The organism is Nodosilinea sp. E11, assembly GCF_032813545.1.
Taxonomy (GTDB): Bacteria; Cyanobacteriota; Cyanobacteriia; order Phormidesmidales; family Phormidesmidaceae; genus Nodosilinea.
Genome location: NZ_CP136514.1, coordinates 173,015 through 230,685, shown reverse-complemented (window position 1 = coordinate 230,685; position 57,671 = coordinate 173,015). Strand labels below are relative to the sequence as shown.

Sequence of the window (57,671 nt, the reverse complement as noted above, 5' to 3'; positions counted from 1 at the left end):
CCCAGCCCTAGCTCAGGAAAAACTCCCCCGTCCTGAGCCAGTCTTCCAAGGTCACATTGGCGTCACCTACCAAGATTCTCAGCCAGATACTGCCCTGTTGCAGGCCGAAAAAGCCTCCGATGGGGCTCCCAACGTGTTGCTGGTGCTGATTGACGATGCTGGCTTTGGCTCAGCCAGCACCTTTGGTGGCCCCATTGCCACCCCCACCTTTGATCGATTAGCGGCCAACGGGTTACGCTACAACACTTTTCATACGACGGCCCTGTGTTCGCCCACCCGCGCCGCTATCCTCACCGGGCGCAACCACCACTCGGTGGGGTCAGGCACCATTCAGGAACTGGCCACGGCTTACCCTGGCTATACCGGGCTGATCCCCCAGAGCACCGCCACCATTGGGCAAATCCTCCAGCGCAACGGCTACAGCACCGCCTGGTTTGGCAAAAACCACAATGTGCCCGACAACCAAACCACCAGCGTCGGCCCCTTCGATCGCTGGCCCAACGGGCTTGGCTTTGACTATTTCTATGGCTTCATCGGCGGCGAAACCGACCAGTGGTATCCCACCCTGTACGAGAACCAAACCCTGGTCGAAACCTTGCCCCTGCCGGAGGAGGGCTATAACCTCACCCATGATCTGGCCGACAAAACCATCGGCTGGATTAAGCAGGCCAAAACCACGGCCCCCGATCGCCCCTTCTTCGCCTACTTTGCCCCTGGGGCTGTCCATGCCCCCCACCAGCCCCCCGCCGAATACGTGGCCAAGTACAAAGGCCAGTTTGACCAGGGCTGGGACAAACTGCGGGAAGAAACCTTTGAGCGGCAGAAAAAGCTGGGCGTGATTCCCGCCAGCGCCCAGCTCACTCCCCGCCCCGAACAGATGCCCGCCTGGGACAGCTTTAGCCCCGAAGACCAGAAAATTCTGGCTCGCCAGATGGAAACCTATGCCGGGTTCCTCGACTACACCGACTACGAAATTGGCCGGGTGGTAGACGCCATTGCCGACCTGGGCGAACTGGACAACACCCTGGTGATCTACATCAACGGCGACAACGGAGCCAGCGCCGAGGGCAGCCTGATTGGCACCTGCAACGAAATCCTCAACCTCAATGGGCTCAACTTGACCATGGAGGACAATCGCCGCTGCTACGACAGTTGGGGTGGCCCCGAAACCTCCCCCCACTATGCGGTGAGCTGGGCCTGGGCCATGGATAGCCCCTTCCGCTGGACAAAACAGGTGGCCTCCTACCTGGGGGGCATTCGCAACGGTATGGTAATCGCCTGGCCCGCAAAAATTAAAGAAAAGGGTGGTTTGCGATCGCAGTTTAGCCACGTGATTGACATTGCCCCCACCATCCTGGAAGCCGCTGGCATTCCAGAGCCAGATATCTATAACGGCATCCCGCAAAAGCCCATAGAAGGCACCAGCCTGGTCTACACCTTCGATCGCGGTGCCGCCTCCACTCCCGGACGTCACGAAACCCAATACTTCGAGATGTTGGGGCATCGCGCCCTCTACAAAGACGGCCTGATGGCCTCGGCTTTCCACAACCGCCTGCCCTGGGTTACGGCAGGAACCGTGCCCTTTGACACCGATAAGTGGGAACTGTTTGACCTGACTCAGGACTTCACCCAGGCCAAGGATCTCTCCGCTGAACAACCGGAAAAACTCAAGGAACTTCAGGATTTGTTCCTCGCAGAAGCCGAGAAGTACAACGTGTTTCCGCTGGATGATCGCATTGCCGAGCGGGCCGATGTCACCCTGCGTCCGGGCTTCTTCACCGGGCGCAAGCACATCGAGTTTGCAGGCAACATGCCCTCCATCCCCGAGGGCAGCGCCCCCAGCACCAAAAATGCGTCCCACACCATCGATGCCGATCTGATGATTCCGCCCCAGGGCGCAGAAGGGGTGATTTTCTCTGAAGGCGGCGTCACGAGCGGCTTTAGCCTCTACGTCAAGGACAACAAACTGACCTACGACTACAACTGGTTTGACCTAGAGCGCACCTCCATCACCGCCTCCACGCTACTGCCCACGGGCCAAGTGCATGTCCGGTTTGACTTCGCCTACGATGGCGGCGGGCCAGGAAAAGGCGGCACCGGCACGCTGTACGTCAACAACCGCAAGGTGGGCCAGGGCAAGATTCCGAAGACGGTGGCAGGCCGCTTTGGGGTCGAGGCGATGGATTTTGGCAAGGACTTACAATCCCCCGTCAGCCCGTCCTACCAGCCCCCCTTCGCCTTTACCGGGGTCGTTGAGAAGGTGGTGCTCGACATTAAGTAGTTTCACCTCAAAGATCCCAGGGTTCTTCAAGAACCCTGGGATCTAGCCATCAGGCATCTTTCCTCTGGTCTTTCAGTCCTTGCCGAAAAGCTTTTGCCGCCGCTAACGGGTTCGGGGTTTGCAGGCAGCGGGTCAGCAACTCCAGATCCAGATCGGGCAACACTTCGCTTTCTTGAATGGCTGCATAGCCAGCGGTATCAGCAAATTGAGGCGGGGTTTCCTCTCGCTGGTGATACAGGGAAAGACGATTCTTCTGCCAGAACCACACCTCTCGTACCCCCAGCCGTCGGTACAGCTCCAGGCGATTGATGCTGCCGCTGGTCACAATCACCTCAATCGCCAAATCGGGAAATTCTTTGTCTGTGCCAATGCAGTAGCTTTCATCCGGTTCGCCGCCTGCCTGTCGTTCTGGCTTTTTCAGCGTCGTGGAACCCATCGGGAAGTACTCCGTTTCGGTTTCCAAAAAATAGAGTTCCAGCAATTGACCAAGCTTGGTTTTTCCAACTTCATGGTTACGACTGGGAGCCAAGATTTCTAACACTCCATCTAAAAAATGCACCCGATAGGCCGAACTATCCCCCATATCCGCCAGCAGGGCCTCGTACTGTGGCCACGACACCCGACTTAGCACCCGTCGCTCTTCGGGGTCATCCAGGGCTATCCGGCTTGCCAAATCGTTCAAATTGTCCAGAAAGACCATCGTGCTTAACCCCATCCGCTTTCAACCATTCTAAGACCGACGTTTAAATCTCATGTTTACGAGGTAACTATGTTCAAACGCCTCTGGAAATTCACCCTGGCTTGGGTAGCAATAATGGCGATCGCACTGCAATCCGCCGTACCCCCCGCCCTGGCCCAGGAGATTTTGCCCCATCCGATTCAGCCCTTTTCCGGCAAAATTGGGCTCACCTATCAAACCTCGGAACCCGTTAAAAGTCAGCTCAAGCTGCCCAGCACCTTCGGCATTGAAAATGCCCCCAACGTGCTGCTGGTGCTGATTGACGACGTGGGTTTTGGGCAGTTCAGCAGCTTCGGCGGCAGCATCCCCACCCCGACGATGGATCGGGTGGTAAAGAGCGGGCTGCAATTTACCCAGTTCCACACCACGGCCCTCTGTTCCCCCACGCGGGCGGCCCTGCTGACCGGACGCAACCACCATTCCGTGGGCAACGGCGTGATTACCGAGGCGGGAACCGGCTTTCCGGGCTATACCGGCGTGATTCCTGACAATGCGGGCACCTTTGCCCAGATTTTGCAGGCCTACGGCTATGCCACCGCCTGGTTTGGCAAAAACCACAACGTGCCCGACTGGGAAAGCAGCATGGCGGGGCCGTTTGACCGCTGGCCCCAGGGGCTGGGTTTCGACTACTTCTATGGCTTTGTGGGCGGCGACACCGACCAGTTCCACCCCGCCCTGGTGGAAAACACCACCCGCATCGAGCCGCCCGAAGCCAATGCCGACGGCACCCCCTACCACCTCAGCACCGACCTCGCCGACCACGCCATTAACTACATTCGCCAGGTGAATGCGGTTTCTCCCGAGAAGCCCTTCCTGGTGTACCTGGCTCCTGGGGCCACCCATGCCCCCCACCAGGCTCCCCAGGCCTGGATCGACAAATTCAAAGGCCAGTTTGACATGGGCTGGGATCAGTATCGCGAAGACACCTTCCAGCGGCAGAAAAAGCTGGGCGTGATTCCCGCCGATGCTCAGCTCACACCCCGACCGACAGCGCTGGCAGCTTGGGATTCTCTCTCCCCGGAGGAGCAGCGGGTCTATGCCCGGATGATGGAGGTGTTTGCCGGGTTCACCGCCCATGTAGACCATGAAGTGGGGCGCGTAGTGGAGGCCATCGACCAAATTGGCGAACTGGACAACACCCTGGTGATCTACATCGCTGGGGACAACGGCTCCAGCGCCGAGGGGGGCTTTAATGGCCTGCTGAACGAGATGACCTTCTTCAACGGCCTGCCCGAAAACCTGGAGGCTAAGGTCGCCGCCATTGACGACCTGGGTGGGCCAAAGTACTACAACCACTTCCCCTCCGCCTGGGCCTGGGCCATGGATAGCCCCTTCCAGTGGACGAAGCAAATTGCCTCCCACTTTGGCGGCACCCGCAACGGCTTGGCCATGGCCTGGCCGGCGGGCATCAAAGACAAGGGTGGCAAGCGCTTTCAGTTCAGCCATGTAATCGACATTGCGCCGACGATTCTGGAAGCGGTGGGGATTCCCCAACCCGTACAGGTGAACGGCATGACCCAAAAACCCATCGAAGGCACTAGCCTGGTCTACACCTTTGAGGACGGTAAAGCGCCTACGCGCCACACCACCCAATACTTTGAGATGGCGGGCAATCAGGGCATCTATAGCGACGGCTGGATGGCCAGCGCCCTGTGGTCTGAGCCCTGGGTGTCCGAGCCCCCCGCCGACAAAGACCTGCTGAATTTGGACTGGGAGCTTTACCACATTGACGAAGACTTTACCCAGGCGGTGGATTTAGCTGACCAGATGCCCGACAAGCTCCGGGAGATGAAGGATTTGTTCTACGCCGAAGCGGCTCGGTACAACGTGCTGCCCCTGGATGGACGCAGAACCGCCCGCCTGAATGTGGCCAATCGCCCCAGCCTTACCGCCGGACGCACCCACTTTGCCTATCCTCGTGGGATGCGCCTGCCGGAGGGATCGGCCCCGGATCTCAAGTACCGCAACCACACCATCACCGCCAATGTGGAAATTCCGTCCCAGGGCGCAGAGGGGATGCTGGTGACGCTGGGGGGACGATTCTCCGGCTACGGACTGTTTGTGAAGGACGGCAAGCTGTTCTACCACTACAACTTGGCGGGGGTTGACCGCTACGAGGTCGAGTCGAGTACTCGCCTGCCCACTGGCAAGGTCGTCCTCAAGGCGGACTACAAGACCGATGCCGCCCAGCCCTTCGCCGGGGCCATGGTGACGCTGTATGCCAACAACAAAAAAATCGGCCAGGGCCGGGTCGAAAAGAGCATTCCCAACCGCTTCACCATCGACGAAACCCTGGATATTGGCTTCGACACCGGAACGCCCGTCACCGAGACCTACGAAATGCCCTTTGCCTTCACCGGCAAGCTTGATGAGGTGGCCATTGACCTGAACTAGCCCTCACTCCCCCCAGACCAGCCCTAGCGCCTGGTTTGGGGGATGTCGAATTAACATCCCCTTAGGTTTGAGCCCGATGCAAAGTCCTGACCTCAATCGCCGCACCTTTTTGAAAACCTCTCTGGCTGTAGCACCTGCCATGCTTTCGTTCAGTGCCCCAAAAGATGACCCCAAAGATGCTCCAGAGGCCCTGGCGGACACCCCAGGTAAACAGGTTTTCTCCATTCTCCACACCAACGACATGCACTCTAATGTGGTTGGGGTGGGGCCGTTGCGAGACTACACGCCTTTGAGTTTGGGGGATGACCAAACCAGGGGTGGCTATGCCCGCCTAGGGGCATTAATTACCCAGCGCAAGGCTGAACTAGAGCGCCTCGGCCCCGTGCTGGTGCTGGATGCGGGGGACTTTAGCATGGGCACTGCTGTGGCCGCCGCCTGTCGCGAACTGGGGGCCGAACTGCAACTGATGGCAAACATGGGCTACGACGCCACCACCTTTGGAAACCACGAGTTTGACCTGGGGCCAGATGGCCTGGGGCAGGTGATCAAGCGAGCGGCTGAGACTGGCGATATCCCGGCCATTGTGGTGACGAATAGCGATGTCAGTGCGGAGTCTGAACGCTTGGCTGACCTCCAGGAAATGGCCCAGCGGGGAGTGCTTCAGCCCTACCGGGTGATTGAGCGGGGTGGCCTGCGGTTTGGCCTGGTGGGCATCATTGGCTACGACGCGTTCAAATACGCCGCCGATGTTGGCGAGGTGGCCTTGGGCGACCCGATCGCAACGGCCAAGGCAGCGGTGCAACGGCTGAAGCAGGAGGAACAGGTCGATGTGGCGATCGCCCTCAGCCACGGTGGCGTGGTTAAACGTCCCGATGGGCAATTTGGCCAGGGGGAAGACCTGAACCTGCTCGCAGCTATACCAGAATTAGATGTGGTGATTGGCGGCCATACCCATAGTGAATTGCGGCAGCCACTCTTAGTCGATCACCGCCCCGTGGTGCAGGCCGGCAAGTATGGCGAACACCTGGGCGAACTGGTGCTCAGCCTAGAGGATGGCCAAGTGACGGTGGAGTCCTATCGGCTGATTCCCGTGGATGACCACATTCAGGGCGATTCTGCCATTCAGGCCAGGGTAGAAAGCTTCCTCCAGCAGGCCGGAGAGATCACCTTTGCCCCCCGTGGCTATACCACCACCCAACCCCTGGTGGTGATCGCCGAAGACTGGCCCATGGACTACACCGATATTGAATCGGGGACGCCCCTGGCCAACGTGGTGACGGACGCCCTGCGCCTTGCCACTAATAGCCAAATTGCCTTCACGGCCAATGGTGCGATCCGCGCCGGACTGAAAAAAGGTAAAACCGGAGTGCAAACGGTGTATGACGTCTTTGCCATGGCTCCCCTGGGCAACGGCATTGTGGACCCTACTGCTGGGAGTGCCATGGTCAAGGGCTATTTCACGGCGGCAGAGCTGAAAAATATTCTGGAATTTCTCTTGATTGATGACCCCAACCATCCCGGCGAATATTACCCCAGAACGTCGGGCCTGCGGTTTTACTACGACCCCAGCCGCCCCCGATTTGACCAAGTCACCGGCCTAGAACTGGGCAATCTGGACGACGGTTACGCACCCCTCGACCTAGCCGCCTCAACCCTCTATAGCTTCGCCACCAGTTTGTACCTCGGCTCGATTCTGGTTTATATTCCTCAGCTCAGTAAAGGCGCGTTGCCCCTCCAGCCCAAAAAGGTCGATGGTAGCCCCCTGACCCGCAAGGATGAAGCCATCGTTGACCCCAGAGAATCGACCAGTCCCTACGTCTTACCCACTACGGCGCATCTAAATATCGACCTGGCGGCGATCGATGCGGCGAGCCGAGAAATTAAAGAGTGGCAGGCGATTATGGATTACTTGGTAAGCCTGCCCCATAAAAATCCAGACGGTATTTCTGTCTTGGTCAAAGATGCGCGGGCCAGGGAAGTACGAGCCATTAAGACCTGTTAAAAAATATGTCGGTTAGCCCTAAGCCGAGGCCACGGTGACGCTGAATCAAGTAGCCATTGACCAAAATAAAGCTCATTCTAGGCCAGCCATAGAGCTTTATTTTGGGGGTGCAATTAACTTGCATTTTTTGAATAGTGGCGCTGAAACGCTCAGCTTACAATCCGTTCAATATCGTTAATTTGAGCACCATGGAGAGATCAATCCTATGAGTAATCCTTGGCTTCAGGATTGGCCCAGGGGGGGCGTTTGCCCCCCTCACATTCTGACTCGCTTCGTCGCTGGTGCATTGGCGTTAACTCTGGTACTGGCCCCTTCCACCTGGCTAGGGTTGGGGACAGGTCATGCGATCGCAGCCCCCTTTTCCTCAGCTAACACGGCCCCCGCTGCGGCAGTTCCAACGGCCCCCAGCAAGCCCAACATCGTGGTGATCTGGGGAGACGACATTGGCCAGAGCGACATCAGTGCCTACAGCAAAGGGCTGATGGGCTTTCACACCCCCAATATCGATCGCATCGCCCAGGAAGGCGTGCTCTTCACCGACTATTACGGCGAACAGAGCTGCACCGCCGGACGCGCCGCCTTCATTACGGGGCAAAGCGTGTTTCGCACGGGCATGAGCAAAGTGGGCCTGCCCGGATCGGATTTGGGTCTGCGGCCCGAAGACCCCACCATTGCCGAAATGCTCAAGGCCCAGGGCTACGCCACCGCCCAGTTTGGCAAAAACCACCTGGGTGACAAGGACGAATTTTTGCCCACCAACCACGGCTTTGATGAGTTCTACGGCAACCTCTACCACCTCAATGCCGAGGAGGAGCCAGAACTGCCCGACTACCCCAGCCCCGAAGATTTTCCTAACTTTGCCAAGCGGTTTGGCCCCCGTGGGGTGCTGCACACCTTCGCCGATGGCCGCATTGAAGACACCGGCCCGCTGACCAAAAAGCGGATGGAAACCATCGACGACGACATCGCCGATCGCTCCGTAGGCTACCTGAAAAAGCAGGCGGAAGCGGGACAGCCCTTCTTCCTGTGGACGAACTTTACCCACATGCACTTCCGCACCCACCCCAAGGCCGAAAGCGTGGGGCAGGCCGGACGCTGGCAATCGCCCTACCACGACGTGATGGTTGACCACGACCAAAACGTGGGCCAAATTCTCGATGCATTGGATGAACTGGGCCTGGCCGAAAACACCCTGGTCTTCTACAGCACCGACAACGGCCCCCACATGAACTCCTGGCCCGATGCCGCCATGACCCCCTTCCGCAACGAGAAAAACTCCGGTTGGGAAGGAGCTTTTCGGATTCCGGCCATGGTGCGCTGGCCTGGGCACATCGAACCCGGCACCGTCTCTAACGACATCATGTCTCACCTAGATTGGATGCCTACCTTCCTCGCCGCCGCCGGAGCCCCAGAGGTAAAAGACAAACTCCTCACCGGCTACAAGGCCGCTGGCAGAAATTTCAAGGTGCATCTAGACGGCTATAATGCTTTGCCCTACCTGACAGGGCAAACCCCTGAAAGCCCCCGGCAGGAGTTCTTCTATTTCTCAGACGACGGCGACCTGCTGGCTATGCGCTACGACAACTGGAAGCTGCACTTCAAGGTGCAAGATGCCCCGGGTACCCTGGATGTCTGGCAGCGAGAATTTCGGCCCCTGCGCTTTCCCTACATCTTTAACCTGAGGACGGACCCCTACGAACGGGCCACCCTAACCTCAAACACCTACTGGGACTGGATGTTGGATCACATCTTCCTGCTGGTGCCTGCCCAGGGCAAGGTGGCCGAATTCCTGTCTACCTTCAAGCAATATCCCCCCCGCCAAAAGGCCGCCAGCTTCACGGTGGATCAGGCGCTAGAGCAACTGCAATCCATCCCCCCCGGCAGCAGCTAACCGGGAGGTTCCATAAAAAAGAGATCCCAGACTCAAGAGAGATCCCAGGGTTCTTTGCCCAGCCATAAACCATGGCACCACTGCGCAGGAAGAACCCTGGGATCTTGGCCGCCCCTTGGGATCTTGGCTACCTCCATGATGGCCATTCATCCCAACACTCCCCCCATGACCTCAGATACCCCTCTTCCCCCCCGCACTCGCCTAAGAGCCCCCAAGTCTGCTGCCATCGCTGGTATTTTGTTTTCGGTTTTGCTCATCATCAGTTCGGTGCTGATTTTGGTGGCGACCCCACCCACTCCCCTGGACAATGAGAACTGGCTGCTGAGCCAAGTGCCCGCCGTGCTGCTGGCCCTGAACCTGGTGCCCTTTGCCGGCATTGCCTTTCTGTGGTTTATGGGGGTGGTGCGCGACGTGCTGGGGGAGCGGGAAGACCAATTCTTTGCCACGGTGTTTTTGGGCAGCGGCCTGCTGTTTGTGGCCATGCTGTTTGTTAGTTCAGCGGTGACCGGCAGCCTGATTTTGCTCACCAACCGCCTCCCCGAAGCCGATCTGCCCGCTGTCTACGACCTAGGCCGCCTCATCGCCCGCGAAACCCTCAGCACCTACAGCATTCGCATGGCCGGGGTGTTTATGATTTCTAGCTGCACCCTGTTTCTGCGTACAGGGGTTATTCCCCGCTGGACGGCCTGGTTGGGCTTTGGGTTTGCCGCCATCATGCTGCTTAGAATTGGCTACATCAACAGCCTGGGCTGGGTCATGCTGCTGTTCCCCCTGTGGGTGCTGCTGGTCAGCCTCCATATTCTGACGAAAAGCTACACCCACCGCTCCGACAATCTGACCCAGGGCTAGTAGAGCAAGCCCATCGGTGGCCGTAGGTTTTGTTGGGTTCTGCGATCGCGCCACCCAACCTACAAATTGACAGACCATTAACCTCAATCCATCTATGCCCGACCCTTACCCTGTTCCTCAGCCCGCTACACCAATGCCTCGATTGGTCATGGCCATTCGCTGGACTCGCTTTGTGAGCGTACTGGCCGTTATCTCCTCTCTAATCGGGGCGTTGCTGATGTTTTGGATTGGCACCGTCAATACCCTGAAGGCGGTATTGCTAGTGATCAACGCCGAGGAATCGATGGTAGAGGGGAGCCGTATTTCCACCACCGAATTGGCCACGCTTGAGCTATTGGAATGTCTGGATAGCTTTCTGGTCGGACTCGCATTTTTATACTTCGCCTATGGAATTTATTCACTGTTTATTCAGCTTGAAAAAACTGATACTGATTCGGGTACTTGGACGAAGCTGGGGGGCATCAGCACCTTAAAAAAGACCTTGATGGAGGTGCTAATCGTGCTGCTGACGGTGGTTTTTGTGAAAGGACTGCTGGAGCGACTGTCGTTTCGGGGCTTGGAATGGACCTATTTGGTGATTCCTCTCTCGATTTTGGCCCTGGCCGCCAGTACCCGCCTGCTGCAATTTGAAGGTACTGATACGGCTAAGCGAAAGGAGTCCGACCCATGACCGCGATGGTATCTCCCGGTTCCTTTGAACAGCGGTTGGATAACTCCCCGCTTACTCGCGCTATGGCGTTGCTCTGGGTGCTCTCGGCGGGGCTGATTGCTCTAGACGGGTTTGATTTCTTTGTCATTGGGATCGCCCTTCCCTTCCTAAAACGGGATTTTGGTCTGGATGCCACTACCGTTGGGGCAGTGGCTACGGCGGCGGTGGTCGGATCCCTAGTGGGGTCGCTCACCCTGGGGCCAATTACTGACCGGGTGGGGCGCAAGCCGATGCTGATTGTCGATGTACTGCTGTTTGTGGTGGCGACGGCAGGCACGGCCCTGGCCTGGAATGTCGCTTCACTGATTGCGTTTCGCTTTTTGGTGGGGGTGGCGATCGGGGCCGACTACCCGATCAGCGTCGCCTACATCACCGAAAATGTCCCCGCCCGCTACCGGGGACGATTGGTGATCGGAGCCTTTACCTTTCAGGCGGTGGGGGCCATGCTGGGAGCGCTCACCGGAGTGGTGGTCATATCTCTGTACCAGGTGTTCTATCCCGATCCAGAACCGCTGGCGGTGCAGTATGCCTGGCGCTGGATGCTAGGAGTAGGGGTACTCTTGGCGATTCTAGTGGCGGTGGTGCGGCTGAGCGTTCAGCTAGAAAGCCCCCGGTACTACATTAGCCGGGGTGAGTATGACAAGGCTTCGACAGCCGCCAGCCAGCTTTTGGGAGACGCGATCGTCATTACAGCTGAGGGTGAACCGCCTCCAGAGACCGAGCCCACAACCCTGGCCACGCTGTTTACCCCGCTCCATCGGCGCAGTACGCTGCTGGCCTCCCTGCCCTGGTTTTTGCAAGATATTGCCACCTACGGCATCGGCATTTTCACCCCGGCCATTATCGCCATGCTGGCCCTGTCTACGGAAACTAATTTCATGGTGCAGGAGATGAATGCGGCCAAAGGGGCGGCGCTGGTGGATGGGTTTTTGATCGTCGGGTTTCTCTGTGCCGTGGCTCTGGTGGATCGCCTGGGGCGCATTCGCCTTCAAATCATCGGCTTTGGGGGCATGGCAGTGGGGCTATTGCTGCTGGCCGCTTCGGGGTTAGTCTCGCCAGATCAGGGGGCCGCAACAGGGCTGGTGTTGGCTGGGTTTGTAGTGTTTAACCTGATGATGAACGCTGGCCCCAATGCCACCACCTTTTTGCTGTCGGGAGAGGTGTTTCCGACTCACCTGCGGGCCACGGGGGCCGGGTTTGCGGCGGCCTTTGCCAAGGCGGGGGCGGTGCTGGGCACCTTTGTGCTGCCCATTGTGGCCAAATCCTGCGGGATTTCGCCCTTGTTGGTGGGGTTGGCGGTGATCTGTGGGCTGGCGGCAGTGCTTACCTACCGCTTCCGAATTGAAACCACGGGCCAATCTCTAGAGGCGGTGCAGGACTGGGAGCGATCGCTATCCCTCACCCCACCCTCCCAAGGAGGTTAGACCATGCTGCTAGATGCCCTTGAAAGCGTTTCCTTTACCCTGGCCACCCTTGGGGAAACCCTGCTGGAATTGCTGGGGGTGCTCTGCATTTTTACGGGCATCTTTGCCACGGCCCGACTGGCGATCAAAATCCTGAGACACCGCCAGCGGGTGGTGCTGCCCTTTATTCAAATCCGGCTGAAATTTGGCCTTTGGCTGGCCCTGGCCCTAGAATTTCAGCTAGGGGCGGATATTTTGAGCACTGCGATCGCACCCACCAACGAAGCCCTCATTCGCCTCTCGGTGATCGCGGTGATTCGGACCTTTTTAAACTACTTTTTAAATAAAGAAATTGAGGCCCAATTGGAGTTTCGAGAACGGGCGATCGCCCACAACTACCCCCCACTGTTTTTGCTAGACAGCCCCACAGAATTTATGGAAATTCCTCAGGATGATGCTAAACCCCATTCTTCTCACCCCTGATCGGTCTAATGCCTGATTTCAACCCCCAAGACGAACTCGCCCGCGATCGCAACCACCTGGCCGCCGATCGCTCCCTGCTGTCCTTTGTGCGCAGCAGTCTCACCCTGATCGGCATCGGGGTAGGGATTGATCAAGTTGTCAGCGCCATCGCCCCAGTTGGTCGCTTTATCGACCTCTGGGCCTACGGCCTCAGCCTGCTGCTGGTGGGCCTGGGCGTTATCACCCTGGCGCTCGCCATCCGCGACTACCAGGGAGAACTGCAACGGCTGCGGGCACCGGTATATCGCTATACCCCCCGTCCAACCTTAGGTGGCACCACCGGCCTGGCGGTGCTGGTCGTAGGCACCCTGGCCTTCCTTTGGCTGGGGCTAAAACTATAACCATGAGGTGCTGCCATGATCCAGTTGTAGGGTGGGCACTGCCCACCACTAGAGAGTATGGGCTTTCCCGACAATCAGCCTGCATCGAGCACCTTTAGATCAAAAACAACGTGGTCACCAGACCAGCCAGCCCCAAGAGCACAATGCCGACCACCACCACCCGGTTCAAGGCCCCCACCGACAGCATTAAATAATCGGGCCGCTCAATACTTTTTACGGCTAACCGATGTTGAATTAAGGCAATGCCCAACAACACCAGCCCCAACCCCACAAATCCCATCCCAATCAGCGTAGCCGTCTCCTTAGTTATAGCCGGTTCCAGATTAGGAAATCGCCGCCGCAAACTTCGAAAAATTTGGTCAAAGGCAACCCCAAAACCGATCAAGCTCAGGCAAATTCCCAACCAGGAATTGATGGTACGTTCCGCCGCCGCCCGATTGCGCTCCTTTGCCAATTCATTAGTCGTATTAATCGATTTTTGAGGCATCGAATCCGTCATTTCACTTACAGGTGATTAGATGACACAGTTATACCCCCATTCACTCTAAAAATAGCCCCTTTTCTCTCTACCCAAAACCCGAAACCCCATTTTCCCCATACCCCGAGGGCAGACACATGGGTCTGCCCCTACCACCCATCACCCATCCACCCCATGACCCAACCCAACCCCGCCACCGAACTCGCCAAAGAACGCAACCGCGCCGCCGAAGAACGCACCCTAATGGCCTGGATTCGCACGTCCCTGGCGCTGATTGGTTTTGGCTTTGGGATTGAGCGCATTGTGGCCGCCATCTACCAAGCCCTGGGCGATGCCGTTAACCCGCTGCGGCTGTCGCGCATTTTGGGCCTATCCTTTGTGGCCCTAGGCACCTTTGCCATGCTGTTCGCCGCCCTCGATCACCAGCGCCAGCTCAAACGCATCCAGCGCAACGACCTGGTTTACCAATCTCGCCAATCCCCCTCCCTGGTGGTGGCGTACATTCTTACCGGGCTAGGGGCGATCGCCTTCCTCGGCGTGCTGATCAGCCCCTTGATCACCTAAGGGGGCAGACACACAGGTCTGCCCCTACAGCTCATCCACCCCTTCACCCATCCACCCCCATGTCTACCCCCGAACCCCACCCCCCCGACTCCCTGCCGAACAATAATGAGCTGGCCATGCAGCGCACCGAGATGGCAGAACAGCGCACGGCCATGGCCGAAAACCGCACGACAATGGCAGAACAGCGCACCGGGCTTTCCATAGAGCGTACCGACCTGGCCGAATTGCGGACGGAACTGGCCAAAGAACGCACCCGCGCCGCCGAAGAACGCACTCTGATGGCCTGGATTCGCACCGCCCTATCGATGATTAGCTTTGGCTTTGGCATCGATCGCCTATTCACCTACCTGGAGCGCACGGAAGCGGCACTGACGCTGAACCGGCTGACGGAGGAGCGGGTGCTGGGTCTGAGTTTGATGACCCTGGGGCTGTTTACGCTGGTGATGGCGATCGTCAACCACTGGACCACCCTTAAGAGCATTGAATCGAGCGACTACAAGTACGGCCCCACCTGGTCCCAGGGGTTAGTGGTGGCCACGGTGCTGCTGTTTTTGGGGCTGGCGGCCTTTATTCCCCTGGCCCTGGGAGGCGTGCAAATGGCAGAGGTGTTTACACTCAACAGCCGGGTCGCCACCACTCTGACTGCCCTGACGATCTTCATTTTGATGCTCACCCTGGGGGTGCAAACTGCGCCCAGTAGCCTGACAACCCTGTGGCAGCAGCCGGGTCTGTTGGGGCGATCGCTGTTGGCGACCCTGGTGCTGTTTCCCATTGGGGCAGCGGTAATTGGGTATCTGGTACTCAGCGGTGGCCAGAATGTGGGCCGGGTGGCCGTGGGGCTGGGGGTGCTGGCGGCAGCGCCAGGGGCTCCTTTGCTGTCTCGCCGGGCGGCGATGGCGGGCAGCAATCCAGATGTTGCCATTAGCTTGCAGGTCACCCTGGCGCTGCTGGCGATTGTCACCACGCCGCTGACGCTGCTGGTGCTGAGTTTTCTGTTTGCCCCGATTGACGCGAGTACCGACTATCTAGCGATCGCCAAGCAGGTGTTCCTCGCTCAGGTTTTACCCCTGGGTCTGGGCCTGGCCATCCGGCGGTTCAGCGGCGAACAGGCCGCGAACATTGGCCAACTGCTCTCCACCGTAGCCAGCACTCTGTTTGCTGTGCTACTGGTGTTTGCCCTGGGCATCAGCGTTGTGGTGCTGCCCACCATCGCCTGGCGTGGACTGGTCGCCATCCCGCTGATTGTGGTCTTTGGGTTGGCCTGCGGCCACAGCCTGGGGGGGCCAGAAATGGGGGCGCGATCTGCGATTGCCACCGGCACCATTGCCCGCAATGCTGGCATGGCTCTCTTTCTGCTAGCCGCCAACGGAGCCGGAAACGCCATCCCTACCGTGATCGCCTACGTGGTGATCGGTGCCTTGACGGCCCTGCCCTACAACATCTGGGCCAAGCGACAAACGCAACCCGTAGAAAATCCAGCCTAGAGAATTAGGATGCCAAGATCCCAGGGTTCTTGGGTTCATTGGCGATGAATTGCGGCACCTCCCCAGTCAGAACCCTGGGATCTGTGACGCAAACTTTCACCGCAAGCCGTTTTTGTTGGGTTCTGCTTCGCGCCACCCAACCTACACCTGCCTTCTCCCTTCTGCCTTCTAACCCATGCTTCTCCCCCGCTACCTCCTCCCCCTTCTGATCCTCTTCTTCCTGCTCTGTCTACCCGTTCCGGCTCTGGCGGAGGCTTCCCCCTGCCCCAGCGATATGGTCTTTATCCCCGGTGGCACCTTCACTATGGGATCTGACAATCCCGATTTTGTGGAAGAGAAAATCGCTGAGGATGTCACCGTCAGCAGCTTTTGTATCGAACCCCATGAGGTGACCAACGCCCAGTTTGCCGCCTTTGTCGCCGACACCGGCTATGTCACGGTGGCAGAACGTCCCCTGTCGCAGGCGCAGTTTCCCGACCTGCCAGAGGAAAAACGGGCACCGGGTTCCCTGGTGTTTCAACCCCCCGCCGAGGGCATGCAGCAGGTCGCCTACCTGAGCTGGTGGCACTGGACACCGGGAGCCAACTGGCGACACCCCTACGGCCCCGACAGCGATCTACAGGGCAGGGACAATCATCCCGTGGTTCATATTGCCTACGAGGATGCCGCCGCCTACGCTGCCTGGGTCGATCGCCAACTGCCCACCGAGGCCCAGTGGGAGTATGCCGCCCGAGGCGGAGCCGAGGGGTGGACATATACCTGGGGCGAGCAGTATTCCGCCAAACAGGCCAACACCTGGCAGGGGCTGTTCCCCTTTTTCAACACCAAAGCCGATGGTCACTTGGGCACAGCGTCAGTGATGTCTTACCCGCCCAATAGCTATGGCCTGTACGATATGGCGGGCAACGTGTGGGAACTGACCTCCAGTTGGTATACCGTGCTCCACGACGACCTGGCCCACCAGCACGATCCTACCGGCCCCACCCAGGCAGCTAGCTACGACCCAAAAAAGCCTCAGGACGGGGCTACCCACGTGATCAAAGGGGGCTCTTATCTCTGTGCCAAAAACTATTGCAGCCGCTACCGCTCCGCCGCCCGCGAATCCCAAGCGGTGGATACCGGTACCACCCATGTGGGGTTTCGGTTAGTAAAGGCGATGGCCCCCGAGGGCTAGCACGCTGATATAGCTCTCAGGGGTCTGTCTGATACAAAATCCGACTTGTATACCCCCGAAATAGTATAGGGTTGAGGAATGCCTAGACCCCTCCATCTCGAACCTCATTTTTCAGCTGACGAGCTTAAATCGCGCTATCTGGCTGGCGGTGACCCCGTCGAGTCTCGACGTTGGCATCTGCTATGGCTAGTTCACACGCAAACGACCCTGACCGATGCAGCTAAAGCCGTTGGGCTGAACTATGACTATGCCCGAGAGGTGGTGAAAGCGTACAACCGTGATGGCGCTGCTGGCCTGCGCAATCGACGCAAAGCCCAACGACCGCAACAGTCTCGTAGTCTGCTCAACCCCAAGTAGTTCGAAGCCTTGGAAGCTCGATTGCAATTCCCACCCGACGATGACGGGGTCTGGAGTGGGCCTAAGGTCGCTCAGGTGATCGCTGAAGTCACTGGGGTGCCTAAGGTCTGGCCCCAGCGGGGGTGGGACTATCTCAAGCGCTTGGAGCAATCCCTGCAAGTGCCTCGTCCCCGGCATCGCAAAGGCGATCCGGAGGCCCAGGAGGCCTTTAAAGAAACTCCCGGAGCGTAAGGCTGAACTAGAACAGCAATATCCTGAAGCTCTCGTCGAAGCGTGGTCGTTTGATGAGCATCGCCTCGGCTTAAAACCGATTATTCGCAAGGTGTGGGCCAAAGTCGGGCAGCGACCGTTGGCCTTAGTTGACCCACGCTATGAGTGGACGTACCTCTACGGGTTTGTTCATCCCACGACCGGCGATACCGAATGGCTGATTCTGCCTCGGGTGAATGGCGATTGGTTTAACCAAGCCCTAGCCACCTTTGCCGAGCAAATTGAGGCTGGCCCGCATAAGCAGATTTTGCTGGTGATAGATGGGGCTGGATGGCACACCTGCAAAGATCTAGTGATACCCGACGGCATTCATCTAGAGGTATTGCCGCCTTACTCACCCGAGTTACAGCCGGCAGAACGGCTTTGGCGACTCGCCGATGAACCCTTATATCAAGTCCGCTTAATCAACCACACTTAGCATTGAAACGCTTTCCACCAGTGGAACTGGGTTAAGCCTGAGATGAAATCGGTGAGGTTTAGGAGTTGTACACAGCGCTGCTCCACTCGTTCCAAGAGGTCATCTAAGGTCTCAAACACCCGGTTGGCTAAGGCTTCGTTGAGAATAGGCCAGAGTCGCTCTGCCGGTTGCATAGGCGGGGAGTAAGGCGGCAGAAAGGCCAGGTGCAGGCCTTCCGGTACGACCACTTGATCTGACGTGTGCCACCCGGCTTGATCTATGACCAACACGACTCGGTGCTTGGGGCCAATGCCAAAGTGTTCGGCAAAATCAGCCAAGGCCCGATTAAACAGGTCGATATTGACTCGAGGCAACAGCCACCAGTAGGTTTGTCCGCTGCGAGGATGGACAAAGCCATAGAGCCAAAACCAGTCATAGCGACAGTGGACGGGAGCACTGAGCGATCCAAGCCAGTTATCGACCCACACCCGACGCAGGATGGGATGGAGCCCCAAGCGATGTTCGTCCATAGCCCAGAGCTGCACGTCGGCGTCGGGATGGGCGACTTTGATTTCCGTCAGTTGAGCGTGCAGATTTTTTTTCCCACACCCGCTGCTCCTCTTCGGTGGCAGCGTGCTGATGTTCGGGACGAGGCACCTTGAGAGAGAACTCCATTTGTTTGAGAATCTCCCACCCCCGTTGGCGATGAACTGAACGGCCTAGGTGCTCACTGAGCCAGTCGGCTACCTTACCTCCATTCCAGAATCCGCCATCTGGGGGTTCCTCTTGCAAGGCTTGGTACAGTAAAGTCTGCATTTCATCTTCAAGAATGACTTGCCCATTGCCCTGATTGTGCTGCCGTTGGTCGCCAAGCGCCGCCGGGCCTTGACGGTTATAGCTTCTAACCACTTCATAAATCCAGGCTCGGCTGTAGCCGGTCATCTCAGAGACCTCAGCGGTACCCTTGCCCGATTGCAATAGCCAGATCAGCTGATAATGCCCTCGTTCAATCCCGCTCTTAGCCGATTTATAACGCTGTTCGAGTTCCTCGGTGCTCAAATGTGATGCCAGGGTAAGACGACGTCCCATCACCCTTATCCTCGTCTTTCAACTTCACCATTCTAAGGTCGATTAGCCGGACTTGATATAAGACGTAGCTCAGCCTTCTCCAAAAGCTTGCGTAATCACATTGGCCTGTTGTGGAATTTTATTCACCACTACAATGCATCATTACCTCTAGAGTTCTACCCTATCTTGCGCTAGGCAGTAAAGTTTGCGCAAGTTTAAGCGCGTTCTTTTCCAAGTTATCGATCACTTCACCAAACAACCACACCCATGTTATCTTCACTGCCAAATACCTGGCACCAACAATGCCCCTAGGACGTGGAACCGTTGAGCAAGTGGAAGAACATACGTTGCGATCGCCATCGCCATCCATCTTCTTCCAGTACTGCTTCGCGACCCCTCGGCAATCAGCGGACAATGCCATAAAATTGTTTCTATTCATGGTGTATTCCTAAGCTGATAGTTTGCTCTATCTAACCAGATTCCCTCTTTCTTCTTTTCCCTTCACGCTTCAAAAATCAACATAAACTGTTACAGAGCCATAAGTTTTTGAACTGAATTTTTTGATCATGAAAATTCTACTTGTTGAAGACGATCAGCTTACAAGTGATTTATTAACGACCACGCTTTCAGAAAATCGTCACGTGGTTGACCTGGCAACTGATGGGGCGATCGCGTTAGAGTTTGCAGAACTTTGGGATTACGACTTGATCCTGCTGGATGTGAACCTGCCAAAACTGGATGGGGTTCAGGTCTGTCGAGAAATTCGCTCTAGGGACGACACAACCCCGATCCTGATGTTAACAGCGCAGGAGGCGGATGAAGATGTGATCGCCGGGTTAGACGCTGGAGCCGATGATTATGTAATCAAGCCCTGCAAGCCAGAACATTTGTTAGCCAGAATTCGGGCCCTACTGCGACGGAAAACGGATAGCCCTGCTTCAACCCTTGTCTGGGGTGCATTGAGTCTTGATCTCGTATCGTGTCGAGTCACGTATCACCAGCAGAACATTACGCTGCGGCGGAAAGAATACATGCTGCTGGAACTATTTCTGCGGTATCCGCAGCGGGTTTTTAGCCGGAGTGCTATTCTTGACCATCTCTGGACGGTTGATAACTTTCCTAGCGAAGGAGCCGTTACGAATCTGATCAAAGACTTGCGTCATCGATTAACCTCGGTAGGATTGCCCCAAGATGTGATCGAAACCGTCCATGGGTTGGGCTATCGGCTGAAGCCTGTGTCTCAGGAGCCAGTACCAGACCAAAGCCTAGAGCGTGACGGCAAGGCTCAGCCCGATCACCCCCTCTCAATCGAGCACCTTCAAGAACGGTTTCAGGATTCCATCCAACAGCGACTGTTGCTTTTAAAAGACGCTGAACAAATGCTGCTGGCGGGTAACTGGAGCGAGGAACTGCGGCAGCGGGTGAAGCAGGAGGTGCATCGGTTAGCAGGCAGCTTGGGAATGTACGGATATGAGAGAGCGTCTGACGTGGCTCGATCGCTCGATCGCCTGTTAGCTGGAGATATAGCTATCGATCAGAGCCAGACTGCTCAGTGTGGGCAGTGGTTAGCGGAACTGCAGCAGCAACTGAGCCGACCGCCCAATCCTGTCAGCCAACCCGCTCCATCTCAATTGAACCCGCTCGTACTCATGATTAGCGAGAACGATCATTGGGCAGAGGCGTTACAGCAGGCAGTCCGTAATTGGGATCTGCGGGTCGAGGTTGTTCCCGATTGGTCACCGGCTCAACAGCAGTATGTTTTAGATGTTCCGGCGGCGATCGCGATCGAGTCGAGAGGCAGTCGCTTAGATGAGCATGACTTGGATGTTCTGCGGGAGATCAAGCAGCAGTTTCCTTTGGTGCCGGTGCTCATGCTGGCAGAGCAGGATGATTTGATCAGCCATGTTGTGGCTTCACGGGTGGGCAGCCAACGATACCTGGTCAAACCCCTGACGCCGGCTCAGTTCTTTGAAGCCATCACGCAGCTATTGCCTCAAATGCAAGCTGCCAAAGCTGAACAGGTAAGGGTGTTAATTGTGGATGATGACCCCAGCATTCACCCGATCTTGACGCGCCTATTGCAGCCCTGGGGATTGGAGGTCTTGAGTTTAGAGGAACCGGAGCGATTCTGGCAGGTATTGACCCAAACCCATCCCGATCTGGTGCTGCTAGATGTAGAAATGGCCACCTTCAATGGGATTGAGCTTTGCCGGGTGATGCGGCAAGACACTCGATATAGTGACCTGCCCATTCTCGTGATTACGGCTCACACGGAACCCGATTACATCCAGCAGGTGTTTGATGCTGGAGCCGATGATTTGCTGCGCAAACCCATCGTCGATTCTGAATTTGTGACCCGGGTGATCAATCGCCTTGAGCGATCGTATTTGCAGCGGCAGGTGAACCGGTTGCGCCGTCAGCAGACGCAACAGTTGTATCAGCAGGCAACAGTAGATGCCTTGACTCAAATTGCCAATCGTCGGGCATTTGATGAGTTTCTCCAGCAGTCTTGGCAACGACTGCAAGGAGAACATTCCCTCTCCCTGATTTTGTGTGATGTGGATCAATTCAAGCTTTATAACGATCGCTACGGGCACCTGGCCGGAGATCGTTGTTTGCAGCAAGTGGCTAGCACGCTGCAACAATGTATTAGACCTGGAATTGACCAGGTTGCCCGTTATGGTGGGGAGGAATTTGTGCTTGTTTTACCTGATACTTCTGCCAGTGGGGCCGTTAGCGTTGCCGACCGGATCCAGGACGCGATCGCTCACCTGAAGATCCCTCATAGTGAGGATGCTGCTTACAGTTACCTTAGCCTGAGCCTGGGTATTACCAGTGCAGTGCCTTCCGCAGGTAAATCTTTTACGGATTTAATTGCCATGGCCGATCGGGCGCTTTATGCTGCCAAGGAGAAGGGGCGCAATAGTTATTGCTTGTATCCGCTGTAAGTGCCCTACGGTCGTTTATGGTGTCACCTCATTTCCTCAGGTACCTTCGGATTGACTCAGCAAAAATTCCGCTGCGCTGGTTGCTAGTCATTCCGTTTGTGCTGCTCACGACGGGAGCAACGGCCCTAGTGGGCTATCTCTCCTACCGCAGTGGTCAGCAGGCCGTCGAGAACCTGACTACCCATCTGCTGGAGCAGACCTCAGAACGGGTGAGCGATCGCCTCAACAACTACTTGCGGACACCTCAACAGGTGGTCGCGGCGAATCATTTCGAGGTGGAGCAAGGCACCTTGAACCTGAATGACTTGGAGCAACTGCGGCGGCAACTTTGGCAGCAAATGATACTAAACCCATCAGTCCCTAGTACTATGTACTGGAGTGAACAGGGGCGCGGGCTGGGGTATGGGCGATTATCTTCAGAGGAAGGGCAAGACTTAATTCAGCAACTAACCGGTAAAACCTTTCCGCTGGGAGAGATTTATTTGCAAGTAGTTGAACCGAATTACCGTCAATTTTATCAGGTTGACTCCCAGGGCAAACCTCAAATATTGATTTATCAGCTCAAGAATGACTTCCGAGATTTACCCTGGTATCGGCAATCAATAGCTATTGGCAAACAACATTGGACACCTGTATTTACTAGTCGGGTTATACCAGGTTTGCAAATTCTAGCAGTCGCTCCCGTTCAGAATGCAGCTGGGAAAACTCAGGGATTGTTTACCTCTAACTATTTTTTGGCAGACTTTAGCCGATTTCTGAATACACTACAGGTATCTCCTACCGGACAAATGTTCATCATGGAGCGATCGGGGGATCTGGTTGCCACCTCCATTTTGTCGGAAGAATGGGCAATGAAACACGTGAATGGCCAACCCGATTACCTCCCTGCTGTAGATAGCCAGGATCACCCAACCAGGGATATTGCTGACCAGATCCTTCAACAGTTCGGGAATCTTCAAACGATTAGGGATGCTCAACAACTGAGTTTGGTAGTGGATGGTGCGCGACAGTTTGTGCAAGTCACGCCCTACAAAGACAACTACGGGTTGGACTGGCTTTTGGTTACGGTGATCTCCGAATCTGACTTTATGGCCGAGATTCAAGCACAAAAGGCTCGCACTATTCTTCTCTGCTGGGGCACTCTGTTGGCAACGAGTGCCCTGGGAGTATTGGTTGCCCGCCGCATTACTGGTCCACTCCATCGGCTTAATATTGCCGCTAGTAATATTGCACAGAATAACTTTGCTCACTCGGTGCCCATTGGTGGACTGGGGGAAGTAAAACAGCTTTCTCAATCCTTCCAGCAGATGGCAGAAGAACTACAGTTGTCTTTTCAATTAAAGACCGATTACGAGCAAGAGCTGAAGCAGCAGGTCGCAGAACGCACGACAGAACTAGTGCAGGCCAGAGACTTACGGGAAGTCATTTTTAACGAGTCAACCGACGGAATTTTTTTGGTAGAACTACTCCCAACCACCCGAATCTTGGATTGCAATGAACGCGCTGTGGAATTGTTTGAGGCAGAGAGTAAAGCCGAACTGATTGGTATTCAAGGCTCAACGCTGCAAAAGCAGCCCTACACCGAAGCTGAACTGGCTGAAATCGCGGCGGAACTGGAACAAAAGGGGTTTTGGAGCCGAGAGATTGAGTACGTTACCAAAAAAGGCAAATCTTTTTGGGGGAACTTAGCAGCGAAGCCTATTTTTGTCGCCGGGCAGGGGATGCAGCTCGTGCGACTAACCGATATTAGCGATCGCAAGCAGATTGAAGCGCAGCTGCGCAGAACAGAACAATGGCTGCAACAATACAGCCGCCAGTCTCCCACTACCATCTACACCGTCGTGCTGGAACCGGATGGACGCGTGTGGTTTGAGTACATCTCTGCTGCTGTAGAAGGCATGCATGAGGTTTCGCGGGAACAGGTTTTAGCCGATGCCCAGATTCTGCTCAGTCAGATCCATCCCGATGATCGGGCCGGTTATTTAGAGGCCACCGCTCACAGTGCTGAGACCCTAGACATGTTTTGCCACGAGTGGCGCATTGTTACACCCTCTGGCCAGATCAAGTGGCAACAGGGCAACTCGCAACCTGAACAACGCCCTAGCGGGGCGATCGCCTGGCATGGCGTGGTTCAAGATATTACTGCCCGCAAACAGGTGGAAGAATTGCTCCGCGAAAGTGAAGAACGCTTTCGGCAGGCCTTTGATAATGCGGCGATCGGCATTGCCCTCGTGGCCATCGGGGGGCGGTTTCTCAAAGTCAACCGCTCGCTCTGCGAAATGTTGGGCTACAGCGAAGCCGAAATGCTGGAGCGCTCGTTCCAGGACATTACGCCCCCGGCCGACCTCGATAGCGACTTGGAACTGGCGCAGCAGATGTTGAGCGGTGAACGACGCACCTGTCAACTGGAGAAGCGATATGTCCACAAACAGGGCACCACCGTCTGGGCTTTGCTTTGCGTCTCTCTGGTAAAGGATAGTGCAGGTCAACCGCTGTATTTTGTGTCCCAGATTCAGGATATTAGCGATCGCCACAAGCTAGATGTGATGAAAGAAGAATTTATTTCCGTGGTCAGCCACGAACTGCGTACCCCCTTGACGTCGATTCGCGGCTCACTTGGCCTCTTAGAAACCGGCGTTCTCAATGATGAACCGGAGACCGCCAAGCGGATGCTACAGGTTGCCCTCAACAGCACCGATCGTCTGGTTCGCTTGGTAAACGACATTCTAGATTTGGAGCGGTTGGAATCGGGTAAAGTACCGCTGGTGCTGGACATTTGCGACGTCTGTGATTTGATGGGGCAAGCCGTGGAATTGGTGCAGGCCATTGCCGATCAAGCTACCGTTACCCTCGTTTGGGAGCCCCTATCGGCCTCAGTTCAAGCCGCTCCTGATGCGATCGTTCAGCTGCTCACCAACCTCCTGAGCAATGCCATTAAGTTTTCACCACCAGGAAGTACCGTGTCGCTCAAGGCCGCAGTGATCGATCAATCTCTGGCCCATAAAATTGATCAGGAATGCCCAAGCAGGGGTTTTCAACATTCCAGGTTCTCGTCTGCTCCCCCTACCATGCCACTGTCCCAGAATGCTGTGATCGTCCCTTGCTCCATTGTATTCTCCGTTGCGGATCAGGGACGGGGGATTCCTCCAGAGAAGCTGGAAACCATTTTTGAGCGGTTCCAGCAAGTGGATTCCTCAGATTCTCGTCAGAAGGGGGGAACGGGCTTGGGGTTAGCGATCTGCAAGAGTATTGTGCAGCAGCACCAGGGCGCTATTTGGGCTGAGAGCATCTTAGGACAAGGAAGCACCTTTTACTTTACGCTGCCAACCGCAGCATAAACCGGGAAAGAGGAGAATAGTTTAGGTAACGGTGAAATGACTAAAAAAGTGCTGCTGATTGACGATGACTCGGAAATTCAAGAGGTAACTCAGATCGCTATTCGCAAAATTGCTGGATGGGAAACGATCGCTGCCACAACCGGAGCGGAAGGACTTAGCAAAGCAAGGCTAGAAGCTCCAGATGCCATTCTGCTTGATATCTCAATGCCCGATATGGATGGCTTTCAGGTATTTGAGCAACTGCAATTAGATCCACTAACTCAGGTCATTCCGGTTGTATTGCTGACAGCAAAGGCTCTACCCAGCGATCGTCGTCGCTTTGCCGCCATGAAAGTTGCTGGGGTAATCACCAAACCGTTTGATCCCGTCACGGTTTGGTCTCAAGTCGAAAAATTTTTAGGATGGTCACCTTAAACAGGGGATCTTATGAATTTCTTAGACTCTTGGAATACTATTTAATTGTTCAATTGATCTATGAATACCAATTATGGCAATTCGCTTTCCGTCTCAACATGAGCGAGCGAACTGTTAATAATAATTGAAAAGATTGTCTTAGATTTAAATATCATCCTAAGTATTGAGCTGTTTCAGCAATGTCGGCCAAGTTGATTTTGCTACTTCATGAAAGTGAAGACGACAGCATAGAGGAAATTATCAGCGTCTGTTTAAACTACATGGCGGGTTGGAATGTCGTTTCTATTCCTTTCACCTATGAAGGAATAAACCGACTACTGAGTAAACAACCCGATGCAATCTTGCTGGATGTGCTGCTGTGTGAAATGCCCGGACTGAGCATCCGACAAAGACGCCTCATCAAAAAGTTGAAAAGCTATCCGCTCACCCAAGCCAGCCCTATTCTACTGGTAACAGACAAGGCCAGTTGGTTCACCCCAGAACAGCTACAAGCTTTAGGGATCACAGGGGCGATCGAAAAGCCCTTCGACCCAGTTACGCTGCCTGCTCAGATCGCCAAAATCCTGCACTGGAGTGAATAAAACTAGACCAGGAACCACAGGCAGTCAAGGAGCGCATCCGCATTGATAATGTTCTAGAGATCAAAGGAGCGATCGACAACGAGTTCACCCCGGTTGATCTTTTCTCGAATTAGGGTGTGAACGAGTTGCAGTTCCTGGGGCGTAATATGGTGGTTTTCTCCCATTACGGTGGCAATTTGCTCTAGTTCATGGGTTGTCAGTACACCATCAGCCACTGATTTTTCAATGATGCTTTTGAGCCGGTTCAGATTTTGCTGTTCCTCAGGGCTCAGAGCTTTCATGTTGGGATGCGAAATTTCCATTGTGTTTATTCTCCTAGGCGATCGCGTTGACTTTTTAATTGAAACACTGCATTCACGCTTGCTCCAGCTGCCAGCCCCGAAACTGCGCCAATCCAAGGGTAGGATTGGGTTAACTGCTGATATCTTTGGCTCTGGAAGGGAGGCGCTGCTACTTTCAAAACAACCAGGGCAAACAGGATGCCGATTACAGAGGTAATCAAGCTAGAAAAAACAATATGCCGATAATTCATCGGTTGCTCCTTGTATTCTAGGCAGTTCCTTCTCCTTCCAGGCGAACTGTGGGAGAGGGCAGATCTGCAAGGGCTGGTGGCTGGCTAGTTGCCCCGTCAAAGGGGGCGCGATCGGGGCCTTGGGGCGGTTGATCGGAGGGCGGTTCACCCTTGAGAAACTGCAATTCCAGATTCTTAATCACCACATACAAGACCGGGGTAATCAGGTAGTTGACGATGGTGGCAATCAATAGCCCACCAAACACCGCTGTGCCCAGCGACCAGCGACTGGCGGCCCCTGCACCAGAAGCCACCACCAGCGGATAGAACCCCACGAGGGCGGCCAGGGCCGTCATCAAAATCGGACGAAACCGCTGCTGAGACGCATGAATTGCGGCCTGGGCGATCGTCATCCCCTGCTTGCGGGACTGGTTAGCAAATTCCACAATTAGAATCGCGTTTTTTGCGGCCAGACCAATCAACATCACCATCGCAATTTGGCAGTACAGGTCATTCACTAGGCCCCGCAGCAGAACAAACAGCAAGGCCCCAAAAATGGCCAGCGGCACGGTTAACAGAATGATGATCGGGTCAATATAACTTTCATACTGAGCGGCCAGCACCATGAACACCACCAGAATGCCTAGACCAAAGATCGCTCCCGCCTGGCCACCCGATTTCACTTCTTCTCTAGAGAGCCCCGTCCACTCGTAACCCAAATCCGGGGAGGCGACTTCTTTAAAGATCTGATCGATCGCCGCAATCGCTTCTCCAGAACTGGAACCGGGAGCAGGCTGTCCCTGAATTTTGATAGAGCGGAACAGGTTGAAGTGGTTGATGATAGAAGGCCCAACGATTGGCTGAATGGTGGCGACGGCATTTAGCTGCACCAGCTCGCCGTCCCGCGTGCGAATGTATACCTGTCTCAGATCGTCTAGCGTGCTGCGGTAGTCTTGGTCGGCCTGGACATAGACCCGGTAGCTGCGCTGCCCCAGGGTAAAGTCATTCACATAGCGGCTGCCGATGTAGGTGCTCAGGGTCGAAAGGGCCTGCCCAAAGTCGATATTTTGGGCATTGAGGCGAGCCCGATCAAAATCGATTTCGTACTGCGGCGTGCTGGTGGTGAACTGGGTAAAGACGCCTTTTAGGGCTGGGTGTTGGTTGGCTTTCGCGATAATGTCGTTGGCCGATGCCAGAAACTCATCAAAGCTCAGTTTGCCACCAGAACGATCTTGCAGCATGAACTCAAAGCCGCCGGTGGCGCTAAATCCGGGAACGGCCGGCGGGCTAAAGGCTTGAATGATGGCATCCTGGTTCTGGGCGAAGTCGTGGTTGAGCCGGGCCAGTATTCCGGCTGCGCTCTGTTCGGGAGTTTGTCGTTCTGCCCAGGGCTTTAGCTTGGCAAAGAATGTGCCTTTATTGGGGCCGCTGCCGTCCAGCCCGTAGCCGGTCACCATGACTGACGACTCGACTTCCGGGTAGGTTTGCAGAATGCGCTGCACCTCTGTCCCCACCCGATCGGTGTACTTCAGGGCGACGCCTTCGGGAGCCTGGACAATGCCTAGAAACAAGCCCTGGTCTTCCTCGGGAATAAAGCCAGAGGGCACCGTTTTATAAATCATGACGGTAGCGATTAGCCCCAGGATAAATGCTCCGATGACCAACATTCGGACTCGAATTAAGGCGTTTAGCAATTTCCCGTAGCGATCGATTACCCAGCCAAACCCCTGGTTAAACTTGCGGAAAAACCAGGCCAGCGGCCCCCGGCCCTCGCCGTGGTGGGGCTGCAAGAGCAGGGCCGACATACTGGGCGAGAAACTGAGGGCATTAAATGTGGAAATCAAAATGGAGAAGACGATAATCAGCGCAAACTGCTTATACATCACTCCCGTCGCCCCTGGAAAGAAGGACACCGGCACAAACACCGCCATCAACACCAGCGACATCGAGATCACGGCCCCGGTGATCTCGCCCATTGCCTCAAACGCGGCTTGGCGTGCCCCCATGCCCGTCTCTTCCATCTTGGCGGCGATCGCCTCCACCACCACAATCCCGTCATCGACCACCAGCCCCGTGGCCAGCACCAGACCAAACATGGTCAGGGTATTAATCGAAAAGCCCATGATCAGCGCAAACGCCATCGTCCCCAGTAAGGACACCGGAATCGCGATCGCCGGAATGAGCGTCGTGCGCCAGTCTTGCAGGAAGATGAAGATCACCAGCACCACCAGGGCGATCGCCTCCAGCAGCGTGTGCAGCACTTCCTCCTGGGAGGCTTCGATGAACTCGGTGACGTCAAACACCAGGGTGGCTTTTAGCCCCGGTGGAAAGCTGTTTTCGAGTTCGTGAATCCGTTCTTTAATCTGATCAGCCACATCCACCGCATTGCTGCCGGGGGCCTGGGCAATACTAATGGCCACGCCCGATTTGCCATCGACGAGGGTGCTGGCCGTGTAGTTCTGGGCTCCCAGTTCCACCCGGCCCACATCTTTTACCTGCACCACGGCACCATTGGGCAGCGTTTTCAGCACCACGGCGGCAAATTCTTTTTCGTCCCGTAGCTTGCCCCGCACCCGCACCGGAAAGTTGGCCGCCTGATCGCTAGGAGCGGGTTCATTGCCCAGCGCTCCCACCCCCACCTGCACGTTTTGCGATTGCAGCGCCGCCACCACATCCCCCGCCGTCATCCCCCGCGCCGCCATGGCGTTGGGGTCGAGCCAGAGCCGCATGGCGTAGGTGCGTTCTCCCAGAATCGCCAGGTCGCCCACGCCCGGAACCCGCTTCAGCTCATCGACCAGGTAGAGATCGAGGTAGTTGCTGATGAAAATGTTGTCGTATTCGTCGTTCTCGGCGTTGAAGCCATAGACCAGCAGGGTACTGGCAGAAGAGGCGCGGACGGTCACCCCCGTTTGCTTGATCACATCCGGCAGCGAGGGCTGTACCACCGCCACCCGGTTTTGCACGTTGACCTGGTTAATATCCTTGTCGCTACCGGTCTTAAAGAACACCCCGATCGAACTGATGCCGTCGTTGCTGCTGGCGGAGGTAATGTATTCCATGCCATCTACGCCGTTGATCTGCCGTTCGAGGGCCGAGGTGACGGTGTCTTCAACGGTTTGGGCATCGGCACCCACGTAGGCACTGGTGACATTCACCTTGACCGGGGCAATGTCCGGCAGGTTATTCACGGGCAGCATGGGAATGCTGATCGCCCCCATCAAGACAATCAACAGGGTGACCACCGTCGTCAGCACCGGGCGACGGATGAAGAGATTGGCGATCGAAAAAACACCCATGCCTACCCCTAGGATTCCACTTGAACGGGTGCGCCGTTCCTTAACTTCAGCGTGTTAGACACGGCGATGGTGTCGCCCGTCTGGATGCCTTCCAAAATTTCGTAGCGATCGCCCTGCAACTCCCCCAGTTTGACCGGACGCTGGGTGACGACCTGAGCGGTTTTGCCATCTTTTTCCTGGGTTTCAACCACGTAGACAAACCCCTGGCCGCCAATGCGGGTCACGGCGGTCAGGGGCACCATGATTTTGGAACTCTGCCCCCAGATCACCCTCGCCTTCACATACTGGCCATCGCGTAGGGTGCCCTGTCGGTTATCAAACCGGGCTTTGGCCAGCATTCCCTGGCTGGTGGCATCAATGCGCGGCGAGACAAAGCTGATACTGCCCGTGGCGATTTGATTGCCGGTGTTGGGATCGATTAACTCAACCGGTAGCCCCACCGTTAACCGCCCGCTCTCGGTAGAGGGCACGGTGATCCGCATATCCAGCGTATTGTTCTGGGTCAGCGTGGTCAGGGTTTGCCCGACGCTGACGTAATCCCCCACCTTGACGTTGAAATCGCCGACCTCCCCAGCGATGGGTGCCGTTACCTGTTTATAGGTCAACCCCACCCCAACCGAGCTTACCTTTGCCTGGGCCTGGCTCACATTGGCCCTCGCTTGGGCGACGGCGGTCTGGGCGGCATTCACCTGATCATCCGCCGCTTGCAAATCGGCGATCGCCCCCTCTAAATTGCGCTTGGCGATCTCGGCGTCTCGTTGGGCGATCGCTCCCTTTGCTACCAGTTCCTGGGCCCGAGCCGATTCTGACTTCTGGAGTTCCACCTCCGCTGCGGCCTTCGAGCGGTTCGCCTGGGCCGTTTGCAGCTGGGCCTCAGCCGTGGCCACGCCCGCCTGGGCCACCGTAACCCCCGCCTGGGCACCGGCGACATCGGCCTGGGCCTGGTCAACACTGAGGGCCAGAATGGGGCTGCCTTGGGTAACGCGATCGCCGCTGGCCGCAAATACCTGCTGCACTCGCCCATTGGTTTGCGGTTGTAATGCCACCCGTTCAGCGGCTTCCAACGTGCCCACAAATTCAGAAACACTTTGCAGCGTCCCATTCTCCACCGATTGCACCTTCACGGCCAGAGGGGGCGGAGTAGCTGCTTCTGACTCTGACTGGCTACTGCTGCACCCACTTAGAAAGGAGGAACTCCCCGCCATTAGGGATAACAACAGGGTCGCGTGAATCAGCTGACGGGTAGGGGAGACACTCATCGGTATAACTTGAACGTTGTACGTTTGGGCAATGAACGCAGGTTGGGTAGAATGATTTGCGCACCTAACGCCTGAAAACCGTTGCGCTGCTTGGTTTCCTAGCTAATCAATAGCGATCGCCCTTCGATGCCCAAGCTAGGGGAGAACCATAAGACAAAGATAAGAAGCGGCTAAAGTTAACCCCAGAACAGGGTTAAACCCTCGGTCTTGATTTGCTGGCAAACCTTCTGCCCTTTATTGCTCCGATCCCCCACCGTGCAGCTTTCTCAAGTCCCTTGCCATCTCTTGTGAGATAGGCGTCTCGCCTGTCCAGGTCAAGGCGTTCCATTCAACCTAAGAAGGCATTTCCCTAGCATTTTCCGTAGGCTGAACAATGCATAATTATCTTATTTGGTTCTTATGGTTCTACCGTAGCTTTCAGTTGAAACTGAGAAGGCTGTGTGACTAAGTTGATTGACTGACAAAAGTTCTGATGTAGGTTGGTGTTGAGCTAAGCGAAACCTAACACCAATAACGGTTTTGTTGGGTTACGCTAACGCTAACCCAACCTACGGCAGGATAAGGGTTTCAACAGTTTTGTCAGTCAACCAGATGACTAAGTTGATTAACTTTAATTAACCAATAGATAGGAGGCTAAGCAATACTCGCTCCTACACCAGAATATCGAGCAGGAGCTTGGCCCAGAGAAGATTAGGGTTTATTAAGCTAATTTGTTCTGACACGAAGACAGAATTGTTCTAAAAACCTTCAAGTTTTTATAGATTTCCTCATACCAATTATCTCTAGGAAAGGAGGCAGGTGTAGAATCTTTGGCTGGCAAGACTTCTAGACCTCTTGTGTAGGGGTAGAAATCCTATAGCTCCTTAATTTTTTTGATAGAAATTTTCTAAATATCAAAGTGTTGTCTTCATTGTTGAGTGTGGTCTGTTATGCAACCCAAAGCTTTTTTCCCATCCATTGCGATCGCATTTGTTTCGCTGACAGCTTCTTCATCCTTCTGGGTAAAACCAGCCATGGCTCAGGAAACGACCTTCGCCCTCTGCGAGGCAGCGAACTACACCGTACGGGTCTATAGCTCCAGCGGACAAACACTAATGAGGGCCTACGATCGCCAGCAAAATGTAGTTTGGATGAACCAAACCCCCGTCAGCACCGAAACGATTCCGCAAGGAACGGTGTACACCAACACCAGGGGCGAGCAAACGGTGAAGCTGTTGGTGAACAGCACTACCGATAACTGCACCATACAAGTAGGCACTCGCAGTCCTCAGACGGGTCAGCTATTAAGTTACAGCCCCAGTCCTGAGGCGACGCTGGCTCAGGTTCGTCAACTCTATCCAGAACAGGTGGCAAAGCTGGAAGCAGACTGTCGCCCCCCTGAAACGTTAATCGCTCAGCCTTACCAAAATTCAGGACAACCCCAGCGAGCCAGTTTTCTTTGCTGGTCGCCAACGGAAGCAAACGGCTCGCGATCGGGGCAATGGTTAGGGACGCTGCCGTTAACGGCAAATGATCCCACCTTTGCAAAACCGATGACCTGTTCTGCTGGAGATTCACAATGTCAGGCAAACCTGTCGCTGATTCAGGCGCGTTATCCTCAGCAGTTGCAACAGGCGGAGTTTGCCTGTGCCATGAAAAACGGCACCCTGTTTTTTGCTTCCGCACCACAGGCAATAGACATGCGCTGTGGATACTTTGCCACCAGTCTGTATGACGAAAACGGAGACGGACAGGGGTACCTGGAACAGCCTACTGGTGTGGATATCTCGGTTGGTACTGTGCCGCTACCGGGCTAAGCATTTGGGTATTGCTAAGGTGATCCTAGCGGTGAGTGCAGCGGCCAACGGGTGCTCTGTTCAATTAGGAAACAGTGTCCCAGAACCAGGAACCCTGCTGGAATCGACAACCGCAGAAACCGAGGCAACCCTCAACCAGGCGCGCGAACTGTATCCAGACTAGGTTGCAGCCCTGGAGGCAGAATGCGAATCTTCCGGTTCCCTGAGCGTTTGCCCCTTCCAGAATGAGTGAGAACCGCAACGGGCTAATTTCGTCTGCTAGTCACTCCCTGATAGCGACGGAAACTGCAGCGGTCAGTGGTTGGGCAACCTGCCGCTGACCGAGAACGACCCAATCTTTATCAAACCCTTCACCTGCCCAGCGGGAGATCAGGCCTGCGAGGCCCAGTTGGGGCTCCTGAAAGACCGCTTTGCACCCCGATTAGAGCAAGCTGAACTGGCCTGCTCAATCAAAAACGGTACGCTCTTCTTCGCACCAGCAGAACAGGGGATAGACATTTGCTGCGGCTACTCTGCAACCACCCTCTGGGACAGCAATGGGGACGGTAACGCAGATTATGAAGATCCCGTCGACATGGATGTCTCCGTCGGGACTTTGCCGCTGCTGCGGTAGCTACTCTAGGGTTGCCGCATGAAGAAAAGTTTCGTCTTATGCGGTTCTTATGGTGTCGCTTTACTGGTCGGCATTCCAGGGTTGCCGCCTGAAGCAGGTTTCGTCTTATGCGGTTCTTATGGTGTCGCTTTACTGTTCGGCTGAATAAGTGCGGACTTGAGCAATCAGCCCCCAGGACTCAATGGTTGCAACCCATCCACATTTCCTGAAGAGGAAAGAATGACTGAAAAATGTTTAATGCGATGTTTGGCGATCGCCCTCATCAGCCTACTAACTGTTGTTGGCTTGGGTCAGATACCCAAAGGTCAGAATCTGGCTCAAGCCACTCCCCCTCCCCAAGTATCAGCGATGTCAGCATCTCAGACGACAGCTCAGGTTACGGCAACGGAAGCCTATGAAATCGGCAGAGATGCCTATATCTATAGTTTTCCCCTGGTGGTGATGGAGTTGACTCGACGACTGGCTACGTCGGTGCTGTCGCCCCAGCCCAACGCTTACGCCCCCATAAATCAACTAGGTTATTTTGAGGTGTTTCCAGACGCATCCTTCAAAGATGTGGTGCGTCCTAATAACGATACGTTGTATGGTTCGGCGTGGCTGGATCTGTCGCAGGAACCCATCGTGTTGGAGGTGCCGGATATGGGCGATCGCTATTACCTCCTCAATGTCTTAAATATGTGGACGGATGTTATGGCCGATCCCAGTCCTCGCACGACCACATTGGGTGCCAAAACGTATCTGATTGTGGGGACTGGTTGGTCAGGGGACATTCCCCAGGGCATGGAAACGATCAAATCCACCACAAATATCGCCTGGTTCCTATCACGCATTAAAGTTGACAGTGCAGAGGATGTGCAGAACGTGCGCGACCTCTACCAGCAGTTTCACCTGATTCCGCTGTCAGCCTATGGTCGGTTTTACCCGCCCCCCCAGGGAGTGCCCCCCAATCCAGACTGGGATATTTCGACACCGCCCCTGTTTCAAATTCGGGAGATGAACGGGCGAACCTTCTTTCCGCTGATTGCTGAACTCCTCAAGTCTAATCCGCCTTACCCTGCCGATGCTCCTCTAGTGGCGCGCATGGCGCAGATTGGACTGATTCCCGGACAATCGTTTGACTGGGATGCCCTGAACCCAACGATACAACAGGAATTGGAGCGAGCTGTTCAGGATGGATTAGCTGTCATTACCAGTACCTCTCCCGAAGGCGACATCCGAAATGGTTGGACGATCAATGTTGAGACTGGTTTAGGTAGCCCTGGGAATTTTGGAACCAATTATCTCAACCGCGCCTACATTGCGCTCGTTGGGCTGGGGGCTAATCTGCGGGAAGATGCAGTCTATCCGATGACCTCGACTGATGCCGAAAATCGACCCTTGACTGGAGCCTATCGCTACCGGATGCACTTTTTACCGGGGCAACTGCCTCCGGTGAGTGCCTTCTGGTCGCTCACGATGTATGACCAGGATGGTTTCTTTGTGGATAATCCGCTCGATCGCTATGTGTTGGGCGATCGCAGCAACTTAGCCACAAACCCCGATGGTTCGATTGACCTGTTGATCCAGCACGAAGCACCAGCCGAGGATCAGCAATTGAACTGGTTACCCGCACCCAGCGGTGATTTCCTGCTCCAGATGCGCCTCTACTGGCCTGGGGCGGAAGTGCTGCAGGGCAACTGGGCACCCCCACCCATCGAACGGCTCGAATCGTCATCCTCATCATGAGTTTGGGAAAGTGCTGGGGATGATGGCGAATGTGAATCCTGTTTCACATCCACCCTCCTCCCGCCATTACGAAACGTGTATATCTCCGTATCAAAACCTTTCTGCGTCGCTTCATAATCCTGTTTCTCTGATGATTTTTCAGGAGAATTTCCATGCCCCGACAACGATTCATCCGTATCCTGGTCATCAGTCTATGCAGTTTGTTCATGACGCTGGGTGCATGGGCGGTAATGGCCGCTGCACCTCCGATGCCAGCAGCCTCCTCCGATGGTTCTGTGTTGCCGTTTCCACCCGTTCCATCAGGCAGTGTCGCGGCACCCACCTTGCAGGAATCCTCGATGACGCGACGGGCTGAAGCCAATCACCTTCCCGCCGATGCCCCCAATGTGCTGGTGATTATGATGGACGATGTGGGCTTCGGAACAACAGATACCTTCGGTGGGGAAATTCATACCCCCAACCTGACGAAGTTGCGCGATCGCGGCATCAGCTACAACACCTTCCATACCACTGCCCTCTGTTCCCCAACTCGGGCTGCCCTATTAACCGGACGCAACCATCACCGGGCCAGTTTTGGCACGATCGCTGAGCGGGCCGTGGATTGGGACGGGTATCTTGGCCTCATTCCCAAAACCAGTGCCACCCTGGCCGAGGTGTTGAGGTATTACGGCTACAAGACGGCAGCCTTTGGTAAATGGCACAACACCCCAGCCAATCAGACAACCGCCATGGGGCCGTTCGATCGCTGGCCGACGGGTCATGGTTTTGATTATTTCTATGGCTTTCTGGCGGGGGAAACCTCCCAGTATGAACCGCGCCTCTACGAAAACACCAACCCCGTAGAACCGCCCGTTGATGACACCTACCATTTAACCGAAGACCTCGCCGATAAAGCGATTCAATGGATGCGGCGACACCGAGCCTATGCCCCCGACAAACCCTTCTTGCTTTACTGGGCACCGGGAGCAGCCCACGGGCCACACCATATTTTTAAGGAATGGGCGGATAAATATAACAAAAAATTTGACGAGGGTTGGGATGCGTACCGCGATCGCGTGTTTGCCCGCCAGAAACAAATGGGGTGGATTCCGGCCAATGCCCAGCTCACCCCTCGCGATGGGACGATGGCGGCCTGGGAAAGCATTCCTGATTCGGAGCGGCCCTTCCAGCGGCGGTTGATGGAGATCTTCGCAGGGTTTGCACAACACGCCGATGCGCAAGCCGGAAAGGTGATTGATGAACTGGATCGGTTGGGCATTCGCGACAACACCCTCGTTTTTTACATTTGGGGTGACAACGGTTCCAGTGCCGAAGGTCAGGCGGGCACCATTAGCGAACTCCTGGCCCAGAACCAAATTCCCAACACCATCCAGCAGCAACTGGAGGCCTTGGATGGGTTGGGAGGACTGGATGCGCTGGGCAGTCCCAAAACCGACAATATGTATCACGCGGGTTGGGGTTGGGCCGGCAATACGCCATTCCGCCACACCAAGGTAGCGGCCTCCCACTTTGGCGGGACTCGCAACCCCATGGTCATCTCCTGGCCCCAACAGATTCGACCCGATCGCACCCCCCGCAGTCAATTCCACCATGTTAATGATATTGCCCCCACGATCTACGACATCCTGGGGATTGAACCCCCGGCAGTGGTGGATGGGTTCCCCCAAGATCCGATCGACGGCATCAGCATGGCCTACACCTTCAACAATGCTCGTGCGCCGGGTCGCAAGCAGCGGCAATATTTTGAGATCAACGGAAGTCGGGGCATTTATGCCGACGGTTGGTATGCCTGCACCTTTGGCCCGACGGTTCCCTGGCAAACGGTCAACCCTGGCCTGGATACCTGGGATGCCAGCCAGGATGTGTGGGAGTTGTACCACATCACCGAAGACTTTACGCAGATGAACAACCTGGCTGACCAGGAACCCGAACGCCTGGAAGCCATGAAGCAATTGTTCCTGGAGGAAGCAGAGCAAAACAAGGTCTTTCCCATTGGGGGGGCACTCTGGACACGCCTGCATCCGAGCGATCGCATCAGCACGCCCTACACCCGTTGGACCTTCGATGCGACCACCACCCGGATGCCCGAATTCACCGCCCCTGGCATTGGCCATGCCAGCAGCCGGGTGACGATTGATGCAACCCTTGAGGACAACGCATCGGGTGTGCTGTACGCCCTGGGCGGGTCGGGAGGCGGTCTCACCGTGTTTATGGATCAGGGGCAGATTCAGTACGAATACAACATGGAGTTGATTGAGCGTTACATCGCTCAAACGGCCCGAATTCCCGCCGGACAACATCGTATTGAAGTGGAAACCACGCTGCAATCCCCCATGCCGCTCTCGCCTGCAGAAGTGGTGATTCGGGTGGATGGGGAAGAAGCGGCGCGTACCACCGTCGGTCGCACTGTTCCTGGAGCCTTTACAGCCAGTGAAACCTTCGATGTCGGTACGGATCTGGGGTCGCCTGTCTCCCCCCACTATGCCGATCGCCGTCCTTTTGCCTTCGACGGCACCATCGAGCAGGTGAACGTGGAGTTGAAATAGGTGTTCCGGAAAGAAGCGATGAAATCCACACCGTTGGTGAGCCGTCGAGGGGTGGTGCGATCGCCCCTCATCCCCAAATTACTCCCAAAATTACTGGGACTGCTCGTTCTGCTATCCGTTCTGTTGCCCTGTGTACCGGTCTGGGCAAGCCCTTCCCAAGCCTGCCCTGCGGGTATGGTGCTGATTCATGGCGGTAATTTTCGCATTGGCTCCAATGGGTTTTACCCGGAAGAACATAGCGCTGAGGATGTCACCATTAGTGAGTTTTGCATGGGTCAATACGAAGTGACGAATGCTGAATTTACAGCGTTTGTGAATGCAACAGGCTATGTCACCGTTGCAGAGCGATCGCTCTCCCAGGAACAGTTTCCGGATTTAACGGAGAACGAGCGATCGCCCGGTTCTGTTGTCTTTCAGATTGCTCAACCGTCGCCTCAGGGAGAGGTGCCGCTGCTGTCCTGGTGGCAGTGGGTGCCCGGTGTCAACTGGCAGCACCCGGAAGGGGCTGGTAGCACCCTTGAAGGACGAGAGAACCATCCCGTCGTGCATGTGGCCTATGAGGATGCGGAGGCGTATGCCCATTGGGCAGGCTTGTCCTTGCCGACAGAAGCCCAGTGGGAATACGCGGCACGGGGCGGGTTGAAAGACAAAATTTTTGCCTGGGGTAATCGCTACTCTGCCCAAAAAGCTAACACCTGGCAGGGCAACTTTCCCTTCCACAATACCCAGGACGATGGTTACGCGGGAACAGCCCCCGTTGGCTCTTTCCCTGCCAATGGATATGGATTATTCGACATGACGGGCAACGTATGGGAATGGACACAGGACTGGTACCACGTTGGGCACGACTTCATGAACCATGCCACCAATCCAAGCATGGCCGATTCTGCGCAAAGTTCTGATCCGCGTGACCCTGGGGTTGCCAAGCACGTCATCAAAGGAGGCTCCTATCTCTGTGCCAAAAACTATTGCAGTCGCTATCGTCCCGCTGCCCGTGAAGCCCAATCCCCAGACACCGGAACCTCGCATATCGGATTTCGCCTGGTGAAAAATCTTCCGGTGTGATGGGGGAGGGGCTGTTCTGAGAACCGTTTTGATTTAGCACTATCACCTGGAGGAGTATTATGCTTTTTTCATTCCAACGTCTTACTGGCCCATGCCGTTCCCTCGCGTCAGCGGCGATTGGGCTGGCGTTGTCCATGGGCATTACCCATCCGGCCCAGGCTCAGCAATATGGCCCTCGCATATTTTGGTTAGCCCCATCTGGCATCAACGCCATTGAATTTCAGCTGATTCATCAGGAAACCAATACCGCCGTTGATGCCGCCGTTGTCTATCCGAACCTGGAGATTGATACAACAGCCCTGGTTGGCACCTATAGCCGCACCTTTAACCTGGGCGATACATCGGGGCAATTTGTGTTTTCGCTCCCCTATGCCTGGGCGGATGTAGACCTGAGTGCCGGGTCAAGAGACATTGACCGCAATGCAGAAGGCTTCGCAGACAGCTATGCTCACTTAAAAATTGGGCTGGTCAATGCGCCGGGGCTGGACATTCCAGAATACGTTCAATATATGGTGGAAGAAAACCCCCAGGTGCAGGTTTATGCCCTGGCCGCTATGTTCATCCCCACCGGAGAGTACGATGCCGATCACGTTGTGAATCTTGGCAGCAACCGCTGGACATTTCGCGCGGGTGTTCCCATCGTGATGCGGCTGAGTGAAAATTGGCAACCGGGCAACCGCACCACGCTGGAAGTGGTGCCCGTGGTGGATTTCTTTACCGATAATCAGTCCCCGCCATTGTCGAGTAACGAGAGGGTTGGGCAGTTTGTCGCCAGTCGCACCTCCCAAAACCCCCTGTTTAGACTCGAAGCCCATCTGACCCAGGATTTAGGGGAACAGGTCTGGGTCTCGTTAGACACGTACTACGTGGCGGGCGGCGCAACCTACGCCGATGGCGAGGGAGGGGATAATCCGCAGTCCTGGTTGGCGGTCGGTGGAACCCTGGGCGCGAATCTTTGGGAAGGCGGTACACTTTCGGTCAACGGTGGAGCGGTAGTCGCTCGCAACGACAATAGCCCGGAAGGATGGCAAATGCGCCTTGTGTTGATTCAGGCGTTTTGAGGTTAACTCAACATCTGAGGTAAGTCACTATTTGTGCAGTGCGATCCATCAGGCTTATAGCGTTAATCATGCCATGCAATCTAATCGAAATATGTATACAACGCTGCCCGAACCAGCGATGCGCCCCATTGATGCCTATGATGTGCTCGTCCATGGTCGGGTTGGGCGGGTAGATGTTGAAGACGCGATCGGGCGGGTGGCTGCGGCGATGGTTGTTCCCTATCCGCCCGGTATTCCAGTCATTATGCCAGGTGAACAGTTCACCCCAGAAACGCAATTAATTCTAGAATATTTGCGCTTTGCGCGTGATTTCGATCGCCAGTTCCCCGGATTTGAAAATGAAATTCACGGTTTAAGAATCGAGGAAGGACCACTCGGTAAACGGTATCTGATTGACTGTGTCCATGAATAGTAAGGGTTGAAGCGGTTGAAACTGATGGAAAGCCTCATATCGTTATCGTACGCTCTATGACAGCTCGTTGCTCAGCGATCGCGTCGTCCCACTTTGAATGATTGGCCCCGTCATAGCTAACGGCTGCAGCTTTGCCACTCACTTGCTCGAAGATGGCTACGCCATTCGCACGGGGTAAGAGTTGTTAGGCCATGGAGACGCTATCAATTATAGCAGTGTGCAGGCTTTGCAGTACGCTCATTTGTACTCCTCTGGGAGTCCCTATGCATCCCCACTCCGCCGATTTACGTCTTCGCATTGTCACCCTTTATAAGTGAGGCGAAGGGTCAATTCGACAACTAGCTAAGCGCTTTCAAGTGAGCCAAGATAGCGTTTGGGTAGAACTCTAGAGGTAATGATGCATCGTAGTGGTGAATAAAATTCCATAACAGGCCAATGTGATTACGCAGGCTTTTAGAGAAGGCTGAGCTACGTCTTATAAATCGCTAAACCCGCTGCCTCAGCGTATTGTTGAACCGTTTTGCTCTGTAACGCTAACGCGAACAATGTAACTTATTTGGCCGCTCGACTTACTCACGACCCGGTGGCGCTTGCGGGGTGGCACCTGCGGGTACAGTCAACGGCCTTTTTTTGGGGCCGACTGTGGCTTGAGTGGGCGTCTGGGCAGCTTTGCACGTGACATAGTCTTGTAGCCATTGCTCGGAAACCTGAACGGCCCGAGCGATGCCAGCCATCGAGATACGCTCTAGCAAGAATCGATCGATGAGCTTCCGAGTCGGGGTGTCGATCACCTCGTTAGTTGGGTTTTCGACGAATTGACGACCACAGCCACAGCACAGGTACCGTTGCTTGCCGGTAATGAATATGGCCATTTTTACCGTTTGTTCAGAGGTGCAATCAGGGCAGGGAGGCATAGGCATCGTTGCTTAGCTTCACTGTCACCCTAACAAATCTATTATTAACCTCTAGTGTTCTACCAAAAAGGAATGCGGCATAGGTATTCATGCCCTAATCGAGTCACTTCATTCGCGTAGCGGCTTCTGTACCGGACCAAATAGCGTTAATTGGTCAAGGTATACACGGTAGCCCAAGAGCGCAGCCTGCTTCCCGTAGGGTGGGGAGCCGATCCCTCCCCTTGCTCCCCTGCCCGATAGGTCGTGCTGACCAGGTGAATCCGGATGAAGCCTCTACTGATTCAGACAAACAGCGGTTTTATTGAAGGTCTCCGGATAAATCTCCTGAAACCATTCCGTCGCCACGGCATTTTCATCGTCACTGCTCAAAAACTGATTGACCAGCGATCGCCACTCCGGGTCGTCGTTGGGCAAGATCAGGCCGTAGAAATCACAGGTCAGGGGCAGGTCTGGAGTCAAAGAAAATTGGTCCACCGCATAGCCCTCTAGCAGTAGCTCCGCATAGGACAGAATGCCGTCTCCCACAAAGGCATCAATCTCCCCAGTGGCGGCAGCGGCTATCCCCTCTTTGCGTCCCTCCGGGCCAGAAAACGTCACTACATTGGCTTGGGGATAGGTAGTCTCGACAAAGGACTGGGTAGTAGTGTCGTTCAGCACCCCCAGACGAACATTGGCCAGGGGCGTGTTGGGATTGACCTGCGCGGCTCGCTCTGCCGGGACCAAAAACTGAGTGCTGGTCGTGAAGAAGGGATTCGAGAAAAGGACCCCCTTCACCCCTTCTTGGATAGTGTTGGGGCCGCATTCTAAATAGACATCACCGTCGCGCACCAGCTCAAACCGATTGGTCAGATTTGAGGCTAGCTCCGCCACCTCAACTTCCACCTCCAGGTTTAATTCTTGGGTCAGGTAGTCGCCCAGGGCGATCGCCATACTGCCGCAGTAGCCGTCCCACCGATCTTGTGTGTCGATAAAGCCAAAGGGAGCGGCATCGCGGCGAAGCGCCACTTTCAGCACCCCTGTCCGCTCAATTTCAGCCAAAATGCTCTCGGCCCGAGGGGGCACCGATGCGGCCAGAGGCGGCATAATCGGAATAGGCGCAGATCTACCGTAGGCCGTCTCAAGTTGTTCGGGGGTTAGTGAGGTAATGATATCCACGGTCATTGGCTGCCCTGCGCTCATCTGCTGGGCATGGCGAGCCGTTAGGTAGGGCAAATAGTCGTTCTGTCCCCGCAGATAGACGTTCCAAAAGGCAACAGTAAGTGCTTTGTAATGGCTCGAGCCGACATCCCGATTTTCTCCCGCCAGCAGCTTGAAGACGCCTGCGGCATCTCGTCCCGGCTTGGACGAAAAATGGGTGCCCACATCCAGCAGGGCCAGGTATTTCGGCTCCGTCTGCAGCCAGATAAAGGGATGAATCTGCTCCGTCACCACCGGAGAGACAATATCCTTCGATCCCGACACCATTAGCAATGGCACATCAATCTGGCGAATCCCTTCTGGCCCGTAGAGTGCTGCCCCCAGCGGATGCCCGGTGATCACAGCCTTTACCCGAGGGTCTGACAGCTCGTAATTTTCGGGCGGCAAATACTGAGCCCGACACTCCAGGTACAGGGCAAAGTTCAGCAGCAGACTGTCGCGGTTGCAGGCCTGCACCAGACGCGAATAGGTGATTTCTGCCCCAGCGACAGCCAGGGCCGTGTTGCTGCCCAGGGAGTCTCCCGCCAGGCCAATCCGGTCCACATCCAGAAGGGCAGCCCACTCGGGCGATTCGGCCACCAGCGCTTCCAGCTTGTCGATTAGAAACGAAATTTGCTGGGGGCGATCGATAAACTCCATTGGGCTCAGCAGGGTGTTTAACCAGCCCTGCAGGTACTCCTGGCGATATTGCAGATCGCTGCCCACATGGTCTGGAACAATCGCCACGTAGCCGTAGGAAGCAATGTGCTTGGCCAGGAAGGTGAAACTTTCTTTTTCATCCCCAAAGCCGTGGGAAATGATCACAATCGGCGCGGGAGCCGTCAGCCCGGTAGGAATGTAAACATCCACATCGAAGTCGTAGCCCACCGTCAGCCCCTGCCGGGTTTGGCCCAGAGCGGGGTTTCTCACTGTGACGGTTTGGGTGCGGTACTGAAACGGGCCGGGCTGGCTGAGATCCTGGAGTTCCGCGACGTTGAGGGAGGCCTGAGTGGCGGCCTCTGCGGCCGCCTGAGCCTGGATGGCTTCTACCACAGCGTTGTTGTAGCTAAAGTACACCGCCAGCTCTCGCTGCAGGGCCAGCAAGTCTGACAATTCAATTTCAATAGATGAGGTGGGAAACTCGCGCAACACATCGATCAAGGTCCAGCCTTCCGCATCAGCCTTGGCTGCCGCCCCGATGACCGCCGCCCGCAGCCCTCTTTGCCCATTAATGCCTCGATAGACCTGAAACACCTTGCCCAGGTTAAACAAGGTATCTCGCCCCAGGGGAGAATAGGTCAAATGACTGACTGTGACCACATCGAGGGGAATTTTGCGGTTCAGCCCGTTCCGCATCAGGTCCAGGGTTTTGTCGTCCAAAAACCTGGTGTAGGTTCTTAAATCGCCGTTAATTTCGCCCGTTTCGGCAAAGGTGGCGAGGGAATCTATCGATAGGGTGAGGAGAATTGGCCCCGTGACCAGCAGGCGAATTTCCTCTGCCGATTGGGCCGGTTGGGGCAGCAAGGCATCAACCGCCATGCCGGTAGCCGCTATAGACATTACTGGCAGGCCGAGTAGCAGCCCGCGACGCAGCCTTTGGAGGGGTTTTGATGGGGCAAAACCGGCTTCCCTGTCAGGTCGTTTTTGAGTGGAATTTTGAAGATTTTGCCAGAACCCATGTTTCTGCGTTGCCGCGTTCCCGCGTTTTCCCGTCGTTCGATATCGGCCAGAGTCCTCGGGGCGTAGTACCTGTTTGGCCAAGCGATTGAGGTGAGAGCTAAAGGTAAGTTTCATAGGTAGAGGATAGGGGGTGGGTGCTGGCGGCGACGGCAGGGTTTTCGAAGGACAGGTTCGCTATTAAAACATGCGATCGCTCGCAGACCACTTCACTAACCCCGCGTGTTGTCCTCTGCGGTGAACTGGCAAAAGATTTCTGAACCCACTAGTCGAGGATAGATTGCGTTATTGTGCCGTAGGCCGGAAACCGTTGCTGAGCTTAACCACCGCTATCCAGGCAGTATCCGATAGCAGGGTTCTGGGTCAAAACGATGGGCTGCGTCTGGGCGAACAAAGCCAGAGGTGGGGCACAGATCAAGAAGGTCAAAACGACAGACAGTACAGACCAAACAATAACTCGCCGTATTTTTATCGCCATTTATAGCTAGCCCCAAAAATTAAACCTGTAGAAATGTACGATCTGAAAATGGCAGGTGCTATAGCGGATTTCACTTGGACAGAGTAGATCGCGAAGAATTTACGGAGTAGCGTAGGCATGAAAACTATGAGAAATCTAAGAAACCCGTCGTGGGAGCTGATTGTCGGGATGATCTGGCCCCCCTAGCCCCCAATTTTGGGGGAATCGGACAACCTCAAAGTCCCTCAGGTTTGGGAGATTTAGGGGGCCGATGCAGTAACCTTTCGCTTCTGCAAATTCATTGCTTGATTCAGCAACACTTGAAACTAGTTGAACCAATCTTCAACATTGTTGGAGACGTGGCGCATGCTGTCATCCACGTCATCGGAGAAGTCTTCGACGCTGTCGTCGATGTCTGTAAAGGGCTCCCAAATCCTGAAATCCGTGACGTCGTTATAGGTGTCGCTGATATCATCCACTGCATCGCCGACGCCTTCGGTCACGTTTCGGACCGGATCGATCTCACCAAAATCGCCGTCGACCACATCATCCACGTCTTCGATGACATCGAGGGTGTGAAACAGGCCGGCCAGGTGGTGATGGGTGCTGTCAGGCGCGGGCGGTGCGATCGCACCCCCTACCGGCAGGGCTGGTGCGATCGCCGCCCCCGCTACACCGACACTCAAAACAAGGGTTAAAAGCTGTAAAGGCCTCATAGTTCTAACCACGAGAGGACATTCCTAAATCACAGTCGCAACGGAAACAGGCGACTTACCGAAAGTGAAACGTACTGAGGAATCGATCGAGATTGTGGACTGACCGACTGCCCGCGACCACGCCGTACAGGCGATCGGCCACCCGGTAAAACCGCACAGCGTAGGAGATGCCGTTATTCCCGGTGAGCAAATATTCTCGGCCCGGATATCCCTGCAGAGTAATGGGTCGGCCCATCCCACTCAACGCGCTGGCGTTTACTGAGTCCAGCACGGTCGTTGCTACTGTGCTGAGCAACGCATCTGCGTCGTTGGTCGAAACGCTGGCCGGTAGGTCAACATAGGCAATCTGGTACCTATCGTCCACCGCCATCAGGTTGTAAATCGTGAACTGTCGCCAGATCAACACCATGCCCTGATACTCAAGCTGCTGCGGCGTCACCACTGGCGTTGTGGGCACATCGACGCCAAAGTTACCGGCCTCACTCACAAACGGACGCCAGCGATCTGCAATCTGAAAAGAATTTACAAACTGATAGACCGCATCTAAATCAGAGGCAGTAGCCATGATCACGTACAGCCGGCGATTAACCAAATAAAACTGCAGATCAGAAAAGCGCCCCTCTGACAGGTACAAATACTCGCGGCCCGGGATGTCATCGAGATAAACGGACGCCCCCTGGTTGGCGATCGCCTGCCAGTCCAGATCTTCCAGCAGGGGCTGAGCCTTGAGGCCTTCGAGCACAGCCGATTGCCCTTGCCCCAAAAGACTCAGGGGGATATCGGTATAAGCCACGGCAAAGGTGCCTGCCTCAGTGCGGGCCGTTGCGAGCGTCCAGGCCAAGGGGCTACCCCCCACGCGAATCGTCCGCGTGACCACCTCAGGATCGCTTGGCATCGCGACGGAAAAACCACCCATTTCGGAGACATACTGGCGATCGCCAGCAGTGAATGCGATCGCCGCTGCGGAAGGCATAGACACCGGGGATGCCTGCCCCTGAGCAGCTGTTTGCAGGCCCAACCCCAGTACTAGCGCCAGGCTCAGGGATGTCAGGTTGATTGTGTTAACCATTGGCATAATCTAAAAACGGTAGCGTATGCATTGACCTGGCTAAGTGCGCCAGGTTCTATAGAGAGGGTGGGCCGGGCCTACCCTGCGGCCAGTGAAAAACCAGTTCTTCTAATTGCGCACTATGGAGACCAAAACTATGGGAAAAATAAGAAACAAGTCCTGTTAAATTCAGTTGCACAGTGCCCAAAAGGTCAACGCTGCGGCAGGCACTGTCGGCCAATGCCTGCGAGGCCATCCTCCTGACCCTGGACACCAGCATGCTATGGGATCGCTTTTGTCTAATTGAGGTGTGCTTTGTCTGGGGTGGACGCTCCTTTACCCTGGCCCAAGTGGTGCTGGAACATGGCAGTGCTACCGTGGGCTTTGAGCAGTATAAGCCCGTGCTAGAGTGCGCCCAAGCCGTCCTGCCCCCGGAGGTGCAGATGACGTTGCTAGCCGACCGAGGCTTTAACCATGGTGAGTTGATGCGCTGGTTGAATAACCAGCAGTGGAACTGGGCGATTCGGGTGAAGTCAGACCTGTTGGTCACCACCCCCGCTGGTCGAACTCAAGCGGTAGAAGGCCTCTTTCCACCGCCAGAACAGGCCTATCTGGTGGGGCCGGTATGCGTGTTAGGCGATATTGATGCCCACCTGGCGACAGCGAATGTCCTTGTCAAGCGATTAAAACACCGCTCAACCTGATTGCGCTGGCGGTATAGAGCCTTGTCAAACTTACCTCGTCGCCGTTCATTGCTTTTGCGAGGGATGGTCACCCGAATCCCCCGCCGTCGCAGATAGCGGCGAATGGGGCCGCTGCTATAGCCTTTATCTCCAGCAATCCGCTTGGGACGTAAGCGCGGTCGTCCCCCAGTAGGGCGTTTCACTGCGCCTTGCTCCATTAACTGTTCAAACACGACCGCCTCATGGCGCTCGCCGACGGTTAGCAGCAAGGTGATGGGTAAGCCGTTGCCCTCACAGCGCAGATGAATTTTGGTGCTAAAGCCCCCTTGGGAACGCCCCAATGCCTCCCGGATTTGCACCTGTTGAACAGCAGAGAGGTCCGAGTCTGGCTCTAGGTCCCCCTTTTTGCCCCAGCGGCATGCTGATGGGCTCGGATGACACTGCCATCGACAAAATGAATGTCCCAATTGAGCTTGCCTTCGGCATCGACGTTCGCCTGGAGGGTCGTGAGTACCTGTTGCCGCAGGCCGATCTTGCGCCAGTGGTAAAACCGCCCGGCAACAGTTGACCACGGCCCATAACGCTCCGGTAAGCCTCACCAGGGCGCACCCGTCCGCAAAATCCACAGGATGCCATTGATGATCAGGCGGTGGTCTTTGGCCGGACAGCCGGTGCGAGATTTTTGCGGGGGCAGCAGGGGTTTAATCTGGTTCCACTGTTTTTCGCTCAGTAATTGCTCAACTCAGTAGCCAATCCGACTGGTTTGAAGTAAGGGCGCGAGAAATGGCCTCGAAGGCAGACATACCCTGCCGCCGAGCGGTGTTCACCAGCGAGCGCACCTGGGCGAACAACTCTGCACCCCAGTCGGAGCGAAAGCCGTGGGTGACCTTGCGAAAGACCACACTCCAACGCAAGGCTTGTTCACTGGCATTATTGGTCGGTGGTACCGTCTCATCGTCTAGGAACAGCAGCAGATGCTCCCGAATCTTCAAGTAGCGTTTGAGCAATTGCTGACCCTCGGGCGACTTGGGCTTCAAGTTCAAGATTTCCCGTAGGCTGCCTCTCAATCGAGACCGGTACTGCTGAAGGGTTGATTCAGCCAATTGATGTCGTCGTCGATTCACGGCAATGGCGCGCAGTAATAGCCGCTTCATCCGGGGGGCAAACAGGTCATCGCCCGCATCAATGGCATACTGGCAATCCCTGAGTTGATGGGCCAGACAGACTTGCCACTGCTCAGCAGGATGGGCCTTTTGCGCACTGAATAAATCGGAGACCCAGACCTGGGGGCGGTGCCCGGCCATCGTCTCATCAATCACGGCTTTCCCCCGGCTGGGGCGAATCACATGCAGGCACACCTGCTCGTTCTGAAACACCCACTCCCACTGATTACGACCATTGAGGCGGGCACTCGTCTCATCGCTGCACACCAGACGGGCACGGCGCAGACGCTCGACAATTTGTGCCACTGGCGCGGCAAGTTGGGTTTGAACCCGCTGGAGCAGATTCGCAATTGCCCCTTCCGATATCGTCACCCCGTACAACTCCCCCATCAGTTGGCTGAGCCGTTGATAGCTCACCGCATGACCGTACCTCAGATACGTCACCACACTGGCGATACTTTGACCAAAGGGCGAACCAGGCTCTAACCCAACTGGCACGGGGGCTTCATAGCTCTGCTGACAGCATGGACATTGACCCCCATACCGTTCTACTCGGGTCACCTGGGGCTGAACCTGGGGCAGTTCAATCCGCTCATAGACCGCTTTGAGCTGTTGATGAGCACGTTCTACCGCGTTGCCACAGTGAGGGCAACGGTTCACTCGCGCTACCACCACTTGGTCAGGCGATGCGCTCAGGTCTCGGCCACCTCCCGCTCGACCCACACTCGCCGTTCGCTCGCTTTGGCTGGGCTTAGAACCCTCTGAGTTAGGCTTAAATCCTTTCGCGGGTGGCAAACTCGAATTGCGCGACGTTTTCTTGGTGCGTTTGCCTTTTAGCCTCTCGACGTCTGCCTGCAACGCTTGCACCATCTGCCACAGCTCTCGGATCAGAGCATCTTTCTCCTCAGAACTGAGGCCTTCTAACGGCGGCAGGTCTTTCATGCCAAAAGTCTACCACTCTCCCTCATTCGCCGGTACCCGTCAACCCAGTTGAGCAATTACTTCGCTCATTTCACCCCGACGAGGGGCTTGCTGAGGTGGAAGAATCATCACAGTTTAAGAGTTCTCTTGTACTGCTGCCATTGTGCCAAAAGGTTTTAAAACACGCCCTAGGAATCCCGTCCTTTGGCGGACCACCATCTAGCAGCTGCGTCAGATCAATTCGGGTGGTCGCCTCAGGGTCAACATTTTGCTTGCGCAAATCCCCCAGCTCGCGCCCCTGGTCATGAAAGATCCGCGTCAGCGAATAATATTGCAGCTTAAAGTTGTCCCATCCCCCCGCTTGCACTACGGCAGCCCCCACCAAAAGCACGGCGGCAGATAGTCCACCAATGGCTACTTGGCGCATTACTTTCATGGCAAAATCCTCCTGACACAGTTCCCTTGTCCAACATTCCAACCGTTGAATATTGCTAGATCTGATGGCAATCTACTGATTACCATCACCGCTCAAGCTAATGGCTCAATGAGTAGGGACTGAGAGAACCCTGAATACCGTAAGCTAGGCCCTCAAACAAGCGGTACCCTGGCCCTTGATTCGCGGCATAGGGGTGATGGATGAGGCGATCGCGGCCGAGGTGAACCAAATTTTGCGACAATTTGGGCAAACGATGACAGCCCGCCTGCGCCCTCAGTGGTAGTACGCGTAAAATGCAGGTGACTCGGGCACCCCTAACGGGTCTTGAATCCAACTCCTTTATTCAGTACGATTGAACTAGTGACATGACGGTGCAATGCTCAAGCTAAAGCGAGGCAACCTCCTAGACGAAAAAACAGAAGCCCTGGTGAACCCCGTCAACTGTGTGGGTGTGATGGGCAAAGGAGTGGCGCTGCAATTTAAGCGAGCCTTTCCAGAGAACTTTAAGCAGTATCAAAAAGCGTGCAAAAACAGCGAGGTCGAGCCAGGCTGCATGTTTACTGTCGCCACTGACTCGCTGTTGAACCCCCGGTACATCATCAACTTCCCGACCAAACGCCACTGGAAGCAACCCTCCCAGCTTGACGATATCAAGGCCGGGCTAGCTGCTTTAGTAGCAGACGTTCAACGATTGGGAATTCGGTCGATTGCCATTCCCCCCCTGGGTTGTGGCAACGGGGGATTAGACTGGGCCGACGTCAAACCGCTGATTATTGACGCCTTCAAACCGCTGCCCAATGTTGAGGTAATTGTGTTTGAACCTGCCGGGGCACCGCCAGTTGAAGCGATGGCGATCGCCACCTCAAAGCCCCCGATGACGGCCTTTAGAGCCTCCTTGATTCGGATTTTAGAACTCTACGGGCTACCGGGGTATAGCGCCAGCCGCATCGAAATTCAAAAGCTGGCGTACTTTCTCAAGGTGGCAGGAGAGCCTACGCTACAAACCTTGATCTACCAACGCTTTCGCTATGGCCCCTATGCCCATAACCTAGGCCATGCCCTGCAAGGTATGGAGGGCCACTACATTCGTGGGTACGGTGACGGCAGTGATCGCGCCCAGATTCAGGTCTTGCCTGAAGGACACGAGGCGGCCCAACGGTTCTTGGCTAAGAGTCAAAAAGCTGACCCTTATTTAGAACGAGTCAGTCAACTCATCGAAGGGTTTGAAACCCCCTACGGCATGGAAATGCTGGCGACCCTGCACTGGGTAGCCCAAGAAGACCCTCAGGCTGCTGTCGATTGTGAGATAGCCATTGCGCGGGTGCAAGAATGGAGCGATCGCAAGAAAAACCTTTTCAAGCCTCAGCACCTCGTCATGGCTTGGAACCACCTCAAAACCCAAGCTTGGATTGGGTAGAGCCTTGCCCCTCAGGCGTTACAGTGTCGTTAACAGTGTCTGGTAGCTCTCATTTGCCTGGTTTGCTTTATCAGCTTAGTCGATCGCCATTATCGATGCGCTGCTCCATCGCGGCGACGATTTCGGCGCGGGTGGTGTCGAAGGTTTGGGATAGAGAGGCCATAGCGATGGACAGCTGACCGGTAACGGCATCATCTACGAGTTTTGATTGTAGCCGTCAATAAATCTATATCGGTCAACAGAAATTTTCGCCGGGTGAGGATTAGGCTCCGTCCCGACTGGAGCAGGTCAGGGCGTTGTACTTCCGGTTAGGAAACCCCAAGGGCTTTAGCCAGAGCGATCGCCAGCCCCCATAAGCACTGGTGCCCCACGGTTTCTCCTCGCGGCGATCGCCCAAACCCCAACGCATTGAGAGACCAGGGTTTACGAGGTAAGAGCCTGGCTTTGCATATTGACAAGATTTGGGTTGAACTATGAGCTACCTCATAAAAGAGTTGAGAACGGTCTGTCAGACTAGAAACGTTAGTTTACCGGTATGGTTGGTGCTCCCGGGCGACATCGTTTTCACCCTGGAGGCGATCGGTATGGTGCTGTTTATGGTGCGGGCGGTGTGTGCCCTCTTTGAACAGCCCACCCTGCGCGAACAGCCCCAGCCCGTAACCCCCATCGTCGAACGAAGCTAATTCCAGATTCTTGGTTTCTTCAAGAATTTGGGCATCTCTCAACCGTTTTTTATTTCAAAGGACAACCGATGACGACATTATTTGACCAACTGGGTGGCGCAGCGGCGGTTGATTTAGCCGTCGATAAATTTTATGAGCGAGTGCTTCAAGATGACCGCATCAAGCACTTCTTTGCCGATGTGGACATGACCAAGCAGCGGGCTCACCAAAAGGCATTCTTGACCTATGCCTTTGGCGGCACCGACAAGTACGATGGCCGCTACATGCGTGAAGCCCATCAAGAACTGGTTAAACACCACGGGCTCAACAGCGAGCATTTCGATGCCGTCGCCGAAGACTTGATGATCACTCTAGAGGAATTGGGCATCTCAGAGGACTTGAGAGCCCAGGTGGCCGCGATCGCCGCTGCTCCGCAACACAAGCGCGATGTGTTGAATCAGTAACCCTAGATCCCAGGATTCTCCAAGAACCCTGGGATCGCTACCACGCAGGAGATTGAACCATGACCACCTTTCGCGATACAGACACCGTTGGCCACATTGTGCGAGACCATCCCGCCATCTCCCGATTATTTGAACAGGTCCAGGTAGACTACTGCTGTGGCGGACAGCGCACCCTGGCCGCAGCCTGCGCCCAGCGAGGTATTGATGTGCAGTCCTTCCTGGCCCAGCTGGAGGATTTTGCCACCACCGATCCCTCCCCAGACCTGGATCTCACAGCCCTTTCCCTGACGGAACTGGCGGATCACATCGAGCGCATCCACCACGCTTACCTGCACGAGGAACTGCCCCGGCTGGAAAAACTGGTGACCAAAGTCGCTAAGGTTCACAGTGATAAAGAGCCTCGCCTGGCAGAGATCAAAGACCTGGTCTTGGCGATGGCCGCCCACCTGACCACCCACCTGATGAAAGAGGAGCAGGTGCTGTTTCCGCTCATTCGTCAGATTGAGTTGAGCGCGACTTTGCCCGTGTCCCACTGTGGCAGTGTGGCCAACCCCATTCAGCGTATGGAGTTGGAGCACGACGAAGCCGGGCAGGCATTGGCCCAACTGCGTCAACTCACGGATGATTACACCTCGCCAGTCTGGGCTTGCAACACCTACCGCACCCTGTTCGATGCCCTATACACGTTTGGTAATTGCTCAACTGGGTTGACGGGTACCGGCGAATGAGGGAGGGTGGTAGACTTTTGGCATGAGAGACCTGCCGCCGTTAGAAGGCCTCAGTTCTGAGGAGAAAGATGCTCTAATCCGAGAGCTGTGGCAGATGGTGCAAGCGTTGCAGGCAGACGTCGAGCGGCTAAAAGGCAAACGCACCAAGAAAACGTCGCGCAATTCGAGTTTGCCACCGGCGAAAGGATTTAAGCCCAATTCAGAGGGTTCTAAGCCAAGCCAAAGCGAGCGAACGGCGAGTGTGGGTCGTGCGGGAGGTGGCCGAGACCTGAGCGCATCGCCCGACCCAGTGGTGGTAGCGCGAGTGAACCGTTGCCCTCACTGCGGCAGCGCGGTAGAACGTGCTCATCAACAGCTCAAAGCGGTCTATGAGCGGATTGAACTGCCCCCGGTTCAGCCTCAGGTGACCCGAGTAGAACGGTATGGGGGAGACTGTCCGTGCTGTCAGCAGAGCTATGAGGCTCCCGTACCGGTAGGGTTAGAGCCCGGTTCGCCGTTTGGACAGAGTATTGCCAGCGTGGTGACGTATCTGAGATACGGTCATGCCGTGAGCTATCAGCGGCTGAGCCAACTGATGGGAGACCTGTACGGGGTGGCCATATCAGAAGGGGCAATTGCTAACCTCCTAAAACGGGTTCAAACCCAACTTGCCGCACCAGTGGCGCAAATTGTCGCACGTCTGCGCCGTGCCCGTCTGGTATGCAGCGATGAAACCAGTGCCCGCATCAACGGTCGCAACCAGTGGGAGTGGGTGTTCCAGAATGAGCAGGTGTGCCTGCATGTGATTCGCCCTAGTCGGGGGAAGGCCGTCATTGACGAGACGATGGCCGGGCACCGCCCCCAGGTCTGGGTCTCCGATTTATTCAGTGCGCAAAAGGCCCACCCCGCCAAGCAGTGGCAAGTCTGTCTGGCCCATCAACTCAGGGATTGCCAGTATGCCATTGATGCGGGCGATGACCTGTTTGCCCCTCGGATGAAGCGGTTGTTACTGCGTGCTATTGCCGTGAATCGACGACGACATCAGTTGGCTGAATCCACGCTTCGGCAGTACCGGTCTCGATTGAGAGGCAGCCTACGGGGGATTTTGAACTTGAAGCCCAGGTCGCCCGAGGGTCAGCAATTGCTCAAACGCTACTTGAAGATTCGGGAGCATCTGCTGCTGTTCCTCGACGATGAGACGGTGCCGCCGACCAATAATTCCAGTGAACAGGCGCTGCGATGGAGTGTGGTCTTTCGCAAGGTCACCCATGGCTTTCGCTCCGACTGGGGCGCAGAGTTGTTCGCCCAGGTGCGCTCACTGGTGAATACGGCTCGCCGTCAGGGTATCTCTGCCTTCGACGCTATTTCTCGTGCCCTTACCTCACAGCAGTCTGATTGGCTACTGAGTTGAGCAATTACAAACCATCGGCGGAGGAATAACCCTCAGCCCCATTTTCGGGGACGCCCTCGGGGTCTGACAAGTAGGTCATTAGCTAAGAATTAGCTGGTTAACCGCCGCTGAACCAGCGTAAAAATAGATCAGGCGATCGCCACAGGCCATACCCCAGCAGCCCAAACACCGCTGTAATCATCCCCATAACCCCATAGCCCAGCACCATCATCACCCCATCGGCTTCGAGAGTGGCCACCACAAAAATGAGAATGCCGATGGTTGGCAGGGGGTTGGTCATCGGCACCGGGCTCATCAGCAACAGCGTCAGCCAACTGATGCAGGCACCGTTGACATGCCATATAGAGGGGCTGTTAGCCAACCGGGTGAAGCGAGGCCGTACAAACCGCTCGCTGAAGCGTGTTACCCGCCGCAGGTTGCCTAGCACCTGCCGCGCCAGCACGGGCGGAAACTGAAACTGCGCTATCCGCTGGGGCAGCCAGGGCACTTTTCGCCCCACCGCCATCTGCAACGACAACAGCAGACAGGCCGACCCCAAAATGGTGGTAAACCCCGGCGGCATGGGGAAGAGAAACGGTAGCACCAACAGGCCAATCACTAGGCAAAAGCCCCGTTCAGCGGTTTCGCTCAACACATGGGCCAGGGTCAGCGGCTGATGGGCCAGGCGCTCTAGGAGGGCCTTGATTTCCTCAGAAAACCGGGGCGAGTTAGCAGCCATTCATCGGGTACCTTCAGCAGTGGTTAGGGAAGAGGGTTTAGGCATTCTGCGCCGCAGCACCAGCTGAATCACCAGTTTTTCGGCCTCCAGCCAGGCAAACATCAGAGCGCTGAAGCCAAAACAAATCGCTAGTTCGATCGCCGAGAGAGAATGCAGGCCAAAAAACTGGGCCAGAGGGGGAACGTATAGCAACACTACTTGCAGGCCAGTGGTGAGCAAAACCGCACCCCATACGTAAGGATTTGACAAAGGATTGAGCTGGGCTGTTAAGCGGGTATCTGAGCGAGCTGCTAGAGCGTGGCCCATCTGAGCCAGGCAGAGGGTGGTAAACACCATCGTCTTCCAGGTGTCGGGGTGGCCGGGGTAGCCAGGGGCGGTGGTGTAGCGGTAGGCCCAACTCATCAGGCCAATAGTTAGCACCGCCAGCAAGATGCCCACCCGCACCATGTAGCTGCCAAGTCCGCGAGCAAAAATGCTCTCGCGGGGATTGTGGGGCGGGCGCTGCATCACGTTCGGTTCGGCAGGCTCCATCGCCAGGGCCAGAGCGGGCACGCCGTCTGTGACCAGGTTCATCCACAGAATTTGTAGCGGCGAGAGGGGCACCCCGCCCAGGCCCATGATCGGGGCGGCGGCGATGGTCAGCACTTCGCCAATGTTGCTGCCCAAAATGTACTTAATAAAGCGGCGAATGTTGTCGTAGACCACGCGCCCCTCTTCGGTGGCGGCGACGATGGTGGCAAAGTTGTCGTCAAGCAGTACCATGTCGCTGGCCTCTTTGCTGACGTCGGTACCAGTGATGCCCATAGCGATGCCGATGTCGGCCTGCTTTAGGGCGGGGGCATCGTTGACGCCGTCGCCGGTCATGGCCACAAATTCGCCCTGCTTTTGCAGCGCCTGCACGATCCGCAGCTTGTGCTCGGGGGCGACACGGGCGTAAACGCTGACGTGGGGTACGGTGCGCTCTAGCTCTTCTGCCGAGAGATGGCTCAGCTCACGCCCGGTCAGGATGGTGTCGCCGGGTTGGGCAATGCCGAGGGTTTCGGCGATCGCCTTAGCGGTCAGCGGGTGGTCGCCGGTAATCATCACCGGGCGAATGCCGGCCCGCCGACAGGCAATCACGGCGTCGCGCACTTCGGGACGCGGGGCATCCAGCATGCCCACCAGGCCCAGCCAGACCAGGTTCTGCTCCTCGGGCTCTAGGTTGCCGTTGGGATTGGCGACTTGTTCCGGCTTCAGGGGCGTAGGCTTCATGGCAAAACCCAGCACCCGCAGCCCGCTCGCCGCCATGGCGTCGTTTTGAGCCAGAATAGACCGTCGCTGAGCCTCGGTGAGCGGCTCGGGCTGACTGTCGCCCTGGCTGGTGCTACAGCGTTCTAGCACCAGTTCGGCGGAGCCTTTGGTGAACATGACCTGGGGTGCCAGTGGCCAGGCGGCACGGGCCTGCACCACGACGCTCATGCGCTTGCGCTCTGAGGTGAAGGGCACTTCGCCAATGCGATCACTTTGCTGCTCCAGCGTGGCTTGATCAAACCCGCCTTTGCCCGCCACGGCTAGCAGGGCTCCCTCGGTAGGGTCGCCCAACAGCGTCCAAATGCTTCCCGACTGGTTCAGGGTGGCGTCGTTGCAGAGGGCGCAGGCCATCAGCAGGGCTTGGAGAGCAGGGTCGGATTGGGGGGTTATGGCCGCCCCATTCTCTAACAGGTTCCCCACAGGGGCGTAGCCTTCGCCCGTGACTTCATACTGGTGAGCCACGGTCTTCACCTGCTGCACCACCATTTTGTTTTGGGTCAGGGTGCCGGTTTTGTCGGAGCAGATGGTGGTGACCGAGCCCAGGGTTTCTACCGCTGGCAGTTTGCGAATCAAGGCGTGACGGCGCACCATGCGCTGGGTGCCCAGGGCCAGCGTAACGGTGATGACGGCGGGCAGCCCTTCTGGCACTACGGCCACCGCCATGCTGAGGGAGACTTCTAGCAGCTCGTCGAACAGGCTAAGGTCGCCAGTGCGCAGCAGCCCTGCCGCTACCACCAAAGCCACCAGCACCAGGGAGCCGGTCACCAGCACATTGCCCAGCTGAGCCATACGTTGCTGGAGGGGCGTGGGTTCAGACTCCACCGACTGAATCAGGGTGGCGATGCGGCCCAGCTCGGTGGTCATGCCCGTCTGGGTGACCAGCACAGTACCGCGTCCTTGCAGCACTTCGGTGCCCTGGTAGACCAGGTTGAGGCGATCGCCCAGGGCAGACTCAGATTCCAAAAGCAGCTCAGGTTGCTTGATCACCGCCTCGGCTTCGCCCGTCAGGGCCGCTTCGCGCACCTGCAAATTGGCAGCACTGAGTAAACGGCCATCGGCGGGCACCTGCACCCCTGCCTCTAGCAGCACAACATCGCCGGGCACCAGGGCTTTGGCGTCGATCTCCTGATCCTGGCCCTGGCGCAGGGTACGCACTCGGGATGAGGTCATATTTTTGAGGGCGGCCAGGGCTTTTTCGGCCTTGCTCTCCTGCAAATAACCCAGCAGACCGTTGAGCAGCACGATGGCAAAAATCGCGATCGCATCCTTAGGAAAGCCCCCCTGGCGCAGATCGAGCACCAGCGACACCAGGGCCACCGCGAT

Annotated in this window: 50 protein-coding genes and 2 pseudogenes (2 of these 52 running past the window's edge); 34 read left to right on the top strand and 18 right to left on the bottom strand. The window is 55.9% G+C overall.

What is annotated here, in order from left to right:
- On the top strand, positions 1-2,281 hold the 3' portion of the coding sequence (locus tag RRF56_RS00920; protein WP_317033527.1) for an arylsulfatase. It extends 5 nt beyond the left edge of the window; only the last 2,281 of its 2,286 coding nucleotides appear in the window; the start codon falls outside the window, past its left edge; its stop codon occupies positions 2,279-2,281.
- A gap of 49 nt (positions 2,282-2,330) precedes the next feature.
- On the opposite strand, the gene RRF56_RS00915 is transcribed toward RRF56_RS00920, so the two are convergent.
- A complete protein-coding gene (locus RRF56_RS00915; RefSeq protein WP_317033526.1) occupies positions 2,331-2,981 on the bottom strand; it encodes a Uma2 family endonuclease in 651 nt (216 codons plus the stop codon).
- 69 nt (positions 2,982-3,050) lie between these two features.
- Here RRF56_RS00915 and RRF56_RS00910 point away from each other — a divergent pair, with 69 nt between their 5' ends.
- The 8 genes from RRF56_RS00910 to RRF56_RS00875 all read left to right on the top strand — a co-directional run bounded on the left by RRF56_RS00910 (position 3,051) and on the right by RRF56_RS00875 (position 13,131).
- Positions 3,051-5,414 carry an arylsulfatase gene (locus tag RRF56_RS00910; RefSeq protein ID WP_317033525.1) on the top strand — a complete coding sequence of 788 codons (2,364 nt, stop codon included), beginning with the start codon at positions 3,051-3,053 and terminating at the stop codon, positions 5,412-5,414.
- A 76-nt stretch (positions 5,415-5,490) separates the two neighbouring features.
- The gene (locus RRF56_RS00905) at positions 5,491-7,416 is read left to right on the top strand and encodes a bifunctional UDP-sugar hydrolase/5'-nucleotidase (protein WP_317033524.1); all 1,926 of its coding nucleotides are present in this window, start codon (positions 5,491-5,493) and stop codon (positions 7,414-7,416) included.
- 205 nt (positions 7,417-7,621) lie between these two features.
- Positions 7,622-9,307, top strand: a complete 1,686-nt coding sequence (locus RRF56_RS00900; RefSeq protein ID WP_317033523.1) for an arylsulfatase — start codon at positions 7,622-7,624, stop codon at positions 9,305-9,307.
- Positions 9,308-9,472: 165 nt separating this feature from the next.
- A complete protein-coding gene (locus RRF56_RS00895) occupies positions 9,473-10,156 on the top strand; it encodes a hypothetical protein (protein WP_317033522.1) in 684 nt (227 codons plus the stop codon).
- Positions 10,157-10,250: 94 nt separating this feature from the next.
- Positions 10,251-10,826, top strand: a complete 576-nt coding sequence (locus tag RRF56_RS00890; protein ID WP_317033521.1) for a YqhA family protein — start codon at positions 10,251-10,253, stop codon at positions 10,824-10,826.
- Complete coding sequence (locus tag RRF56_RS00885) at positions 10,823-12,289, top strand: MFS transporter (RefSeq protein WP_317033520.1); 1,467 nt, start codon at positions 10,823-10,825, stop codon at positions 12,287-12,289. The genes RRF56_RS00890 and RRF56_RS00885 overlap by 4 nt, the downstream gene beginning before the upstream one ends.
- Positions 12,290-12,292: 3 nt before the next feature.
- Positions 12,293-12,751: a DUF1622 domain-containing protein gene (locus tag RRF56_RS00880; RefSeq protein ID WP_317033519.1), complete on the top strand. Its 459-nt coding sequence runs from the start codon at positions 12,293-12,295 to the stop codon at positions 12,749-12,751.
- Between the two features lie 8 nt (positions 12,752-12,759).
- Positions 12,760-13,131, top strand: coding sequence for a YidH family protein (locus RRF56_RS00875; RefSeq protein WP_317033518.1), 372 nt, complete (start codon positions 12,760-12,762; stop codon positions 13,129-13,131).
- A 94-nt stretch (positions 13,132-13,225) separates the two neighbouring features.
- Here the strand turns inward: RRF56_RS00875 and RRF56_RS00870 are convergent, their stop codons facing one another.
- Positions 13,226-13,618 carry a YidH family protein gene (locus RRF56_RS00870; protein ID WP_317033517.1) on the bottom strand — a complete coding sequence of 131 codons (393 nt, stop codon included), beginning with the start codon at positions 13,616-13,618 and terminating at the stop codon, positions 13,226-13,228.
- A 165-nt stretch (positions 13,619-13,783) separates the two neighbouring features.
- Between RRF56_RS00870 and RRF56_RS00865 the strand changes: the two genes are divergently transcribed.
- The 6 genes from RRF56_RS00865 (at position 13,784) to RRF56_RS00840 (ending at position 17,876) form a co-directional block, all read left to right on the top strand.
- On the top strand, positions 13,784-14,173 hold the full coding sequence (locus tag RRF56_RS00865) for a YidH family protein (RefSeq protein ID WP_317033516.1): 390 nt from the start codon (positions 13,784-13,786) through the stop codon (positions 14,171-14,173).
- A gap of 59 nt (positions 14,174-14,232) precedes the next feature.
- Positions 14,233-15,657 (top strand): DUF202 domain-containing protein, encoded by a 1,425-nt coding sequence (locus RRF56_RS00860; RefSeq protein WP_317033515.1) that lies wholly within the window; start codon positions 14,233-14,235, stop codon positions 15,655-15,657.
- A gap of 175 nt (positions 15,658-15,832) precedes the next feature.
- The gene (locus tag RRF56_RS00855) at positions 15,833-16,831 is read left to right on the top strand and encodes a formylglycine-generating enzyme family protein (RefSeq protein WP_317033514.1); all 999 of its coding nucleotides are present in this window, start codon (positions 15,833-15,835) and stop codon (positions 16,829-16,831) included.
- Positions 16,832-16,909: 78 nt separating this feature from the next.
- Positions 16,910-17,188, top strand: coding sequence for a helix-turn-helix domain-containing protein (locus tag RRF56_RS00850; RefSeq protein WP_317033513.1), 279 nt, complete (start codon positions 16,910-16,912; stop codon positions 17,186-17,188).
- 9 nt (positions 17,189-17,197) lie between these two features.
- Positions 17,198-17,419 carry a winged helix-turn-helix domain-containing protein gene (locus RRF56_RS00845; RefSeq protein ID WP_317033512.1) on the top strand — a complete coding sequence of 74 codons (222 nt, stop codon included), beginning with the start codon at positions 17,198-17,200 and terminating at the stop codon, positions 17,417-17,419.
- Positions 17,319-17,876: an IS630 family transposase gene (locus RRF56_RS00840; protein WP_317033733.1), complete on the top strand. Its 558-nt coding sequence runs from the start codon at positions 17,319-17,321 to the stop codon at positions 17,874-17,876. Before RRF56_RS00845 ends, RRF56_RS00840 begins: the two co-directional genes overlap by 101 nt.
- Here the strand turns inward: RRF56_RS00840 and RRF56_RS00835 are convergent.
- Positions 17,873-18,944, bottom strand: a pseudogene (locus RRF56_RS00835) (IS630 family transposase). The gene RRF56_RS00840 and the pseudogene RRF56_RS00835 overlap by 4 nt on opposite strands.
- A 545-nt stretch (positions 18,945-19,489) precedes the next feature.
- Here RRF56_RS00835 and RRF56_RS00830 point away from each other — a divergent pair.
- The 4 genes from RRF56_RS00830 to RRF56_RS00815 all read left to right on the top strand — a co-directional run bounded on the left by RRF56_RS00830 (position 19,490) and on the right by RRF56_RS00815 (position 26,204).
- Positions 19,490-21,871, top strand: a complete 2,382-nt coding sequence (locus RRF56_RS00830; protein WP_317033511.1) for a response regulator — start codon at positions 19,490-19,492, stop codon at positions 21,869-21,871.
- 209 nt (positions 21,872-22,080) lie between these two features.
- Positions 22,081-25,209, top strand: coding sequence for a PAS domain S-box protein (locus RRF56_RS00825; protein WP_317033510.1), 3,129 nt, complete (start codon positions 22,081-22,083; stop codon positions 25,207-25,209).
- Positions 25,210-25,245: 36 nt separating this feature from the next.
- Complete coding sequence (locus tag RRF56_RS00820) at positions 25,246-25,623, top strand: response regulator (protein ID WP_317033509.1); 378 nt, start codon at positions 25,246-25,248, stop codon at positions 25,621-25,623.
- A gap of 179 nt (positions 25,624-25,802) precedes the next feature.
- On the top strand, positions 25,803-26,204 hold the full coding sequence (locus RRF56_RS00815; RefSeq protein ID WP_317033508.1) for a response regulator: 402 nt from the start codon (positions 25,803-25,805) through the stop codon (positions 26,202-26,204).
- A 53-nt stretch (positions 26,205-26,257) separates the two neighbouring features.
- On the opposite strand, the gene RRF56_RS00810 is transcribed toward RRF56_RS00815, so the two are convergent.
- Genes RRF56_RS00810 through RRF56_RS00795 form a run of 4 tightly spaced genes read right to left on the bottom strand, consistent with a single transcriptional unit; the run spans position 26,258 to position 31,270 of the window.
- Positions 26,258-26,506 (bottom strand): hypothetical protein, encoded by a 249-nt coding sequence (locus RRF56_RS00810; protein WP_317033507.1) that lies wholly within the window; start codon positions 26,504-26,506, stop codon positions 26,258-26,260.
- Positions 26,507-26,511: 5 nt separating this feature from the next.
- The gene (locus RRF56_RS00805; protein ID WP_317033506.1) at positions 26,512-26,736 is read right to left on the bottom strand and encodes a hypothetical protein; all 225 of its coding nucleotides are present in this window, start codon (positions 26,734-26,736) and stop codon (positions 26,512-26,514) included.
- Between the two features lie 17 nt (positions 26,737-26,753).
- Positions 26,754-30,011, bottom strand: coding sequence for an efflux RND transporter permease subunit (locus RRF56_RS00800; RefSeq protein WP_317033505.1), 3,258 nt, complete (start codon positions 30,009-30,011; stop codon positions 26,754-26,756).
- Positions 30,012-30,019: 8 nt separating this feature from the next.
- Positions 30,020-31,270, bottom strand: a complete 1,251-nt coding sequence (locus RRF56_RS00795) for an efflux RND transporter periplasmic adaptor subunit (RefSeq protein ID WP_317033504.1) — start codon at positions 31,268-31,270, stop codon at positions 30,020-30,022.
- A 1,013-nt stretch (positions 31,271-32,283) separates the two neighbouring features.
- On the opposite strand from RRF56_RS00795, the gene RRF56_RS00790 reads away from it, so the two are divergent.
- The 8 genes and pseudogenes from RRF56_RS00790 to RRF56_RS00755 all read left to right on the top strand — a co-directional run.
- Complete coding sequence (locus RRF56_RS00790) at positions 32,284-33,066, top strand: hypothetical protein (RefSeq protein WP_317033503.1); 783 nt, start codon at positions 32,284-32,286, stop codon at positions 33,064-33,066.
- 301 nt (positions 33,067-33,367) lie between these two features.
- Positions 33,368-33,679, top strand: coding sequence for a hypothetical protein (locus RRF56_RS00785; RefSeq protein ID WP_317033502.1), 312 nt, complete (start codon positions 33,368-33,370; stop codon positions 33,677-33,679).
- A 348-nt stretch (positions 33,680-34,027) separates the two neighbouring features.
- Positions 34,028-35,404, top strand: a complete 1,377-nt coding sequence (locus RRF56_RS00780; protein ID WP_317033501.1) for a DUF1254 domain-containing protein — start codon at positions 34,028-34,030, stop codon at positions 35,402-35,404.
- A 152-nt stretch (positions 35,405-35,556) separates the two neighbouring features.
- Positions 35,557-37,950, top strand: coding sequence for a sulfatase-like hydrolase/transferase (locus RRF56_RS00775; protein ID WP_410510481.1), 2,394 nt, complete (start codon positions 35,557-35,559; stop codon positions 37,948-37,950).
- A gap of 18 nt (positions 37,951-37,968) precedes the next feature.
- Positions 37,969-39,015 carry a formylglycine-generating enzyme family protein gene (locus RRF56_RS00770; protein WP_317033499.1) on the top strand — a complete coding sequence of 349 codons (1,047 nt, stop codon included), beginning with the start codon at positions 37,969-37,971 and terminating at the stop codon, positions 39,013-39,015.
- A 59-nt stretch (positions 39,016-39,074) separates the two neighbouring features.
- Positions 39,075-40,076, top strand: coding sequence for a transporter (locus RRF56_RS00765; protein WP_317033498.1), 1,002 nt, complete (start codon positions 39,075-39,077; stop codon positions 40,074-40,076).
- Positions 40,077-40,107: 31 nt separating this feature from the next.
- The gene (locus RRF56_RS00760; protein ID WP_317033497.1) at positions 40,108-40,488 is read left to right on the top strand and encodes a hypothetical protein; all 381 of its coding nucleotides are present in this window, start codon (positions 40,108-40,110) and stop codon (positions 40,486-40,488) included.
- A gap of 127 nt (positions 40,489-40,615) precedes the next feature.
- A pseudogene (locus RRF56_RS00755) lies at positions 40,616-40,801 on the top strand (hypothetical protein); the annotation flags it as partial.
- A gap of 256 nt (positions 40,802-41,057) precedes the next feature.
- On the opposite strand, the gene RRF56_RS26265 reads toward RRF56_RS00755, so the two are convergent.
- The 4 genes from RRF56_RS26265 to RRF56_RS00735 all read right to left on the bottom strand — a co-directional run bounded on the left by RRF56_RS26265 (position 41,058) and on the right by RRF56_RS00735 (position 46,497).
- Positions 41,058-41,360 (bottom strand): hypothetical protein, encoded by a 303-nt coding sequence (locus tag RRF56_RS26265; RefSeq protein WP_410510480.1) that lies wholly within the window; start codon positions 41,358-41,360, stop codon positions 41,058-41,060.
- Positions 41,361-41,675: 315 nt separating this feature from the next.
- On the bottom strand, positions 41,676-44,138 hold the full coding sequence (locus RRF56_RS00745; protein WP_317033496.1) for an alpha/beta hydrolase: 2,463 nt from the start codon (positions 44,136-44,138) through the stop codon (positions 41,676-41,678).
- A 900-nt stretch (positions 44,139-45,038) separates the two neighbouring features.
- Positions 45,039-45,428 (bottom strand): hypothetical protein, encoded by a 390-nt coding sequence (locus RRF56_RS00740; protein WP_317033495.1) that lies wholly within the window; start codon positions 45,426-45,428, stop codon positions 45,039-45,041.
- A 55-nt stretch (positions 45,429-45,483) separates the two neighbouring features.
- On the bottom strand, positions 45,484-46,497 hold the full coding sequence (locus tag RRF56_RS00735; protein WP_317033494.1) for a hypothetical protein: 1,014 nt from the start codon (positions 46,495-46,497) through the stop codon (positions 45,484-45,486).
- Between the two features lie 179 nt (positions 46,498-46,676).
- Here RRF56_RS00735 and RRF56_RS00730 point away from each other — a divergent pair, with 179 nt between their 5' ends.
- Entirely contained in the window at positions 46,677-47,180 is a 504-nt protein-coding gene (locus RRF56_RS00730) for a hypothetical protein (protein WP_410510479.1), read from the top strand.
- Here the strand turns inward: RRF56_RS00730 and RRF56_RS26260 are convergent.
- Positions 47,084-47,518, bottom strand: coding sequence for a transposase (locus RRF56_RS26260; RefSeq protein WP_410510478.1), 435 nt, complete (start codon positions 47,516-47,518; stop codon positions 47,084-47,086). The genes RRF56_RS00730 and RRF56_RS26260 overlap by 97 nt on opposite strands.
- Before the next feature lie 59 nt (positions 47,519-47,577).
- Between RRF56_RS26260 and RRF56_RS00725 the strand changes: the two genes are divergently transcribed.
- Complete coding sequence (locus tag RRF56_RS00725; protein WP_317033493.1) at positions 47,578-47,727, top strand: hypothetical protein; 150 nt, start codon at positions 47,578-47,580, stop codon at positions 47,725-47,727.
- 27 nt (positions 47,728-47,754) lie between these two features.
- Here RRF56_RS00725 and RRF56_RS00720 read toward each other — a convergent pair whose 3' ends face one another.
- The 3 genes from RRF56_RS00720 to RRF56_RS00710 form a co-directional block, all read right to left on the bottom strand.
- On the bottom strand, positions 47,755-47,889 hold the full coding sequence (locus RRF56_RS00720) for a transposase (protein ID WP_317033732.1): 135 nt from the start codon (positions 47,887-47,889) through the stop codon (positions 47,755-47,757).
- 7 nt (positions 47,890-47,896) lie between these two features.
- Entirely contained in the window at positions 47,897-49,264 is a 1,368-nt protein-coding gene (tnpC, locus tag RRF56_RS00715; RefSeq protein WP_317033447.1) for an IS66 family transposase, read from the bottom strand.
- A 70-nt stretch (positions 49,265-49,334) separates the two neighbouring features.
- Positions 49,335-49,679, bottom strand: a complete 345-nt coding sequence (locus RRF56_RS00710; protein WP_317033492.1) for a hypothetical protein — start codon at positions 49,677-49,679, stop codon at positions 49,335-49,337.
- 376 nt (positions 49,680-50,055) lie between these two features.
- On the opposite strand from RRF56_RS00710, the gene RRF56_RS00705 reads away from it, so the two are divergent.
- Positions 50,056-51,096 (top strand): macro domain-containing protein, encoded by a 1,041-nt coding sequence (locus tag RRF56_RS00705; protein WP_317033491.1) that lies wholly within the window; start codon positions 50,056-50,058, stop codon positions 51,094-51,096.
- 262 nt (positions 51,097-51,358) lie between these two features.
- Here RRF56_RS00705 and RRF56_RS00700 read toward each other — a convergent pair whose 3' ends face one another.
- Positions 51,359-51,505: a hypothetical protein gene (locus RRF56_RS00700; RefSeq protein ID WP_317033490.1), complete on the bottom strand. Its 147-nt coding sequence runs from the start codon at positions 51,503-51,505 to the stop codon at positions 51,359-51,361.
- Between the two features lie 133 nt (positions 51,506-51,638).
- Here RRF56_RS00700 and RRF56_RS00695 point away from each other — a divergent pair, with 133 nt between their 5' ends.
- The 4 genes from RRF56_RS00695 (at position 51,639) to tnpC (RRF56_RS00680) (ending at position 54,340) form a co-directional block, all read left to right on the top strand.
- Positions 51,639-51,779, top strand: coding sequence for a hypothetical protein (locus RRF56_RS00695; RefSeq protein ID WP_317033489.1), 141 nt, complete (start codon positions 51,639-51,641; stop codon positions 51,777-51,779).
- Positions 51,780-51,847: 68 nt separating this feature from the next.
- Positions 51,848-52,222, top strand: coding sequence for a group 1 truncated hemoglobin (locus tag RRF56_RS00690; protein WP_317033488.1), 375 nt, complete (start codon positions 51,848-51,850; stop codon positions 52,220-52,222).
- A gap of 59 nt (positions 52,223-52,281) precedes the next feature.
- Positions 52,282-52,950, top strand: coding sequence for an iron-sulfur cluster repair di-iron protein (gene ric / locus RRF56_RS00685; protein WP_317033487.1), 669 nt, complete (start codon positions 52,282-52,284; stop codon positions 52,948-52,950).
- Positions 52,951-52,972: 22 nt separating this feature from the next.
- Positions 52,973-54,340, top strand: coding sequence for an IS66 family transposase (gene tnpC, locus RRF56_RS00680; RefSeq protein WP_317033486.1), 1,368 nt, complete (start codon positions 52,973-52,975; stop codon positions 54,338-54,340).
- Between the two features lie 97 nt (positions 54,341-54,437).
- Here the strand turns inward: tnpC (RRF56_RS00680) and RRF56_RS00675 are convergent, their stop codons facing one another.
- Both RRF56_RS00675 and RRF56_RS00670 read right to left on the bottom strand, forming a co-directional pair.
- Positions 54,438-55,058, bottom strand: coding sequence for an exopolysaccharide biosynthesis protein (locus RRF56_RS00675; RefSeq protein WP_317033485.1), 621 nt, complete (start codon positions 55,056-55,058; stop codon positions 54,438-54,440).
- On the bottom strand, positions 55,059-57,671 hold the 3' portion of the coding sequence (locus tag RRF56_RS00670) for a cation-translocating P-type ATPase (RefSeq protein ID WP_317033484.1). 240 nt of this gene lie beyond the right edge of the window; only the last 2,613 of its 2,853 coding nucleotides appear in the window; the start codon falls outside the window, past its right edge; the stop codon is at positions 55,059-55,061.

Coding starts and splice junctions, on each gene's coding strand:
- RRF56_RS00915 (WP_317033526.1), bottom strand. CDS start 2,981: ATGGTCTTTCTGGACAATTTGAACGATTTGGCAAGCCGGATAGCCCTG.
- RRF56_RS00910 (WP_317033525.1), top strand. CDS start 3,051: ATGTTCAAACGCCTCTGGAAATTCACCCTGGCTTGGGTAGCAATAATG.
- RRF56_RS00905 (WP_317033524.1), top strand. CDS start 5,491: ATGCAAAGTCCTGACCTCAATCGCCGCACCTTTTTGAAAACCTCTCTG.
- RRF56_RS00900 (WP_317033523.1), top strand. CDS start 7,622: ATGAGTAATCCTTGGCTTCAGGATTGGCCCAGGGGGGGCGTTTGCCCC.
- RRF56_RS00895 (WP_317033522.1), top strand. CDS start 9,473: ATGACCTCAGATACCCCTCTTCCCCCCCGCACTCGCCTAAGAGCCCCC.
- RRF56_RS00890 (WP_317033521.1), top strand. CDS start 10,251: ATGCCCGACCCTTACCCTGTTCCTCAGCCCGCTACACCAATGCCTCGA.
- RRF56_RS00885 (WP_317033520.1), top strand. CDS start 10,823: ATGACCGCGATGGTATCTCCCGGTTCCTTTGAACAGCGGTTGGATAAC.
- RRF56_RS00880 (WP_317033519.1), top strand. CDS start 12,293: ATGCTGCTAGATGCCCTTGAAAGCGTTTCCTTTACCCTGGCCACCCTT.
- RRF56_RS00875 (WP_317033518.1), top strand. CDS start 12,760: ATGCCTGATTTCAACCCCCAAGACGAACTCGCCCGCGATCGCAACCAC.
- RRF56_RS00870 (WP_317033517.1), bottom strand. CDS start 13,618: ATGCCTCAAAAATCGATTAATACGACTAATGAATTGGCAAAGGAGCGC.
- RRF56_RS00865 (WP_317033516.1), top strand. CDS start 13,784: ATGACCCAACCCAACCCCGCCACCGAACTCGCCAAAGAACGCAACCGC.
- RRF56_RS00860 (WP_317033515.1), top strand. CDS start 14,233: ATGTCTACCCCCGAACCCCACCCCCCCGACTCCCTGCCGAACAATAAT.
- RRF56_RS00855 (WP_317033514.1), top strand. CDS start 15,833: ATGCTTCTCCCCCGCTACCTCCTCCCCCTTCTGATCCTCTTCTTCCTG.
- RRF56_RS00850 (WP_317033513.1), top strand. CDS start 16,910: ATGCCTAGACCCCTCCATCTCGAACCTCATTTTTCAGCTGACGAGCTT.
- RRF56_RS00830 (WP_317033511.1), top strand. CDS start 19,490: ATGAAAATTCTACTTGTTGAAGACGATCAGCTTACAAGTGATTTATTA.
- RRF56_RS00820 (WP_317033509.1), top strand. CDS start 25,246: ATGACTAAAAAAGTGCTGCTGATTGACGATGACTCGGAAATTCAAGAG.
- RRF56_RS00815 (WP_317033508.1), top strand. CDS start 25,803: ATGTCGGCCAAGTTGATTTTGCTACTTCATGAAAGTGAAGACGACAGC.
- RRF56_RS00810 (WP_317033507.1), bottom strand. CDS start 26,506: ATGGAAATTTCGCATCCCAACATGAAAGCTCTGAGCCCTGAGGAACAG.
- RRF56_RS00805 (WP_317033506.1), bottom strand. CDS start 26,736: ATGAATTATCGGCATATTGTTTTTTCTAGCTTGATTACCTCTGTAATC.
- RRF56_RS00800 (WP_317033505.1), bottom strand. CDS start 30,011: ATGGGTGTTTTTTCGATCGCCAATCTCTTCATCCGTCGCCCGGTGCTG.
- RRF56_RS00795 (WP_317033504.1), bottom strand. CDS start 31,270: ATGAGTGTCTCCCCTACCCGTCAGCTGATTCACGCGACCCTGTTGTTA.
- RRF56_RS00790 (WP_317033503.1), top strand. CDS start 32,284: ATGGCTCAGGAAACGACCTTCGCCCTCTGCGAGGCAGCGAACTACACC.
- RRF56_RS00780 (WP_317033501.1), top strand. CDS start 34,028: ATGTCAGCATCTCAGACGACAGCTCAGGTTACGGCAACGGAAGCCTAT.
- RRF56_RS00775 (WP_410510481.1), top strand. CDS start 35,557: ATGCCCCGACAACGATTCATCCGTATCCTGGTCATCAGTCTATGCAGT.
- RRF56_RS00770 (WP_317033499.1), top strand. CDS start 37,969: ATGAAATCCACACCGTTGGTGAGCCGTCGAGGGGTGGTGCGATCGCCC.
- RRF56_RS00765 (WP_317033498.1), top strand. CDS start 39,075: ATGCTTTTTTCATTCCAACGTCTTACTGGCCCATGCCGTTCCCTCGCG.
- RRF56_RS26265 (WP_410510480.1), bottom strand. CDS start 41,360: ATGGCCATATTCATTACCGGCAAGCAACGGTACCTGTGCTGTGGCTGT.
- RRF56_RS00745 (WP_317033496.1), bottom strand. CDS start 44,138: ATGTCTATAGCGGCTACCGGCATGGCGGTTGATGCCTTGCTGCCCCAA.
- RRF56_RS00740 (WP_317033495.1), bottom strand. CDS start 45,428: ATGAGGCCTTTACAGCTTTTAACCCTTGTTTTGAGTGTCGGTGTAGCG.
- RRF56_RS00735 (WP_317033494.1), bottom strand. CDS start 46,497: ATGGTTAACACAATCAACCTGACATCCCTGAGCCTGGCGCTAGTACTG.
- RRF56_RS00725 (WP_317033493.1), top strand. CDS start 47,578: ATGCTGATGGGCTCGGATGACACTGCCATCGACAAAATGAATGTCCCA.
- tnpC (WP_317033447.1), bottom strand. CDS start 49,264: ATGAAAGACCTGCCGCCGTTAGAAGGCCTCAGTTCTGAGGAGAAAGAT.
- RRF56_RS00710 (WP_317033492.1), bottom strand. CDS start 49,679: ATGAAAGTAATGCGCCAAGTAGCCATTGGTGGACTATCTGCCGCCGTG.
- RRF56_RS00705 (WP_317033491.1), top strand. CDS start 50,056: ATGCTCAAGCTAAAGCGAGGCAACCTCCTAGACGAAAAAACAGAAGCC.
- RRF56_RS00700 (WP_317033490.1), bottom strand. CDS start 51,505: ATGCGTTGGGGTTTGGGCGATCGCCGCGAGGAGAAACCGTGGGGCACC.
- RRF56_RS00690 (WP_317033488.1), top strand. CDS start 51,848: ATGACGACATTATTTGACCAACTGGGTGGCGCAGCGGCGGTTGATTTA.
- ric (WP_317033487.1), top strand. CDS start 52,282: ATGACCACCTTTCGCGATACAGACACCGTTGGCCACATTGTGCGAGAC.
- tnpC (WP_317033486.1), top strand. CDS start 52,973: ATGAGAGACCTGCCGCCGTTAGAAGGCCTCAGTTCTGAGGAGAAAGAT.
- RRF56_RS00675 (WP_317033485.1), bottom strand. CDS start 55,058: ATGGCTGCTAACTCGCCCCGGTTTTCTGAGGAAATCAAGGCCCTCCTA.